The sequence below is a fragment of the Mucilaginibacter sp. OK268 genome (assembly GCF_900103125.1).
In the GTDB taxonomy this organism is placed as follows: Bacteria; Bacteroidota; Bacteroidia; order Sphingobacteriales; family Sphingobacteriaceae; genus Mucilaginibacter.
Genome location: NZ_FNJV01000002.1, coordinates 230,687 through 288,357, shown reverse-complemented (window position 1 = coordinate 288,357; position 57,671 = coordinate 230,687). Strand labels below are relative to the sequence as shown.

General features: G+C 41.0%; 43 protein-coding genes and 3 tRNA genes (1 of these 46 cut by a window edge). 24 read left to right on the top strand and 22 right to left on the bottom strand.

From position 1 onward, the window contains the following. The first annotated feature begins 112 nt into the window (after window positions 1-112). From BLR84_RS07130 to BLR84_RS07035, 20 genes are all read left to right on the top strand, one after another. The gene (locus BLR84_RS07130; RefSeq protein ID WP_090466412.1) at window positions 113-4,267 is read left to right on the top strand and encodes a hybrid sensor histidine kinase/response regulator transcription factor; all 4,155 of its coding nucleotides are present in this window, start codon (window positions 113-115) and stop codon (window positions 4,265-4,267) included. Between the two features lie 370 nt (window positions 4,268-4,637). Further along, the gene (locus BLR84_RS07125; protein ID WP_143013855.1) at window positions 4,638-4,829 is read left to right on the top strand and encodes a hypothetical protein; all 192 of its coding nucleotides are present in this window, start codon (window positions 4,638-4,640) and stop codon (window positions 4,827-4,829) included. A gap of 33 nt (window positions 4,830-4,862) precedes the next feature. After that, a complete protein-coding gene (locus tag BLR84_RS07120; protein ID WP_090466409.1) occupies window positions 4,863-8,066 on the top strand; it encodes a SusC/RagA family TonB-linked outer membrane protein in 3,204 nt (1,067 codons plus the stop codon). A 22-nt stretch (window positions 8,067-8,088) separates the two neighbouring features. Next, window positions 8,089-9,660: a RagB/SusD family nutrient uptake outer membrane protein gene (locus BLR84_RS07115; RefSeq protein WP_176851986.1), complete on the top strand. Its 1,572-nt coding sequence runs from the start codon at window positions 8,089-8,091 to the stop codon at window positions 9,658-9,660. Window positions 9,661-9,717: 57 nt separating this feature from the next. Further along, on the top strand, window positions 9,718-10,920 hold the full coding sequence (locus BLR84_RS07110) for a glycan-binding surface protein (protein WP_143013854.1): 1,203 nt from the start codon (window positions 9,718-9,720) through the stop codon (window positions 10,918-10,920). A gap of 192 nt (window positions 10,921-11,112) precedes the next feature. After that, window positions 11,113-12,792, top strand: coding sequence for an alpha-L-arabinofuranosidase (locus tag BLR84_RS07105; protein WP_090466404.1), 1,680 nt, complete (start codon window positions 11,113-11,115; stop codon window positions 12,790-12,792). A 339-nt stretch (window positions 12,793-13,131) separates the two neighbouring features. Further along, window positions 13,132-13,704 (top strand): RNA polymerase sigma-70 factor, encoded by a 573-nt coding sequence (locus BLR84_RS07100; protein WP_090466402.1) that lies wholly within the window; start codon window positions 13,132-13,134, stop codon window positions 13,702-13,704. 69 nt (window positions 13,705-13,773) lie between these two features. Next, window positions 13,774-14,907, top strand: coding sequence for a FecR family protein (locus tag BLR84_RS07095; protein WP_090466400.1), 1,134 nt, complete (start codon window positions 13,774-13,776; stop codon window positions 14,905-14,907). Window positions 14,908-15,117: 210 nt separating this feature from the next. After that, window positions 15,118-18,651 (top strand): TonB-dependent receptor, encoded by a 3,534-nt coding sequence (locus BLR84_RS07090; protein ID WP_090466399.1) that lies wholly within the window; start codon window positions 15,118-15,120, stop codon window positions 18,649-18,651. 49 nt (window positions 18,652-18,700) lie between these two features. Continuing rightward, entirely contained in the window at window positions 18,701-20,452 is a 1,752-nt protein-coding gene (locus tag BLR84_RS07085) for a RagB/SusD family nutrient uptake outer membrane protein (protein ID WP_090467616.1), read from the top strand. A 510-nt stretch (window positions 20,453-20,962) separates the two neighbouring features. Then, window positions 20,963-21,478: an RNA polymerase sigma-70 factor gene (locus BLR84_RS07075; protein ID WP_176851985.1), complete on the top strand. Its 516-nt coding sequence runs from the start codon at window positions 20,963-20,965 to the stop codon at window positions 21,476-21,478. 173 nt (window positions 21,479-21,651) lie between these two features. Then, entirely contained in the window at window positions 21,652-22,626 is a 975-nt protein-coding gene (locus tag BLR84_RS07070; RefSeq protein WP_090466393.1) for a FecR family protein, read from the top strand. Window positions 22,627-22,866: 240 nt separating this feature from the next. After that, on the top strand, window positions 22,867-26,439 hold the full coding sequence (locus tag BLR84_RS07065) for a SusC/RagA family TonB-linked outer membrane protein (protein WP_255366872.1): 3,573 nt from the start codon (window positions 22,867-22,869) through the stop codon (window positions 26,437-26,439). A 36-nt stretch (window positions 26,440-26,475) separates the two neighbouring features. After that, window positions 26,476-28,074, top strand: coding sequence for a SusD/RagB family nutrient-binding outer membrane lipoprotein (locus BLR84_RS07060; protein ID WP_090467612.1), 1,599 nt, complete (start codon window positions 26,476-26,478; stop codon window positions 28,072-28,074). A gap of 67 nt (window positions 28,075-28,141) precedes the next feature. After that, entirely contained in the window at window positions 28,142-28,762 is a 621-nt protein-coding gene (locus BLR84_RS07055; protein WP_090467610.1) for a hypothetical protein, read from the top strand. Window positions 28,763-28,808: 46 nt separating this feature from the next. Next, window positions 28,809-30,146 (top strand): M20/M25/M40 family metallo-hydrolase, encoded by a 1,338-nt coding sequence (locus tag BLR84_RS07050; protein ID WP_090466392.1) that lies wholly within the window; start codon window positions 28,809-28,811, stop codon window positions 30,144-30,146. A gap of 36 nt (window positions 30,147-30,182) precedes the next feature. After that, a complete protein-coding gene (locus tag BLR84_RS07045) occupies window positions 30,183-32,960 on the top strand; it encodes a M14 family metallopeptidase (protein ID WP_090466390.1) in 2,778 nt (925 codons plus the stop codon). 39 nt (window positions 32,961-32,999) lie between these two features. Further along, window positions 33,000-33,953, top strand: coding sequence for an amidohydrolase (locus BLR84_RS07040; RefSeq protein ID WP_218128242.1), 954 nt, complete (start codon window positions 33,000-33,002; stop codon window positions 33,951-33,953). 1 nt (window position 33,954) lies between these two features. Continuing rightward, window positions 33,955-34,449, top strand: a complete 495-nt coding sequence (locus BLR84_RS30230) for a zinc-binding metallopeptidase family protein (RefSeq protein WP_218128241.1) — start codon at window positions 33,955-33,957, stop codon at window positions 34,447-34,449. A gap of 48 nt (window positions 34,450-34,497) precedes the next feature. Continuing rightward, the gene (locus BLR84_RS07035) at window positions 34,498-37,302 is read left to right on the top strand and encodes a M14 family metallopeptidase (RefSeq protein ID WP_090466389.1); all 2,805 of its coding nucleotides are present in this window, start codon (window positions 34,498-34,500) and stop codon (window positions 37,300-37,302) included. A gap of 582 nt (window positions 37,303-37,884) precedes the next feature. Here BLR84_RS07035 and BLR84_RS07030 read toward each other — a convergent pair. Both BLR84_RS07030 and BLR84_RS07025 read right to left on the bottom strand, forming a co-directional pair. Next, window positions 37,885-37,957: transfer RNA gene (locus BLR84_RS07030), tRNA-Lys, on the bottom strand. A 133-nt stretch (window positions 37,958-38,090) separates the two neighbouring features. Then, window positions 38,091-39,107, bottom strand: a complete 1,017-nt coding sequence (locus BLR84_RS07025; protein ID WP_090466387.1) for a WD40/YVTN/BNR-like repeat-containing protein — start codon at window positions 39,105-39,107, stop codon at window positions 38,091-38,093. Window positions 39,108-39,289: 182 nt separating this feature from the next. Between BLR84_RS07025 and BLR84_RS07020 the strand changes: the two genes are divergently transcribed. Both BLR84_RS07020 and BLR84_RS07015 read left to right on the top strand, forming a co-directional pair. Beyond that, window positions 39,290-39,373, top strand: a tRNA-Leu gene (locus tag BLR84_RS07020). A gap of 63 nt (window positions 39,374-39,436) precedes the next feature. Continuing rightward, window positions 39,437-39,520: transfer RNA gene (locus BLR84_RS07015), tRNA-Leu, on the top strand. A 24-nt stretch (window positions 39,521-39,544) separates the two neighbouring features. Here the strand turns inward: BLR84_RS07015 and BLR84_RS29965 are convergent. The 17 genes from BLR84_RS29965 to BLR84_RS06940 all read right to left on the bottom strand — a co-directional run bounded on the left by BLR84_RS29965 (window position 39,545) and on the right by BLR84_RS06940 (window position 52,890). Beyond that, a complete protein-coding gene (locus BLR84_RS29965; protein ID WP_176851984.1) occupies window positions 39,545-39,691 on the bottom strand; it encodes a hypothetical protein in 147 nt (48 codons plus the stop codon). Window positions 39,692-39,717: 26 nt separating this feature from the next. Further along, complete coding sequence (locus BLR84_RS07010) at window positions 39,718-39,987, bottom strand: hypothetical protein (RefSeq protein WP_090466385.1); 270 nt, start codon at window positions 39,985-39,987, stop codon at window positions 39,718-39,720. Next, window positions 39,984-40,235: a hypothetical protein gene (locus BLR84_RS07005; protein ID WP_090466383.1), complete on the bottom strand. Its 252-nt coding sequence runs from the start codon at window positions 40,233-40,235 to the stop codon at window positions 39,984-39,986. Before BLR84_RS07005 ends, BLR84_RS07010 begins: the two co-directional genes overlap by 4 nt. After that, the gene (locus BLR84_RS07000) at window positions 40,232-40,699 is read right to left on the bottom strand and encodes a lysozyme (protein WP_218128238.1); all 468 of its coding nucleotides are present in this window, start codon (window positions 40,697-40,699) and stop codon (window positions 40,232-40,234) included. The genes BLR84_RS07005 and BLR84_RS07000 overlap by 4 nt, the downstream gene beginning before the upstream one ends. Beyond that, on the bottom strand, window positions 40,696-40,923 hold the full coding sequence (locus BLR84_RS06995) for a hypothetical protein (RefSeq protein ID WP_090466380.1): 228 nt from the start codon (window positions 40,921-40,923) through the stop codon (window positions 40,696-40,698). Before BLR84_RS06995 ends, BLR84_RS07000 begins: the two co-directional genes overlap by 4 nt. After that, window positions 40,911-41,081 carry a putative periplasmic lipoprotein gene (locus BLR84_RS29960; RefSeq protein ID WP_176851983.1) on the bottom strand — a complete coding sequence of 57 codons (171 nt, stop codon included), beginning with the start codon at window positions 41,079-41,081 and terminating at the stop codon, window positions 40,911-40,913. Before BLR84_RS29960 ends, BLR84_RS06995 begins: the two co-directional genes overlap by 13 nt. 215 nt (window positions 41,082-41,296) lie before the next feature. Beyond that, window positions 41,297-42,382 (bottom strand): acyltransferase family protein, encoded by a 1,086-nt coding sequence (locus BLR84_RS06990; RefSeq protein ID WP_176851982.1) that lies wholly within the window; start codon window positions 42,380-42,382, stop codon window positions 41,297-41,299. Between the two features lie 53 nt (window positions 42,383-42,435). Further along, window positions 42,436-43,287 carry a YncE family protein gene (locus BLR84_RS06985; protein WP_090466377.1) on the bottom strand — a complete coding sequence of 284 codons (852 nt, stop codon included), beginning with the start codon at window positions 43,285-43,287 and terminating at the stop codon, window positions 42,436-42,438. Between the two features lie 2 nt (window positions 43,288-43,289). Further along, window positions 43,290-45,035, bottom strand: a complete 1,746-nt coding sequence (locus tag BLR84_RS06980; protein ID WP_090466375.1) for an SGNH/GDSL hydrolase family protein — start codon at window positions 45,033-45,035, stop codon at window positions 43,290-43,292. Between the two features lie 12 nt (window positions 45,036-45,047). Beyond that, window positions 45,048-46,652: a hypothetical protein gene (locus BLR84_RS06975; protein WP_090466373.1), complete on the bottom strand. Its 1,605-nt coding sequence runs from the start codon at window positions 46,650-46,652 to the stop codon at window positions 45,048-45,050. Then, window positions 46,652-47,266: a DUF6712 family protein gene (locus BLR84_RS06970; protein WP_090466371.1), complete on the bottom strand. Its 615-nt coding sequence runs from the start codon at window positions 47,264-47,266 to the stop codon at window positions 46,652-46,654. Before BLR84_RS06970 ends, BLR84_RS06975 begins: the two co-directional genes overlap by 1 nt. Before the next feature lie 90 nt (window positions 47,267-47,356). Beyond that, on the bottom strand, window positions 47,357-48,640 hold the full coding sequence (locus tag BLR84_RS06965; RefSeq protein ID WP_143013853.1) for a hypothetical protein: 1,284 nt from the start codon (window positions 48,638-48,640) through the stop codon (window positions 47,357-47,359). After that, the gene (locus BLR84_RS06960) at window positions 48,637-48,897 is read right to left on the bottom strand and encodes a hypothetical protein (protein WP_143013852.1); all 261 of its coding nucleotides are present in this window, start codon (window positions 48,895-48,897) and stop codon (window positions 48,637-48,639) included. Before BLR84_RS06960 ends, BLR84_RS06965 begins: the two co-directional genes overlap by 4 nt. Window positions 48,898-48,989: 92 nt before the next feature. Further along, window positions 48,990-49,577, bottom strand: coding sequence for a hypothetical protein (locus BLR84_RS06955; RefSeq protein WP_090466365.1), 588 nt, complete (start codon window positions 49,575-49,577; stop codon window positions 48,990-48,992). A 113-nt stretch (window positions 49,578-49,690) separates the two neighbouring features. After that, window positions 49,691-50,899 (bottom strand): hypothetical protein, encoded by a 1,209-nt coding sequence (locus BLR84_RS06950; RefSeq protein WP_090466363.1) that lies wholly within the window; start codon window positions 50,897-50,899, stop codon window positions 49,691-49,693. Between the two features lie 110 nt (window positions 50,900-51,009). Continuing rightward, window positions 51,010-52,203, bottom strand: a complete 1,194-nt coding sequence (locus tag BLR84_RS06945) for a head maturation protease, ClpP-related (RefSeq protein WP_090466362.1) — start codon at window positions 52,201-52,203, stop codon at window positions 51,010-51,012. Window positions 52,204-52,659: 456 nt separating this feature from the next. Beyond that, window positions 52,660-52,890: a hypothetical protein gene (locus tag BLR84_RS06940; protein ID WP_090466360.1), complete on the bottom strand. Its 231-nt coding sequence runs from the start codon at window positions 52,888-52,890 to the stop codon at window positions 52,660-52,662. A gap of 23 nt (window positions 52,891-52,913) precedes the next feature. Between BLR84_RS06940 and BLR84_RS06935 the strand changes: the two genes are divergently transcribed. Continuing rightward, window positions 52,914-53,207 (top strand): hypothetical protein, encoded by a 294-nt coding sequence (locus BLR84_RS06935; protein ID WP_090466359.1) that lies wholly within the window; start codon window positions 52,914-52,916, stop codon window positions 53,205-53,207. Between the two features lie 39 nt (window positions 53,208-53,246). Here BLR84_RS06935 and BLR84_RS06930 read toward each other — a convergent pair whose 3' ends face one another. Together BLR84_RS06930 and BLR84_RS06925 are read right to left on the bottom strand one after the other, a co-directional pair. Then, window positions 53,247-55,391, bottom strand: coding sequence for a hypothetical protein (locus BLR84_RS06930; RefSeq protein ID WP_143013851.1), 2,145 nt, complete (start codon window positions 55,389-55,391; stop codon window positions 53,247-53,249). A 688-nt stretch (window positions 55,392-56,079) separates the two neighbouring features. Continuing rightward, a complete protein-coding gene (locus tag BLR84_RS06925; RefSeq protein WP_090466356.1) occupies window positions 56,080-56,652 on the bottom strand; it encodes a hypothetical protein in 573 nt (190 codons plus the stop codon). Between the two features lie 186 nt (window positions 56,653-56,838). On the opposite strand from BLR84_RS06925, the gene BLR84_RS06920 reads away from it, so the two are divergent. Further along, window positions 56,839-57,018, top strand: a complete 180-nt coding sequence (locus BLR84_RS06920) for a hypothetical protein (RefSeq protein ID WP_090466355.1) — start codon at window positions 56,839-56,841, stop codon at window positions 57,016-57,018. On the opposite strand, the gene BLR84_RS06915 is transcribed toward BLR84_RS06920, so the two are convergent. Further along, window positions 57,015-57,671, bottom strand: partial view of a hypothetical protein gene (locus BLR84_RS06915; RefSeq protein ID WP_090466353.1) — the end only. The gene runs 1,395 nt beyond the window's last position; 657 of the gene's 2,052 nt are visible here — the last part of the coding sequence; the start codon falls outside the window, past its right edge; the stop codon is at window positions 57,015-57,017. The two genes, BLR84_RS06920 and BLR84_RS06915, sit on opposite strands and share 4 nt — an antisense overlap.

Below are 57,671 nucleotides of genomic sequence, written 5' to 3'. Positions count from 1 at the left end.
ATTCAAAATTCGATATTTACGGAAGCCATATCTGAAAAATCTTCTATATATTACAAATAGACCATATTCTATTTAATTGAATTTTTATGAATACCCCGATCTTCCGAAACCCATGAAGTATAAAATATCTTTATGTGTTCTTTTTACACTTTTTATAAGCCATCTTGTTTTAGCTCAAAGTGAACAATACCAATTTTCTCAACTTAGTATAGCAAACGGTTTATCTCATAATCAGGTAACCTGTATTTATCGGGACAGTAAAGGGTTTATGTGGTTTGGAACACTCTCTGGCCTAAACAGATATGATGGTTACAAATTCAAAATTTTTAAACATAATGATCATGATCCCTGGTCTTTGGATGATGATTTTATTGTGCGTGTTTTTGAAGGGCCATCTCATCAATTATGGGTACAAACACATAACGGATTAAATATTTATAACCCGTTAACAGAGCACTTTGAACATAATGTATTAAAGAAACTATCGTTTTTTTCAATACCTGATAGTCTGATCCGAACGATCAAAAAAGACCGTTTGGGTAATTTTTGGTTTTTACCAACTAATCTTGGTGTTTATAAATTCAACGCTGCTACGAAAAAAGTAACACATTTCGTGCATAAGAGCGGTGATACAACTGCTCTTTATTCAAATGCCACTACAGATATAGCAGAAGATAGTCATGGTGATTTTTGGCTGGCACAAAGTGGTGGGGTACTGGAGAAATTAGATCACAAATCCGGTAAGATCACCCAAAGAGTTTATAATATCAGCAAGTTAAATCCCTATGAAAAAGTTAATTTGAGATTATTTATTGATAAACAGAACGATTTATGGGCGTTTGATACTAGTAATCCGGTGGGCGTATATTATATCTCTCCCTCAAAAAATGAATTTAAACATATCGATAAAAGCTCTCCCTCCAATCCCCTTAATGCAGATCTTATTTCAGACATCATACAGGATGATAAAAACATGATATGGATAGCCACTGATCACGGTGGTATCGATATTTTAAATAAAAGTGATTTTAAAATACAATACCTGGTAAATCGGGAGGATGATAGTAAAAGTTTGGGGCAAAATAGTACCATATCTATTTACAAGGATAATAGCGGGATCATTTGGGTAGGAACGTACAAACAGGGGGTAAGTTATTATCATGATAACATTATCAAATTCCCGTTATATAAACATCATTTAACAGATCCGCATGGTTTAGCTTATAACGATGTAAACAAGTTTGCTGAAGATGATAAGGGTAACTTATGGATAGGAACCAATGGAAAAGGCCTGATCTACTTTAACCGGCAGACCGGGATTTTTACCAGCTACTTACATGATGCCGCAAATACCAACAGTCTGGCCAATAATGTTATCGTTTGTTTATGGATGGATTATCAAAAAAAGCTATGGATTGGTACCTATTATGGCGGGCTGGATTGTTATGATGGTAAAACTTTTAGGCATTATAGGCATAAGAGCAATGATGAATCCAGCTTATCTGACGACCGTGTATGGGAACTTATGGAAGACTCCTCTCATAATCTTTGGGTAGGTACTTTGGATGGGGGGCTGAACCTGTTAAACCGAGAAAAGAATATATTTTTACATTATAAAGCCGATCAGCCTAACTCAGTTTCCTCTAACTATATTTCTGGTTTGATTGAAGATGAACATCATGATATATGGATCGCTACTTCAATGGGTGTATCAGTAATGCTTCACCAATCCCATCGGTTTATATATTATCATCATAGTGATAAGGATAAGAATAGTTTAATAAACGATAATGTAAATAACCTTACCGAAGATTCCCGTCACTTAATCTGGCTGGCAACGCGCGAGGGACTGAGTATATTCGATCCGGCAACTAAAAAATTCACCAACTTTAAAAAAGATGATGGTTTACCCGATAATACCATACTGGATGTATTAGAGGATAATAACCATAATATGTGGATCAGCACCACGAGTGGTTTATCAAATGTTATTGTAAAAAGTACAAATAATAATTTAACGTTCAGGTTTGTTAATTATGATGAAACGGACGGTTTACAGGGGAGGGCGTTTAACGAGAATGCATCGTTAAAAACCACAGCCGGGGAATTGATCTTCGGTGGTCCCAATGGTTTTAATCTGTTTAAACCTTCAATTATTAAGTCTAATAAAACTATACCTGGGCTTGTATTAACCGATTTTCAGGTTTTTAATAAAAGTTTAAGTCCCGGAGAAGATCTGAACGGACACATTATCCTTTCCAAATCTATTACAGAAACTACCGATATTGCACTTAAGTATAATGAAAACGCATTTGCTATTGAATTTGCATCACTAAACTTTTTTAATCCTGGTAAAGTTAAGCTGAAATATAAGTTGGAAGGGTTTGATAAGGGCTGGACCACAAGTGATATCAAAATAAGAAAAGCTACTTATACCAATCTTGATCCTGGCGATTATATTTTTAAAGTTAAAGCAGCAGGTGAAGATGATATATGGCGATCTGAGCCATTAACATTAAAAATAAAAATATTACCTCCTTTCTGGAAAACGGGGTGGGCCTATTTTATATATGCCTTGTCATTTATTGGTGCCCTGTTCTATGTAAGGCATAGGGGAGTGAAAAAAATTGAGACGAAGTACGCTCTGGAACACGAGCGCCAGGAGGCTCAGCGTATGCATGAACTGGATATGATGAAAATTAAGTTTTTTACCAATGTAAGTCATGAGTTCAGAACGCCGTTATCGCTTATTATAGCCCCGGTAGATAAAATGTTAAAGCATGCAGCGGGGGCAGAACAACGGGAACAACTACAAATGGTGAACCGGAATGCCCGGCGCTTATTAAATATGGTCAACCAATTGCTTGATTTCAGAAAGATGGAAGTACAGGAACTCAAACTGCACGCCAGGAGTGGTGATATCATTAGTTTCATTAAAGAAATGGCTTATTCCTTCTCGGATATTGCTGAAAAAAAGCATATCCGGTTTGTTTTTGATTCGGAAACTGAAAGTATGGTGATTAATTTTGATCAGGATAAAATAGAGCGGATCATATTTAACCTGCTCTCTAATGCGTTTAAATTTACACTGGAGGGTGGCCATGTGAGCGTTTTATTAACAAAAGTTGAAAAAATACCCGAGGGGCAGTTTCTGGAAATAAAGGTTATGGATACCGGTATAGGCATTCCTTTGGATAAACAGGATAAGATTTTTGAACGCTTTTTTCAGAGTGAATTGCCCGGTTCTATGGTTAACCAAGGTAGTGGTATTGGCTTATCAATTACAAGGGAGTTTGTAAAATTGCATCATGGTGAAATATCAGTGGAGAGCGAACCTGGCCAGGGTAGTTATTTTACCGTTTTGTTGCCGGCAAGTTTACCAGCTGAAGCAGATACTCAAACACTGTTTGCGCAATCCGATATAACTGAAACAATTAAGGTTGAAGATAAGGATGGGCAGCGACCGGAAGTTAACCGTACAGCCAAAAAGGTAACTGTTTTATTGGTTGAAGATAATGAGGACTTTCGCTTTTATTTAAAAGACAATCTAAATGATATCTTTCATATTATCGAGGCCAGTAATGGTAAAGAGGGGTGGCAAAAAACGCTGGCCCTGCACCCCAACTTGGTCGTGAGTGATATTACTATGCCTGAAATGAGTGGTATTGACCTTTGCCGCAAAATACGCAATGACAAACGTACATCGCACATTCCTGTGGTATTACTTACCGCGTTAACAGGCGAAGAACAGCAATTACAGGGACTTGAAACGGGCGCCAATGATTACCTAACTAAACCTTTTAATTTTGAGATACTGCTCTCCAAATTGAAAAACATACTGGCCATACAGGAGGACATGCGCAAAACCTATCAAAAGCAACTGGATGTTAAGCCAACAGCTATAGTAGCTGAATCGTTTGATGAAGCTTTTATTAAAAAGGTATTGCTGCTTATAGAGAAAAATATGGCTAATGGTGATTTTTCGGTAGAGGAGCTAAGTAGCGAGTTATGTGTAAGCCGGGTTACGCTATATAAAAGAGCACTGGCTTTAACCGGGAAATCACCCGTTGAACTTATCCGGTCTATTCGTTTAAAACGTGCCGCGCAATTGTTGGAAAGCGGACATTTAACCATATCCCAAATATCGTATAAAGTTGGATTTAAAAGTCAGAAGTACTTTGTGCGTTCCTTTAAGGCTGAATTTAATTGCCTGCCTTCAGCCTATATCAACAATAAGAATAAACAGCATCTTAATGAAACTCATTAAAATGAGTATGAATAAAGCAATATTCATTTGAATTTCGGTTTTTTTAGGCCAATTTTGTTAACCACCTCCACCTGTATTTTTCGCTCTCATAGGGTTAAATCGCTTTTGTTTTGTATTAAATATCTGTAAATCAACTAATTGATACGTGTTAACATTTGTGCCCCTATTTATAAACAATCGATTGCAGCGCTACCCGTAACTTCACCCTCATTAAAGGACGAATAGTGAATTTTTTAATGCCGTCTGAAGGTATTAAAGCAGTAGCTCATCGGCTATAACCAATTTTAATATTATAACCTATTTAATTTGACTATGCTAAAACGTGTACTCCTTAGTACCTGTACAGTTTTTTTTGCCACTATTTTTACTCATGCGTATGCACAAAACATATAAAAAAGTGGCTGAGGGAATCATTGTTAACCTGCAGTGGAAATCAACGCAGGATACCCCCCTGCTCCAAGTGAAGGTGACTTCTGATAAAATCATCCGGATTACAGCCACTCCTGAAAATTCTTTTTTTACCGCTAAAACTAAAGCGCTAACCACTAATCCAATTTTATGAACCAATTATTTACCAACCTAAATTCATTTTAACATGAGAAAAAAATCAAAAAGAGGAACAACGGCCCGTTGCTGGCTCTTTGTTATTATGTTGTTTTTTTCTTTTACCAGCTTTGCACAAACCCACCGTATTGTTGGGAAAATAACCAGTGCTGATGATTCACAGCCATTGCCGGGGGCAACAGTGAAAATTAAAGGAACAGCAGTCGTTGCAAATTCAAATGCAAGCGGCATGTATGGTATAGATGCCAAAACCGGCGAGGTGCTTGTTTTTTCGTTTACAGGTTTCAAATCGAGTGAGGTTACGGTTACAGCTGCCAATACCATCAACATATCGCTCACAAACACGACCAACGCCCTAAACGAAGTTGTTGTAATTGGGTATGGTACCGCAAGGCGCAAGGACTTAACCGGGGCTATTGCTTCTATATCTTCTTCCGATATCGAAAAAACGGTATCTACCACGTTTGATCAAGCTTTGCAAGGGAGGGTAGCGGGAGTTAGTGTTATTCAAAACTCAGGCCAGCCAGGCGCGGGTGTATCAATCCAGGTGCGCGGTTTGGGCTCCATCAATGCTGGTGTTGATCCCTTATATGTTATTGACGGGGTTATTATTCCGCCGGGGCAACCTTCATCAACGGGAGGGGTATATATGGGTAACAGCGGTACTCGTGATAATCCGCTATCAACCATCAACCCCAATGATATTGCATCAATTGATGTATTAAAAGATGCATCGGCTATTGCAATTTATGGCTCACAAGGCAGCAATGGGGTTGTAATCATTACCACCAAAAGAGGTAAAGCGGGGGCGCCCAAAATAAGTTTTGATAATTATTATGGTGTTCAGCAGGTGCCAAAATATTTGCCGATGATGAATTTACAGCAATATGCTACATTTTTAAATGCCAGGGCAGCCGTTACAGGTGCTACACCCAATCCAGACTTTGTAAGTCCCCAGTATTTAGGTACAGGTACAGACTGGCAAAGGGCTATATTTAAAAACGCGGGTATGTACAATGCCAATCTATCTGTGAGCGGTGGTGATGACCGGACAACTTATTACATTGGTGGCAGTTATTTAACCCAGGATGGTACCGTTTTAAGCTCCAACTTTAAAAGGACGGCGCTTAAGATTAATCTGGATAATAAAACCACCAATTGGCTAAAAATAGGAACCAGTTTAACATTTTCGGGTATTAAAGAAAACGTAAATGCCAGCGTTTATGATCTGATCAATGCCACGCTTAATCTTCCGCCAAATGTGGCCCCGGTTAATCCCGACGGTAGTATAGGGGCCATTTCGACTCCGGGACAAACGGTAGCCAATACTTATAACCCTAATCCGATAGCTGCAGCTGCTATTAACACCAACAAGGTACAGCGTTCGCAGGCTTATGGTAATTTTTATGGGGACATTATTTTTGCCAAAGATCTGAAATTACATAACGAAGCAACCGGTAATTTTGATTATGGCAATGTTAACCAGTTTTATCCTACGTTTACCATTAACGGAATATTAAACCCGGTTAACAGCGCCGCAGTTACGGCAACCAATAACAAAAGCTTCACCATACGTAACTATTTTAGTTATGACCATTATGCAGCCAGTTACAGTATTAATGCAACCGCCGGACACGAGGCAAGCTCGGGTACATATACCTATTTAAGCGGTGGCCGTACTGGTTTTTTTGCCAACAACCCGCAGGATCTGAGCTTGGGCAATGCAGCGACGGCATCAAACTCAGGCGGATCAAACAACTACTCAAACGAATCGTACCTGGCAAGGGTAACCGCGGGCTACCTGTATAAATATAATCTTACTGCCACTTACCGTAAAGATGGCAACTCCAATTTTGCCGATGGGAAACGATGGGTGGGTACTTATGCCTTTGGCGGATCATGGAATGCTGAAAAAGAAAACTTTTTGAAAGGAGTTAAAGCCATTGATCAGCTCAAACTCAGGCTAAGTTACGGGCTTACCAATAATGCCAACTTACCGGCTTATACCTATGGTTCATCCATAGCTACGGGCACTGTGGGGCTAGGGCAGGGTGCTTTGGTATTAAATATAGCTAACCCAAATGTACAGTGGGAAACCTCTAAAAGTTTAGATGCCGGGCTTGATATCAGCTTCCTGAAAAACCGTATACAACTAACTGCCGACGTTTATAATCGCAAAACCAATAACCTGTTGCTTCAAATCCCATTGCCGGGCTATGCCGGTACAAATGGAGCAGGCAGTTTAAGCGCGCCATGGGGTAATATAGGATCTATCCAGAATAAAGGATTTGAGTTTACCTTAAATACACGGAATATACAAAACAACGCATTTTCATGGAATACAACCCTGACCTTTTCTTTAAACAGGAATAAAATATTATCACTCAATAACGCCAACGGTGCATTGTATGGTAAAATCAATAACGCAAGTGTTATAGTCAGCAGAACCGCTGTAGGTAGTTCCATTGGCGATTTTTATGGTTATGTAGCCCAAGGTGTTTTTAAAAATGCTGCTGATTTAAAATCATCGGCTTTGCCCGCGGGTTCAATTATTGATTATACGCAGGGGATCTGGGTTGGTGACACCAAGTATAAAGATTTAAACAAAGACGGTGTAATTGATGCCAATGATATGACCAATTTGGGCTCTCCGTTACCCAAATTTACTTACGGTATCAATAACTCATTCAGCTTTAAAGGGTTTGATATGACTATATTTTTTACAGGCAGTTACGGTAACAAAATATTAAACTACAATAAGGTTTTGCACGAAGATCCTAATAGCGGTACAACCGGTTATTTCTCCAGTTTGACCAATTATGCCCAGGTTGCTTTAATTGACCCTACGGGGTCAAAAACAGATGTAAATAATGTATCTGTTACCAATCCGGGCACATCGGTACCAGGATTCAGAGTATCTGGTGATCCTGATCAGAATTATCGTATTTCTTCGCGTTTTATTGAGGATGGCTCTTACCTGCGCCTTAAAAACTTAGCTATAGGTTACAATTTACCAACAAGTATAGTGGCTAAGCTGCACGTGCACTCGCTACGGGTTTACAGTAATATCCAAAACCTGTTTACCATAAGCAAATACACCGGATACGACCCCGAAATAGGTACTAACGTTCCAAATCAGTCAGGTCAGGGTACCAATGCATTAACATCAGGTATTGATTGGGGCAGATACCCAACCCCGCGTATTTATACATTCGGATTTAATGTGGGCCTCTAATCATCATTTAAAAAGAAAAAACATGAAACACGTTAATAAAATACTGGTCTTTTCTTTGCTTGCAGTGTTTAGTCTAAATGGCTGCAAAAAAGACTTTCTGAATAAAGGGATCCCAACAGATAAGCTGGTTGCTAATACTTACTATCAAACCAATGCCGAACTCAGAGCTGCCACAGCCGGTTTGTATACCAAGCCCTGGTTCGACTTTAATTATCCGTTTATAGTATATGTTGGAGATATTATGTCGGGGAATACGGTTAGTAATCCTTATAACACCAATGCTTCACAGTTTTCAAACTTTACCATCGCCAATGGTTATGGCGGGTTAAGCTATGGTTGGTCGTCGTTATACAATGTGGTTGCGCAATCCAATACAACCATAAATAATGTTACCAATTTTAGTCCGGCATCACTAGGATCTGCCAGGACTGCAGCGATTGGCGAAGCCCGGTTTATGCGTGCCATAGCTTATTTTTACCTGGTACAATTATGGGGGCCGGTGCCTATTGTTGAAAGTAGCGATAAGCTGGTAACTAATCCCTTATTGCACCGTAATATTCAGAGTGATATTTATAAATTTATTATCAATGACCTCCACTATGCGGCATCAAACCTTCCTGCAACTGATGATCCGGGCCGGGTTACCAAATGGTCGGCCAAAGGTTTATTAGCCAAAGTTTTTTTAACAAAAGCAGGAATTACCGGCACGCGTGTTCAGGCTGATCTGGACAGCGCCAAATACTACGCTGCTGATGTGATCAATAATAGCGGTCTTTCGCTTTTTCCTGATTATTACAATGCATTTTTAACCCTCAATAAAAACAATTCCGAAATGCTGTTTGGCTTGCAATTTACCGTAGCAGCGGGCGCCGATTGGACAACTAACGATTTCAGGCAAACAGCTATTGAAGGTGACCCGAACATCGATGGTGTGGGCGGCGGGGGATGGGATGGCCTGCGGATAAGCAAAGATATGTTTGATGATTACGATTTAGCTGATAAACGTCGCAAAGCTACTTTTATGCTGAACGGGGATATTTACCCGGAGCTAATAACCACCCAAAACCCTAATGGCTATAGCATGACCGATGCAACTGGTGCCTATATCAAGAAGTATGTTATTGGCGGCCCACTCGCAAACCGGGGAGATAATATAACCCTCATGCATGGTGATTTGCCCAATTATTTGTTGAGGCTGGCAGATGTGTATCTGGTATACATTGAAGCCGCTTTGGGTACCAGCGCAAGCACAAGTGATGCTACGGCCCTAAACTACTTTAATTTGATACGCACAAGAGCCGGTTTGGCCACCGCAACTTCGTTAACCTTTGATGATGTATTTAAAGAACGGAGAATTGAACTGGCATTAGAATACCAGTTTTGGTTTGACCTGAAGAGGCTGCATGATTATAACCCGGCAAAGGCCGATGCTTTTATAAAAGCACAGCATCGCAATGCATTTACTTATACAGCGGGTACTGCAACTGAACCGGCAATTACCCAGGTTACCCCCGCATATTATACCCTGCCTTATCCGGCAGTAGAGGTTACTGCAGATCCGTTATTAACCCAGGCCCCTGTACCTTATTATTAATTATCAGACAGGTAGAAAAACTGAAAACGGCATATGAAACAATTTAAAGTTTTTGAGATGAAAAAGATCTTACTAAATACAATAAACATTATAATGATGCTGGTTTTAGCCGGTATGGTGTTTATGTGGTCATCCTGTAAAAAGGATGGTACCACTAAAGGTTCAGGTAATCCCGTCATTACCGGGCTAAAAGCCTACAAAGCATCTCCGGGTGACAGTGTGTTGACCAAAGCTAATCCTGGCGATTATGTAGTTTTGCAGGGCAGTCATTTAACCGGTATAACGGCCGTATATTTTGATGGGACCAAGGCTACCATTAACACCTCTTTAGGATCTGATGTCAATTTTCCGGTGGTCATACCCGCCACTATACCATTTGCTACGGTTACTAACGACCAGCTTAATACCATAGTGGTAACCACGGCTACCGGTACGGTAACCTATAAGTTTCCGATCACCGCGCCATCACCTCATATTACCTCCATCTCTAACGAGATGCCTAATGAGGGCGATGTAATTACCCTCAATGGAACAGGTTTATTTGCGATAACCGGCATTACTTTCCCCGGAAATATAGCCGCTACTACTTTTGCCGGTAATGCCGCCGGGTCATCAGCAACGGTCACTGTTCCGGCAGGTGTTACCGCTTTGGGGCAGATTGTGGTAGTTACCAAATACGGTACATCAACATCGGTTACCGATGCTGTATTAAATGATAACGCTGATGTGTTTTTAAACTTTGATGATAAGAATGGCTTTACACCATGGAGTGCACTGCCGGTTGTAGTGTCTTCTGTTTCCAGCCCAGCCATAAAAGCAAGCAGGAATAAGTTTTTATATTGGAATGCCCAGGGTATTACCGCCGGAACTTATTATGTTGGTGACCTGGCAACACCAACGGACGGAAGCCAGTTAGCTTATCCCTCAACCTTCAGCAGCAGTGAACCTGCAGCCAACCTGGCTGTTAAATTTGAGGTTAATGTGCCTCTTGGCATGAGCTCAGGTGAAATAGACTTTGAGGTTAATTATAGCCATACATATGCTTGGAGCCCATGGTTGATCAATGGCTCAACCCGGGTTACATTCACTACAACGGGTTGGCAAACCATATCAATTCCATTAAGCTCGTTCCCCGGTATTTCGACATATGGCGATATTAAAGGGCAGCCTATACAGCTGTTTTATATTAATAATGGCAGCGGTATTACCCAAAATGTAAACATGGGATTTGATGATTTCCGCATTGTAAAAATTAAATAAAAGAGTGTTTTAGTTGATAGTGCCCGCGACCGCCGAGCGTGGAAGCGGGTATTTTTTACTCGAGATATTCCCTTTATAAATCTTGATAAGAAGGGCGAAGCCCCTTTTTGGATGATTAAAATTTAATCATAAAATAAATTTATGCTATTGATGTCTTCTATTAAATACTACTCTTTTTGTTTGCTTGCCTTAATGGCTTGCAAGAATAATAGTAAAACCGACATAACACCTGTTAAAACGGATACAAGTACTGTGAAAATAAACCCGCAAACGGATCCGGCAATTGCTAAATCCACAGGTTTTTTCCTGGATGATTGGGAATCTAAAACGTTTATGGTCCCAACCTATACCAACGTAGCTCAGCCGACCGTTGCTGCTACGGTAACGGTAAATGTGGACTATAGTGCTGTCATAACCAAGGTGCCTAAGTATCTTTTTGGTAATAATACCAACCCTTACATGACCCAGATTGTAACGGAACCCGTTTTAATGAATAATATCAAAGCCCTGTCACCAAATATTCTTCGTTTTCCTGGGGGTAACATAAGCAGTGTTTTCTTCTGGGATGGAAAAATACCGGCTGATGTACCGGCGAATTTATATGATTCAAACGGGAATGCTGTTGCCGCTACCTATTGGTTAGGTAATAACACAGCCGGCTGGACATTGTCATTAGATAATTATTACAGTGCTCTACAGCAAACAAACAGCACCGGTATCATTACGGTCAACTATAGCTATGCTCGCTATGGCACAAGTACCCACCCTGATCAGGTTGCTGCGCACCTGGCAGCTAACTGGGTACGTTATGATAAAGGACGCACCAAATATTGGGAAATTGGCAACGAAAGCAACGGGCCATGGCAGGCCGGGTGGAAAATTGATGTTTCTAAAAATCGAGATGGTCAGCCCCAGACCATTAGCGGTGCAGTATACGGTTCACATTTTAAAGTATTTGCCGACTCTATGCGTAAAGCTGCAGCAGAAGTGAATGCTCAAATTAAAATTGGGGCGCAACTGGTTCAAACAGATCCTGTTAATTCATGGAACGCTGTTGATAAAACATGGAATTCAGGTTTGTTTGCTTCGGCTGGTGATTATGCCGATTTCTATATTGTGCACGATTATTTTACCGGATCTGACAATGAAACTGCGGCAACTATCCTGAATACACCGGTAACCGAATCAAAAGCCATTATGGATTGGATGAAGACCACCACGACACAAGGAGGGGTGTCTTTAAAACCAATTGCACTTACCGAGTGGAATCTGTTTGCCACCGGTTCCAAACAAATGGTATCCAATATTGCTGGTATACATGCCACCATGGTTTTAGGCGAATTGCTAAAAAATCAGTTTGGTATGGCCAGTAGATGGGATCTGGCAAACGGATGGGCCAATGGCGATGATCAGGGTATGTTTAGCCAGGGCGACGAACCTGATGGCATCAGCAAGTGGACACCTAGGCCCTCATTTTATTACATGTATTATTTCCAGAAATATTTTGGTGACAGGATGGTGAGCTCATCTGTTCGAAATAGCGCGGATATACTGAGCTATGCGTCATCCTTCGGTTCGGGCGAAGCGGGAGTGGTTATTGTCAATAAGGGTGTCTCAACGCAAACGGTAAATGTTAATATAAAAAACTTTGCGGTCGGTAACCGCTTCTATTATTATACGTTTACCGGCGGAAGTGATAATGGGGAATTCTCGCGAAAAGTGTACGTTAATGGTAACGGACCAGATGGGGCTGCCGGCGGACCATCAAATTATTCAAAGCTCGCCGCTAATTCATCAACTTTGCAAAACGGCATTAAAATTTCAGCACCGCCTAGGTCCGTCGTGTTTATTGTTGCTGACGGTAAAAAATAATGGAGACTAAAATGTGCAGAGCAACCCTGTTGTCGGTTTTATTGAGAAGCGCCTGGTATAACCTTCTGTCTGGCGAACAATAATCCAACATTTATCAGGTTATCAAATGAAATTCTAACTGACCAATGCTAATCTTTCCGAATCTGGAAAGGTTAGCATTAAGTGACGAAAATAGGATAGTTTTTCAGGATCATACAAGATACTTGATTTATGTTTATAACCGCGAGAAACAAAGTGATTGTTTGTAAATTTCTTTGATAAGAATTTACAATTTGATAATGTAAAGAAAAAAATTACTTATTATTGTTTATTTAACACCAATTGTGTTCAGGTAGTCTAATGAGTTCTTACGAATTTTTTTCTGATACAGAATTGATCCACTTGCTAAAGAAGGGGGATGTGACTGCCTTTTCTGAGATCCATAACCGGTATTATGCTATATTATACAGGCATGCTTACAACCGACTGCCAGACCGCGAAGAGGTTAAAGATATTTTACAGGAGCTTTTTTCGTCTGTTTGGAACAGTAAGAATGATTTGAGCTTAAATACCAACTTACCGGCATACCTTTATACAGCCGTAAGAAACAGGGTACTAAATGTTCACAAGCATCATAAAATTAAATCGGATTATATCACTTCGCTTCAAAAATTTATTGATCGTGAGCATGTACCAGAACCTGATGAGAATATCAGGTTAAAACAATTAATTGAAATGATAGAAAAGGAGGTAGCTAAATTACCTTCTCAAATGCGGCTCATTTTTGAAATGAGCAGAAACGCGCATTTATCCCATCAGGAAATAGCGGATGAACTGCATATTAGCGCACTTACTGTAAAAAAACAGGTTAATAATTCTCTTAAAATTTTGAGGGTTAAGTTAGGCGCCAATTTTTTTATGATTTTTTTTTAGTTTCATCTACTCCCTCAACACCTATCGGTTGTCTATAACATAATCAGGGCTGCTACCCTTTATTTGATTATGCATAAAAAAAACGCTGAAGACTTATTACGCCGATACAATACCGGAAACGTTTCTGAAGAAGAAAAGGCCTGGGTAGAAACCTGGTACCTGAACATGGAACCCCATACAATGGCCGATGACCTGCCCGATGATGTTTTGGAACATGATCAGCAGGAAAGCCTGGATGCTTTGGTGCATCAGATAGGCCATCCACGCCCTATACGGTTATGGTTACGATTTACAGCGGCAGCTGCTCTTATTGCAGTGGTTTTAGCCGGTATATATGCCTTAAAGAACTATCAGAAACCCCAACAAACTATAGCTGTTAACCGACCTGTGGTTCATGATTTTGCTCCAGGTAGCAATAAAGCAATCCTGACCTTATCAAACGGGAGCAAGGTTGAGCTTACGGATGCAAAAAAAGGTAAACTGGCTGATGAAAGCGGTACCTCTATCGATAAAACAGCCGATGGGCAGATCAGTTACATGGCGCGCTCAGCTACAGATCATCAGAAGAACCAGGCTCTGTTTAATACCGCTGCCACACCTAGAGGAGGGCAGTACCAATTGGTGCTGTCTGACGGAACAAAGGTATGGCTGAATGCAGCATCTTCTGTTAAATACCCGGTTGAATTTGCCGATAAGGAACGTAGGGTTGAACTAACCGGTGAGGCTTATTTTGAGGTGGTTCATGATCAGAACCGGCCATTTAAAGTAGTTTCTAATGGGCAGGTTGTTGAAGTGTTGGGTACACATTTTAATATCAACTCCTATGATAATGAACAGGTCATAAAAACCACCTTGCTTCAGGGTAGCGTTCGCATAGTGACTGGGGTTAGCAGTAAAATGATTAAACCGGGAGAGCAGGCACAACTAAAAAGCGGTAAGGTAACCATAGAGCATGTTGATACGGATGAAGCTGTGGCTTGGAAAAATGGTTTTTTCAATTTTAAAGATGCAGATATCGATAACGTGATGCGACAGCTTACCAGATGGTATGATATGGAGGTAAAATATGAAGGCGAAATTCCGTCAAGACAGTTTACCGGTGAAATTTCAAGAAATGTTAACGCCAGGCAGATCCTGGACATTTTGAGCTTTAAGAAAATACACTATCGGATTGATGGGAAAACCATAGTGATAACACCATAACACCAACACACTTAATAATCACCTAATTAATTAAAAATGGAAAGAAAAATACTACCTCAGTCTTAACAGACTCACCTCAAATCAAGGGTGTTCAAAAAAACGTACCCCGACTGCAATCGGGGTACGAAAAATATTTGAGCTAACCCGTCCCCGTTAGGGATAAAAAACTTTGCGAAGCTTAATCAGTATTAACCCAAACTCATCAAAAGTATGAATTTAAATGCTTTTTCTATAGCCGCTTACAGACAGCGGCTGCTAAAAAAAACTCTCCTGGTTATGAAATTGACCACCGTAATTATGTTCTTAGGACTTTTGCAATGCAGCGCCAGTGCGTTTAGTCAAAAGATCAGTCTTAATGAGATCAATACCCCCTTAAAAAAGGTATTGAAAAGCATTAATCAACAGACTGGTTATGTTTTTTTTTACGACTCTAAAGACGTTCGTAATAAAAATGTATCCATTACTATGAAAGATGCTTCATTAGAGGATGTGTTAAACGTCTGTCTGAAAAATTTGCAGTTAACCTATAAACTGGTTAACAATACCATTCTTTTGCAGGAAAAAGACGCTGTACAGGCAGCGACCCAGGTAGCAGCAGTTGTCTCAGTTCCGGTAACAGGCCAGGTTTTTGACGAAAAAAACAATCCATTGCCTGGCGTTACCATAAAGATAAAAGGGGGAAATGGCGCAGCTATTACAGATGTTGACGGTAAATTTAAACTCGATGTACCTGATAACAAAGCGATCCTTGTGTTTTCTTATATCGGGTTTACTACTATAGAGTTGCCGGCAAGTTCAGGACAGATGGTAGTACATCTGCAGACTGACCTGGGTAAACTTAACGAGGTAGTAGTGATAGGTTATGGTACCCAAAAGAAAGTGAACTTAACCGGCTCTATCGCTACGGTTAATAGCGATAAATTAGAGAATCGCCCGGTGGTGAACCTGGGTGATGCATTACAAGGACTTATCCCCAATCTAAACGTTACTTTGGGCGGAGGTCAGCCAGGCACAGCGGCCACCTTTAATGTACGTGGTGGTACTACACTTCAAACACCTCAGCAACAGGGGCAATTACCGCAACCGGTACCTACTTCTCCATTGATATTAGTTGATGGTGTTGCCCGCGACCCCAACCTGATTGATCCGAATGACGTAGCCAGTGTAACCGTATTGAAGGATGCGGCATCAGCGGCCATATACGGTGGTCGCGCAGCCAATGGAGTAATTTTGATCACAACCAAAAGCGGTAAGGCCGGCCCAACAAGGGTTAGCTACTCAGGCTCTTATACTATTTCAAAGCCTACCCGCCTGGTGCAGCAGGTAAACTCGTTGGATTATATCAAAATGTTCAATGAGGCTAACCGTACCGGTTTAAAAAGCGGTGGTTATTCAACTACGCCTTTTACTGCGCTTGACTCCACCATGGCGACTGCTTATTTTAATGACCCTGCCAATAATCCTACCGGTTACCCAGATCCAGCAAATCCTAAAAAATACCGCTACGTAGGTAATACCGACTGGACAAAAGTGCTCTATCCGGGCTGGGCGCCACAGCAGCAACATAACGTTTCGGTATCTGGCGGCGAAGGTAAAACTACGTTCTTAACCAGCTTAGGCTACTACAGGCAAGATGGGCTAGAGAAATCTGCCAATCAGGTTTACCAGCGTTATACACCATCCTTAAAGGTTAACTCTGATGTGGCCAAGTGGTTAACATTGGGTTTAAATATGAGTATGACCCATACTGATAATAATCAGCCCGCGGCAACACGCATCAATCAAGGAGGCGCATGGTTATATTCTAATATACCGCCGGTAATGCCGGTTTATAATCCCGACGGTAATTTTGCGGGTCAGGGCAATTATACCAACCCACTGGCAGTTAATGCACTTTCGGGCCGGGATATTGATTCGCAAAATGATTTCTGGACTACAGCTCGTGTGATTATCAAGCCAATTGATCACTTATCAATAAATGTTGATTATACCTGGAATGCGTTGAATGACAACCGCAAGGCCAGCCTGATACCATTTAATGAGTATGGTGTGGATGGCGCATTTTTGGATATATATCCATGGACAAACCCATCGCAGGTAATTGAAAACAAAACAAATAATAACTACAATGCTTTAAATGCCTTTGCCACTTATGAAAATACATTTGGTAAGCATTACCTCAAGGCGTTGGTCGGTTACAATCAGGAATACCAGCATTATATGTTAGGCAGTACACTGGTTAAAAACCTGATAGATCCTTTACTCCCTGCATCTGGCGTAAATAATGATTCAAAGCCACAGGTGGGAAGCGTTGAAACCGAGTATGCCCTGGTAGGTACTTTTTCAAGATTGAATTATATTTATGACAATAAATACCTCGTTGAAATTAATGCACGTTATGATGGTACCTCCCGCTTTCAGCCCAACAGCCGTTATTCTTTCTCTCCATCTGCGTCAGTAGGTTGGAATGTGTCTGAAGAATCATTTATGGAGGGTATAAAAGGTACCCTTAACCAATTGAAGTTAAGAGCTTCATACGGTCAGCTGCCCAACCAAAATGCAGTGGGTGTGGGATCAACCGGGCAAATGCTGAATATGTTGGCGTCCTCCCCGGCATCGTCACGTAATCAGTATCCTTACATTGCTGTGCAGCAAACAGGTTTGGTTAATTATTTAATGAATGGCCAGCAAGGTGTATTGGTTGCCGCGCCTGCATTAATTAGTTCGTCATTTACCTGGGAGAAGGTTCAAACCAAGAACTTTGGTTTAGATTACGCCTTGTTTAACAGCAAGCTGAACGGTTCATTCGATTATTTTATTACCAATATTAAGGATATCCTGGTACCTGGCCAGCAACTGCCTTCAACACTAGGCGCGCCGGTACCACCAAGTAACTCAGCAAATGTTGCTTCTCATGGATGGGAATTCAGCCTAAATTGGAGAGATAAAATCAATGAGTTGAACTACAGCGTAACCCTGGGTTTATCAAATACTTCCAACACCCGTGTAACCAAATATAACGGTAATCCAACCAACAGTATTAACGACTTTATACAAGGCCAGGATTTAGGTAATATATACGGTTATGTTAATGATGGTTTTTATAAAACCGATGCGGAAGCTGCAGCTATTGATAACTCCGCACTGGCTGGTTACAAATGGCTTGCTGGTGATATCAAATACAAAGACCTGAACGGAGATGGAAAGATAAACTATGGTAATAACACGTTATCAAATATGGGGGATCAAAAGTTGATAGGTAATACTACTCCGCATTATAAATTTGGTTTCAACTTAAACCTGTCATACAAAAACTTTGATTTTGCCACCTTTATACAAGGTGTTGTTAAACAGCAGTTTTATCCGAACGAGTATGTGTTCTACGCCTTCAGGGATGATGAATACAGTATTCCTTCACAAATGACTACTAACTACTGGACACCAACCAACACCAGTGCTTATTATCCGCGTATCCGGTTTGCAGGTGGTGGTAATGAACAAAGCCAGGATAAATATATCCTGAATGCTAGTTATGCACGTGTTAAACAATTAACATTAGGGTATAGCCTGCCATCAACAGTGGTAAAAAACATCAAATTGCAAAAATTAAGGGTATATGTAACTGGTGCTAACTTGTTTACTTTCACTTCACTTAACAAGAGTTATGATCCGGAAACCGCGGCTAACTTTGGTACGTATCCACTTAATAAATCATTATCGTTTGGGGTACAGGCCACATTTTAATCAAAGTATATCCATTAAACTGGTTTAACAGATGTTAAAAAATATAACAATGAAAAATAAATATATTCTATATATAGCCTGTGCAGCATTAACTATTGTTGCATCTTGCAAAAGAGAAAGCTTCCTTAACCGGACGCCTTTAAGTGATATCACCCCTGGTACGTTTTTTAAAAATGAAACCGACCTGCAGTTGTATTGCAATCAGTATTATTCGGCTTTAACTCAGCAAAACTTTTTAAAGCTTGATGACAACTCTGATGATAAAGCCAATGCTTCTGTCAATGCGCTTTTAGCAGGTACTTACACTATTCCGAGTACGGCCAGCAATAATTATACATCAACTGGTACAACTACTGATTTTAATTCAAACAACGTTGCAGGTTCTATGCCATTAAACATTAACCAGTCTGGTACTGATTGGAACTTTGCTTTGATCAGAGCATGTAATTTTTTCCTGGCCAATTATCAGAAGGCCGATATCCCTGATGCCACTAAAAATATCTATGTGGGCGAAACTTTATTTTTCAGGGCTAATGATTTTTGGAAAAAAGTAAAAGCCTTTGGCGATGTATCTTATGTAAATAGGTATATTGTTGATACCTCTGCCTCGATATTGTACGGCCCGCGTATGCCACACAAACAGGTGATGGACTCCGTAATAAAGGATATTAACTTTGCAGTTGCAAATTTACCGGTAACGGCACCTGATGGCCGCTTAAATAAATACGCCGCACTTGCTTTAAAGGCCCGCGTTTGTTTATGGGAAGGTACTTATCGCAAATATTTTGGTGTAGGCGACGAAACCACATACCTGCAGGGTGCAGTTGACGCTGCTGAGCAACTGATGAATGCTGGAAAATTTAGTCTTTACAGCACAGGTAACACGGCTTCAGATTATTATAATTTATTTATACAAACAGATCTGACGGGCAATACTGAAAATATCATGTCGGCCGGTTATAAGTTAAACATCTTAACAAATGACATTGACAGGCAATTAGGACAGGCTGGTGATGGTTACAGCAAGGATTTTGTAAACTCCATATTATGCTCAGATGGGTTGCCAACCACATTAAGTCCGTTGTATAAAGGCGATGATACTCCAGAAGATGAATCCACCAACCGCGATCCGCGTTATAAGCAACAGATAGCAACCCGTGGCTTCGATTTTCTGGCTGGCGATCTGATTACGCTGCCACGCATCGGTACAACCGTAACCTCAACCGGCTATCAGCCTATTAAAGGCCGTTCAAGCAGCCAGGAAGCATGGAACGCCAATCAGTCTGAATATGATTTCTTTATCTTCAGGTATGCCGAGGTATTGCTGATCGAAGCTGAAGCCAAAGCCGAATTAGGCCTGGCAACACAAGCTATAATTGATAATACGGTTAATAAATTGCGCGATAGGGTAGGTATGCCGCACATGATCATCGCTAGTTTGGTTAAAGATCCAAAATCAAATTTCCCAACCCTGCCGGTACTTATTGATGAGATCCGTCGCGAACGCCGTGTGGAATTAGGCTCAGAAGGCTTCCGTTTTGATGATATCAAGAGATGGCATGCTGGTACGCTGATCAACAACCCCAATACCATTTTGGGTATGAAACTTACGCCAGCACTGCGTGCCCAATATACCGCGGAAAGTAAAGATGTAAGTAACGTGGTTGTTGATGGCAATAATTATATCCGCATCTATCCGGGTACCACTACCCGCAGCTGGAATGACAAGATGTATTTGCTGCCTATACCAACACAAGAGATTTCATTAAACCCCGCTTTAAAGCAAAATCCGGGCTGGTAGCCGGTTAATTAGTGGGCTTTTGCCCGCGAGTATAATTACAGTCCTGTTTGATAAGTCCGAAGAGGTATCAAACAGGGCTTTGTTATTTGCGAGAATCTGAAAGGAAAACAAAACTTTTTCTGAAAATTGATTAGAAAAATAAAAAGCAATGGGAAGTTAATTTGCTGGAACTGTATAAACAATTCAGTAGCAAGTAATTCAGTTAAAAGCCACAAGTTTCGTAAAAGGGCGATGAATTAAAGCTTTGAAAATAGCTAAATAAAAAAGCACTTTCATTTCGCCGTTCTACTAAGGGTAATTGTATCTTTTATTGGGCTTTTAATTTACAAATGGAAGTGTTTTGCTGTATTTTGTAATAATTTGACTGTGATTTTTAACTATAGTCAATATAAATTGTGAAAAATGCAATTTATATTGACTATAGTTTTTATATTTATCATGATTTTTCATAAAATATAAAAAATTATCAAAAAAGAGCTTAAATATGGCGAAGAAAATGTTGTTCTTCATTTGAAGAAAGGGAATATTGCTGCATTTGAGGAGATTTATCGGTTATATTGGTCTGGATTGTATAGTTATGCTTATAATATTTTAAGAAACAAGGTGGTTTGTGAGGAAATAGTGCAAGAAATCTTTCTCTCATTATGGAATAAGCGACACGAACTTAAAATAACCCACTCCCTTAAGGCCTATTTGTTCACCGCAATTAAATTTCAAACCCTGAATTATATCAAGTCTGAAAAAGTGAAAAGACATTATGCAGAAAGCTACTCTAATTTTGAAAAGATCTTTTTTGATAATTCAAATGAAGAAAATATCTATCTCTCTGATTTAAAGTTAAAAGTTGAGAAGGAAGTATCAAAGCTCCCTGAAAAATGTCAGCAAATTTACAGGCTGAGCCGCGATAAACATCAGTCTATAAAGAACATCGCCGATTTGTTGAATATATCCCATAAAACCGTCGAAAATCAACTAACAAAAGCTTTAAAATATTTACGATCATCATTAGGCGATTTTTTGATCTGATCTGCCTCTCTTTTTTTAATTTTCCTGCAATTTTGATAATTGTTTTACTAATCTGATAGCTTTTTGATAGCTAATATTAAATTTCTATAAAAAAAAGTAAAAATAGGATAGGTGTTTAACCCTTCTTGGTTTACTTACATATAGAACGCTGCAATAAACTGTAGTGAAAATGGATGCAAGATAAAGAGTTTGAAAAATTAATTGATCTGTATTTAAAAGATCAGTTAAGTATGGAGGAGAAATTCAGGGTTGAAGAGTGGCTTGGGCATATTACTGACGAACAAGCGTTTGATAGTTTAACAGCATTAGAAAAGCAGGACACTCAAAAAAGAACATACCATGAATTGATCAATAAGATAAAGCCTGTGCAAAGCAAAAGTGAGATATCTTTTATAGTGTACATGCGCCCATGGTTAAAGGTAGCATCCTGTATAGTTTTAATTGGGGTCGTCATATTCGCTTTTAACGGCAGGTTTAAAGAAATTTTTGGCATACAACAATATACTTCTGTTTCTAATTCGACAGGACATATTACTAAAAGTATTCTTTCTGACGGAACTATAGTGTGGTTAAAGGGAAACAGCAAATTAAGCTTCCCGGTGAATTTTAAAGATGACCTGCGCAAGGTTGATCTGGATGGTGAGGCCCTGTTTGAAGTGGCAAAAGACGCCAGTCACCCGTTTATTATTCATTGTGGTAATTTAACTACCCGTGTATTGGGTACCAGCTTTAACATAAAACGCACGAATAATAAAATAGAGGTTGATGTTTTAACAGGACGAGTATTTTTAAGTTCGGCAAATGCGGCAGCTATCACGCTGCATCCGCACCAAAAAGGGGTATACTTTGAATCGAAAAAAACAATAACACAGGAAAGTCATCCGATTCAGGAAGTGGCATCACTTACAAAGGGCACAGAATATAATATGTTTTTTAATGATGCCACTATTGAAGATGTTTTGCAGCGCACCGAAAAAAAGTTTGAGGTAAAGATAACTTACAAAGCTTCTAGGGCGGGCAATACCCGTATAACTGCCGATTTTACAGATCAATCACTAATAAATACAATGAATATGATGTGCGAGGCGCTCAATCTGGACTATAAAATAAAGGAGCACTCTGTAACAGTAACAGATAAACTTAACTAAGCAAAAACTATTACTTAAACCCTAAAAGAAAAGCGTATGATCAAATAAAAACTCTTCACATTAAAAAAGCAGAGATGTTGAAGCCACCCCTGCTCTAAATTTTCCCAGGTCTTTTTTTAATAAGATAACCCATTGCTGTGGGTAAGGGATTTTTTTGTCTCATTCTATTCAAAAATCAACAAAACAAACAAATGTATGCAAAAATGTAAGGAAAAGAAAAAGGTTCTTTTAATTAAGCTAATGCGAATATCAGTTTTACAATTTATGGTTGTGATCATGCTATCAGGCGTTGCATTCGCGAATCCTGATTATGCACAGGATATTTTAAATAAAAGGCTTTCGATCAACTTAAAGAATGTTAGCCTGGAAGAAGCACTCAATAGCATCAAGAATAAAGTTGAGGTTAAATTTGTTTACAGTTCAAGCATAATTCCGCTTAAAAGTAAGGTAAGCGTTAATGCCAGTCAGGAAAAGTTAAGTGATGTACTGAATAAGATACTGGTTAAACTGGATATAGATTATAGTGTTAATGAACACAGCGGCTATATCATTTTAAAAAAAAATCCCAGTGTAGTTTTAAATAACATTGCGAAGGATAGCGGAAACTGGATGGCTGGTCAGGACCATATAGTTACCGGAAAGGTCACGGTTAAAGCCGATGGAACAACACTGCCAGGCGTAAGTATACTAATTAAGGGCACCAAGATTGGTACTGTTACCGATGCTGATGGTAATTATAAAATAACGGTCCCTAATAATTCAAGCATCCTTGTTTTTACCTATATCAGTTTTGATACTCAGGAGGTAACCGTAGGCGAATCAACCGTTATCAATGTTCAGCTTACCCAAAATTCCAAAACACTTAATGAGGTAGTAGTGACGGCTGCCGGTATCAGGCGTGAAAAATCGACATTAGGCTATTCGGTAAGTACGGTAAACGCTGATAAACTTGCTCAGAAATCAGAACCAGATCCCTTAAGGGCATTAACAGGTAAGGTTGCAGGTGTAAATATCCAATCATCAGGTGGTGTTGCAGGTGGCGGTACCAATATTACCATACGCGGTAATTCCTCTTTAAATGGTAACAATCAGCCGTTATTTGTTGTAGATGGTGTTCCGTTTGATAACTCCAGCTTTACCAATGTTGGCGCTACCAGTGTTGGCGCATCAGGTGTTACCAACCGGGCTTTTGACCTTGATCCTAATAACATCCAAAGCATGACAGTGCTAAAAGGTGCCGCTGCGGCTGCCTTATATGGTTCAAGAGCAGCCAACGGCGCGGTTATTATCACCACCAAATCAGGGAAAAAACAAAGTCGTAAAGGTACTGAGATCTCCTACAGCACCTCTTATGCCTTTGAAAATGTAGCCGGTCTTCCTGATTATCAGACAAGTTACGGACAAGGTACCAATAATGATTACAGGCAAGGCGTATATGCTTCATGGGGGCAGCCTTTTGCGGGCGTTCCAAGTATATTGCCAACCCGGTTAACTATCCCGCAACAATTAACCAGACAATTTAGTTCGGCGGTATTCCCCCAGTTTTATCAAGCCGATGGAATTACACCGATCCAGGTGCCCTATAAATCATATGCAAAAGAAAATGTAAAAAACTTTTTTCAAACAGGAAGTTTATATGAAAACGCGGTTAATATAACATCGGGCAGCGAAAAAGGGAATTTCACCGCTGGTATATCCAGAACCACCAACACCGGTGTGGTACCTAATAATGAAATTAATCGTACCTCCATAAATATAGGTGGTAATATTAAGCTGGAGAATAAATTTTATGCAAGCGGTTCCATCAATTATGTAACCACCAGGCAAAAAACACCACCAATAGGCGGTTCAACCGGCTCTATTATGTCGGCGCTGATGTACACACCCACCAGTTACGATTTAACACATTACCCATACGAAAATCCTATTGATGGCACAAACGTGTATGATTATACAGGGGTTGATAATCCGTATTGGTCTGTTAAACACAGTGTGTCAACCAGCGATGTTGACAGGTACTATGGCAACCTGGTGTTAGGCTTTGATCCGCTACCCTGGCTTAATATCCAGAATACGGCCGGTTTTAATGCTTATACCGATAGAAGGGTAAATGTAAGAGGGAAAGGCTCATCATCATATCCTAACGGAAGTATAACCACAGATGACATTTACCGGCAGGAATTGGACAATACTTTATTGGTTACTGTTAATAAAGCTATAAACAATAACCTGACCTTAAAGTGGATCCTGGGTAATAATATTAATCAGCGTTTAACAAACCGTAAGGCCTTTTATGGTGATGGAATGATTGTGGCCGATTTAAATACCATTACTAACACCAGTTCTGTAACCCCGGTTCAGTTGGTGAACAACCGTAATATTCTGGAACAACGTTTTTATGCATTTTTTACAGACATCACTTTAGATTATAAAAACTACGCTTCATTAAATCTTGTTGGTCGCAATGATATATCCTCAACCTTGCCGCCTAATAACAGGAGCTATTTTTACGGCGGAGCCAATGGTTCATTGATATTTACGAGAGCGTTAAAAATACCTGATAATATCCTGAATTTTGGTAAAATCAGGGCTGGTTATACGCGTGTAGGTAATGAGGCCTCAGCTTATCAAACAGCCGAATTTTATCTCATCAATTCGCCACTGGGGGCATCTTCCGGTACGGGTTCTATTGGTACACCTTTTACTCCGGCAGGAGGTAGTACCTATAACTCGGTTACTCTAGCAAATTTGCTTACCAATGATAATTTAAAACCCGAATTTATCACCGAGCTGGAGTTAGGAACCGAGCTGCAGTTTTTTGACAACCGCATTGGTCTGGATTTTACCTATTACAGCAAAAAAAGCACCTCGCAGATATTTGAAGTAACGGCGGCACCTTCGTCGGGTTTTACCACACAGATTTTAAATTTGGGTAGGGCAACTAATAAAGGTATAGAGGTAGGGCTTAATTTTTCGCCATTCCGGTCTGCCAAAGGTTTCAACTGGGATGTGTCAACCGTATTTACCCGTAACCGCAATATCATCAATAATTTGGGTGGCTACAAGCAGTTTGTTTATGGCGGAGCCAGCGGTACCAGCAGCGTGCACATAGTTGGGCAGCCTTATGGTTTAATTTATGGGACAGCTTATGCACGTGATGATACCGGTAATATCCTGATTGATCCTAATACTGGAAAGCCGCTTATTTCGGGCTCACTACAGGCCATTGGTAACCCTAACCCCGATTTTATATTGGGTATTACCAACAACTTTACTTTTAAAAATTTCTCCTTAGGTATTTTGTTCGACTGGAAAAAGGGAGGAGATATATACTCCAATACCGTTGGCCAAATGATGTCGCGTGGTGTAACCAAAGATACGGAACACCGGGAAATAGCCATTGTATCGCCGGGCGTATTGGGCGACGTTTCCACTTTAAAACCGCTGCGTGATGCTGCAGGTAAAGAGATCCCGAATAATGTGGCTATATCCTATGAAGATTATTTCTTCAATGGTGGCTTAGGCCCCGGAGGTGTAGATGAAGGTTCTATATTTGACGCTACTGTATTCCGTTTGCGGGAGATATCTCTTTCGTATCAATTACCGAAAAACATACTGAAAGGTACACCATTTGGCTCGGCGTCTATTTCCGTGAGTGGGCGGAATCTTTGGTACTATGCGCCAAACTTTCCTAAATACACAAATTTTGATCCTGAAGTAAGTTCATTAGGTGTGGGGAATTCACAAGGGTATGATAACCTTGCCGTACCAACAACTAAACGATTTGGTATTAACCTCAGGGTCAGCTTTTAAGTGTTAAAATTAAACGTATTTAAATTAGGTATTTTTATGAAACTCAGAAATAAAAGATACATTTTACTGCTAACGGGCATTTGGCTGGTGAGCAGTTCCTGCAAAAAATTTGTAGATATAAACGCCGATCCCAATAACCCTACTACAGCACAGTTAGCGCTTTTATTACCGTCCACCCAAATATCACTGGTTGGCAATATGTACCAGCTTAACAGCGGTACATCAACCTTTGTGCAGCAAACGATATTCTCCACAGGGCAAAGCCGATTTCAGCAGCAGGGTAGTGATTTTAACAATTCCTGGGATGGTTTTTACAGCCAGACCCTGAATGATCTGGAATCAGTTATCAGCACTGGTACAACACAGCAACAATGGGGTTATGTGGCTATTGCTAAATTTGAAAAGGCCTATTTGTATAGCTTGATGGTTGATATGTGGGGCGATATACCTTATACATCAGCAGAAAAGGGTCAGCAAAACACAAATCCCGGCTTGGATAAGGGAGCTGATATTTACGAAAAACTGCTGATTCTAATTGATGAAGGTATTGCCGACGCAGGCAAAATAACAACCACTACTTTAGTTCCGGCATCCGCAGATGTGTTTTATACGGGTACAAAAAACTCGTGGATCAGCATGGCCAATTCTTTAAAGCTAAAGCTGTACAATCAGATCCGTCTGGTAGATCCTGCCCGTTCAGCTACGGCTATCAAAGTATTACTCAGCAGCGGTGCTCCATTGATCAGCAGCAATGCAACAGACTTTACCTTTAAGTTTGGGTCAAATCAAAATCCCAATAACCGTCATCCATGGCACCGTTCCGACTATCAGGCGGGTAAAACCTTTTATGCAAGCCAATCATGGATGGATCTGCTATTTGACAGCGATGACCCCCGTTTGCGTTATTTTATCTTCAGGCAAAATGCAACTGCCGGTTTAAATAACTCAACCAACAGCAATGGTTATTACGGCCGCAATCCGGGCGACGGCACTGCCGCTCCGGCAGATCAATCGCGCAGATCAGTTTTTGGAATCTATCCGGCCGGAGGCTTGTATGATAACAGCCCAATCAATAACCTGCCATCTGCAAATCTTTACCTTACCAATACCGGTGCCACCGGGGCGCCAAAAGTGGTAGCTGTTACTGATGGTACAGGTGCGGGAATTATGCCATTGATCACCAACGCCATGGTTAAATTCACCAGGGCAGAAGCCGCGCTGACTTTAGCTACGGGTGATGATGCGCGCCAAAACTTTAGCGATGGAGTTACCGCGAATTTAAACAGCGTAAGCACTTACGCAGCAACCAATAATGGCGTGACCCTGTCCGGATCATTGATAACCGGGTTTGTAAACAGATTGCTTGCTCTGTATGATGCTGCGGATGACGCCGGAAAACTAAACCTTGTAATGACGCAGAAATATATTGCCGATTACGGGAATGGTATGGAAGGATATAATGACTACAGACGAACAGGCTTGCCGGTTTTACGTACGCCATTATCGCCTTTAAATGTATTTCCGCTTCGGCTTTATTACTCTCAAACAGAACTGTCGGCCAATACATTTTTTAGCACTAATGGCAGCCAGCTTCAAATAGCACAGCAAACCACACCTGTTTTTTGGGATAAATAATATGATTGACTTATAATTTATGGAACCTAATTAAATAAACATGAAGTATTACCAAAACAAAACATATATGAAAACTCTCCTGCTGGCCATGTCGTTGATCTTGGTGGGATTGGTTGCCTGTAAAAAAGTTCACTACGAATGGGAGGACTACACTTACACTCCCGTTCCAACAGTAACAATTGATACCGCAAAATCGGCACTGCCTACCCGGCAAGCCGCTAAAGTGGTGTTTTTTAACCTGAAAGATCCAAATCTGGCAGCCGAACAATTCTCTTACGTATTGAATTGGCAGGCGCTGGGAACCAGTGGTGTAAAATCAATAGAAGTTTATAACAGTTTTAACAGGGCCGAGCCAAGCGTTCCGGCTTATCCAATTGTTATATCTTCTCCTGGTAATCAATATCCCAATATTGCTCAGTTCCCGTTGCCAAGCATCGTTGGGGCAAATGATAAATTGTATGAAACGGTTACTGAATTTCCTAAAACGTACACTTTTACTGCTGTTCAGCTGGCAGCTTTAAATGGGATCAGCCTGAGCGATGTAAAGGTAAATGATTACTTTTTGTTCAAATTTATTTTGAACCTGAATGACGGTAGCCGGATAGTGACCTTCTTTAATAACATTGTTGATGAAGCGCGTGGCGAACCGGGGGATTGCCGTACAGGTGCGAGGTTTAAAAGCCAGTAACAAGAGTTACCGGCCAAAATAAATTTAACATATAAACCATCTAAAAATGAATATTATCAATACGAGTTTGATAAGGGCGGCTATGCTTTTGTCAATAACGGGAGTAACGCTAAAATCATATGCTCAGGAAGATAACCCTGCTGAAAAAAAAACAGTAGTTGCGGCTAAGCAATACACCCAGGAGGTGAATACCTTAGCCAACAAAGTGTCTGTGAAAAAAGCATTACAAACCATCGTCGACCTGCAGCCACAAACGTTGGCAGACCATATTTTGCTTACAGAAATACCAGCCCCACCTTACAAAGAAATGGTGAGGGCAAAGAAATATGCTGAATTGCTAAAAGCCGCTGGTGCAGATTCTGTTTGGACCGATAACGTGGGAAATGTAATAGCAAAAGTCAAAGGAAGAACAGGGAAAAAGACGGTAGTACTGGAAGGTCATATGGACACGGTTTTCCCCGAAGGGACGGATGTTAAGATAGTCCACAAAGGAGATACGTTGTATGCACCCGGGATATCTGACGATACCAGAGCCCTTGCTGTTGTTTTGACGGTACTTAAAGCTGTGAAAAAAGCAGATATAAAAACTGATGCAGACGTGCTGTTTATTGGTGCGGTAGGCGAGGAAGGGCAGGGGGATCTGCGTGGTGTGAAAAACATGTTTAGCGATAAAGGTCCCGGGAAGATAGATACTTATATTGCTGTTGACGGTACCGATATTAATATGATCGTACATCGTGGTTTAGGGTCACATCGGTACCGTATAACTTATAAAGGCCCGGGCGGGCATTCCTGGGGTTCATTCGGTTTAGCCAATCCGCATTATGCCTTAGCCGGCGCTATTCATTACTGGGTATTAGCTGCCGATCAATTCTCGCGCGAAAAAGGTGTACGTGTTTCCTATAATGTTGGTGTTACGGGCGGTGGTACTTCTGTTAATTCAATCCCTTTTGAATCATGGATGGAAGTGGATATGCGGTCGGAGAGTCCGGAACGTTTGGCCGGAATGGACAAGCTGTTGCAGGACGCTGTTCAGAAAGCTTTGAAGGAAGAAAATCAATTAAAACGGTTTGGCGCGGATCTTACCGTTGATGTAAAACTGATAGGCGACCGACCTTCGGGTGTTGAAGATCCCGGTCTTCCGTTTGTGCAGCGTGCCATTGCTACGGCCAGTTTTTTACATGCTGAGCCTAAGTTGGGTGCAGAGTCAACCAATGCCAATATACCTATTTCAAAGGGTGTGCCGGCGGTTACTATCGGATGCGGTGGCGCGGCCGGAGGTTTTCACTCTTTGGGAGAGTGGTGGCTGGATGATAAAAAAGCGTATATAGCCACACAACGTGCCCTGTTACTATTACTGGCCGAAGCCGGCGTATCCAAATAAATTGAAACTAAACCATAAATTATTAAACAATAGATCATGATCGGAAAACTTAACCGGATGTTTGTTTTACCCATGCTTTTTTTCGCGTCGGTATCTCAGGCACAAACAGTTCCTTCACCAAAGGAGCACTTTGGTTTTACTATTGGAGATGATTATCAGTTGGCAAATTATACGCAAACGGAAGCGTATTTTAAAAAACTGGCAAATTCTGACCGTGCCCGGCTGGTAGATATTGGTATGACTGAAGAAGGAAGGCATCAATATATGCTCATCGTTTCATCCCCTGAAAATTTAAAGAAACTTGATCATTATAAAGATATTTCCAAAAAACTGGCCCACGCCGATGCGCTGACAGATGAGCAGGCTAAAAGCCTTGCTGCCGAAGGTAAATCAGTTATATGGATTGATGGTGGCTTACATGCCACAGAGGTGGTTGGCGCACACCAGCTCATTGAAACCATGTGGCAGTTGGTGAGCCGTAATGATGAGGAAACGCTGAACATTTTAAAAAATGATATTATCCTGCTGGCGCACGCCAATCCCGATGGGCAGGAGCTGGTATCAAACTGGTACATGGGTGAAAAAGACCCTAAAAAACGCAACATGAATGTGCCCCGCTTATGGCAAAAGTATGTTGGCCATGACAATAACCGGGATTTTTACATGATGAACATGAAGGAAAGTCAGAACATCAGTCGCCAGCTGTTTGTAGAATGGATACCGCAGATCATGTACAACCATCACCAGCGCGGCCCTGCAGGTTCTGTATTGGCGGGTCCACCTTACCGCGACCCATTTAATTATGTATTTGACCCGCTGATTGTGACCAGTATTGATGCGGTTGGGGCAGCCATGAATAACCGGCTGAACGTGGAAGGAAAACCTGGTTATACCCAGCGTGCGGGCTCCCAGTTTTCGACCTGGTGGAATGGCGGTCTGCGCACCACGCCTTATTTTCATAATATGGTTGGTTTGCTTACCGAGATCATCGGCAACCCAACGCCGGAGACTGTTGCATTGGTTCCTGATCGCTTGATTCCGAACGGGGCAACACCAAACCCGGTTATCCCACAAAAATGGCATTTCCGTCAGTCTATTGATTACTCGGTTTCCCTGAACTACGCTGTACTTGATTACGCGGCACGGTACCGTAGTGAATTACTGTATAATATTTACCGCATGGGTAAAAACTCCATAGAGCGGGGTAGTGGCGACCACTGGACCTTTTACCCTAAATATATTGATTCTATAAAAGCGGCCTATAAAAAAGAGAAAAAGCCAGTCAAAAAGGATAGCAGCAACACTAATCAGTCAGGCGAATTTGCATTTGGGCGAGAGGGTGATATTCCGGCTAAATACTATGATCAGGTATTAAAAGATCCTAAAAACCGGGATGCACGGGGATATATTATCCCGGCAGATCAAACCGATTTTCCAACAACTGTGAAATTTATCAATGCCCTGCTTTTATCCGGCATCCAGGTTCAGAAAGCAACCTCAGAATTTACAGTAGCCGGAAAAAATTACCCGACAGGTTCTTATATCGTTAAAACAGATCAGGCCTTTCGACCGCATGTGATTGATATGTTTGAACCACAGGATCACCCGAATGATTTCCAGTATGAAGGCGGGCCACCAATAAAACCTTATGATGCGGCCGGCTGGACATTAGCATTTCAAATGGGGGTAAAGTTTGACCGCATGGTTGAAGGTTTTGACGGGCCGTTTCAAAAAGTACCCTACGGCGATCTGCAATCGCCACCGGCTTTAAACCTTACAACTACTGCAAAGGCCGGTTATCTGATCAGCCCATCTATCAATAATGGTTTTATCGCGGTTAATGACCTGCTTAAAGCTGGCGTGAAAGTTTACCGTTTACCAAACGGTATAAGTGATAAGCCTGAAGATGGGCCAGGTACTTTCTACGTTCCGGCATCGATACAATCAAAAACGGTGCTTGCAAAAGAAACCTCGGCTCTTGGACTTCAAGTTTCGGGTGTTGAGAAAGCCCCGAAAGGCGCTGTTAAAATTTCGCCGGTGCGTATTGCGCTTTGGAATACCTATGGCGGTTCCATACCATCGGGTTGGGTACGCTGGTTAATGGAGCAATATCATTTCGATTACAAGATCATTTATCCGCAGGAAATTGACGCCGGAGATCTCCGGAAAAAATATGATGTGCTGATATTTGTTACAGGAGCTATTCCTCCGATTGGAAAAGCCGAGCGTAGTGAATACCCCGACAGGCAGCCAAAACCAGATTCCGTAGCCGCGGAATTCCGCCCATGGCTTGGCAAAATCACGGCCGATAAATCTGTCCCTCAGCTTAAAAAATTCATGGAAAGCGGTGGCACCGTGGTAACTATAGGAACCAGTACCAATTTGGCCTATCATTTGGGTTTACCTGTTCATAATGCTTTGGTTGAAAAAGGAGCAAATGGAAAAGAACGTCCGATTTCGGCATTGAAGTACTACATTCCCGGCAGCTTATTGCATACCCGTTTTGAAACAACAGAGCCAGCTAATTACGGTATGCCTGCCGAAAACGATGTTGATTTTGACAGGAGCCCCGTGTTTAAACTGGATAGTGGTGCTGTAGAAAAAGGTGTAAAACGTCTGGCCTGGTTTGATACCGATAAACCTTTGCACAGTGGCTGGGCATGGGGACAGGCTTACCTGAAAGATGGTATTGCCGCCTTTGTTGCACCCGTGGGGGCTGGTAAACTATATGCTTTTGGCCCGGAGATCACTTTTCGTGGACAATCGCAAAGTACGTTTAGGTTATTATTTAATCAGTTGTATTACAGTAAGTAATATCGGTTTAATGGTTTAACAAAGTATCAAAACATTTTTATGTTTAAAAGAATCCTATTGCTTAATTTTTTCTCGAGTATTGTGCTGATGACCTTTGCGCAGAAAAACGCGGAGAAAGAAAAGATCATTGCTTCCATACAAGGTAAGGAAGCAAACTATGCCAAAATTGCCCACCAGATCTGGAACTATGCTGAACCTGGTTACCTGGAAGTGAAAAGCTCTGCCTTATTGCAGGAAGAGTTAAAAAATGCCGGTTTTGATGTAAAAGCAGGTGTTGCCGAAATTCCTACCGCGTTTGTGGCTTCGTACGGAAGCGGTGAGCCGGTTATTGGCATCCTGGCCGAATATGATGCCCTGCCCGGTTTATCAAACGTGGATGAACCCGAACAGAAAGCATTGGTCAGCGGGGCTGCGGGTCACGGTTGTGGCCATAATCTATTTGGCACCGCATCTGTAGCGGCGGCCATTGCGGTTAAAGACTGGCTCAAAAGTTCAGGTAAAAAAGGAACCATCCGCTTATACGGCTGCCCCGCCGAAGAAGGTGGATCAGGGAAAGTATATATGGTAAGGGCGGGGCTTTTTAATGATGTAAACGCGGTGTTGCACTGGCATCCGGGTAATGAAAACTCAGCAGGTATTACACCCTGGTTGGCCAACAAAAATGCCAAATTCAGATTTTATGGGGTGGCTTCACACGCTTCCGCCGCGCCTGAAAAAGGACGATCGGCTTTAGACGCTGTTGAAGCGATGGATAATATGGTGAACATGATGCGTGAACATATTCCCTCAGATACCCGGATCCATTATGTAATTACCCATGGGGGCGAAGCGCCTAATGTGGTACCAGCCTTTGCCGAGGTTTATTATTATGTACGGAATCCCCAGATGCAAACTGTTAAAGAGATCTGGGAACGGGTAGTAAAAGCAGCCGAAGGCGCGGCCATGGGTACCGGTACCCGGATGGATTATGAGGTGATTGGGGGGGGTGTATAATATGCTGCCAAACTTAACCTTATCCAAAGTGATGGATAATAACCTGCGGATTGTAAAAGGGTTTACCTATACCGAACCGGAAAAACAGTTTGCCGAAAAGCTACAGACTACATTCATTGGTAATAGTAAACCCATTCCGTTTGCCGAAGCTACCGCAAATATCAAACCTTTCAGCGTTTCAACCGAAGCGGGAGGAGCATCTTCAGATGTAGGCGATGTAAGCTGGACCGTTCCCACTGCAGGCATTATAACGGCAACATTTGTACCGGGCTCTTCGGGACATAGCTGGCAAAACGTAGCTGCCGCGGGTACCAGTATAGGTGCCAAGGGAATGATGGTAGCGGCTAAAACTATTGCACTTTCTGCTTATGATTTGTTTAAGAACCCTGAATTGGTGAAGAAAGCCAATACCGAACTGACTGACAAAAGGGGAACTGATTTTAAGTATGATGCCATGTTGGGTAACAGGAAACCAGCATTGGATTATCGTAAATGATTTATTAAAAATGAATGATCACTATACTTTATAACCAAAACTTATCTTATGAAAATTAAAAGTTGTTATACACTGATCGTACTGTTATGGCTGTGCATATCTGCTGCGCAGGCGCAAACCATACCTTCGCCAAAAAGCTTTTTTGGCTTTAATATAGGCGATGATTATAAACTCACCAATTATACCAGTACTGCGGCATATTTTAAAAAATTAGCTGCTGTATCCAACCGTACAAAACTGGTGGATATTGGTCTTACCGAAGAGGGGCGTCATCAATATATGATGATCGTATCGTCGCCGGCGAATATAAAGAACCTGAATAAGTATAAGGAGATATCTCAGAAACTGGCCCGGGCAGAGGGTATTTCAGATCAACAAGCGCTTGCAATGGCAGCCAAAGGCAAAGCCGTTGTATGGATTGATGGAGGTTTGCACGCTACGGAGGTTGTGGGTGCGCACCAGCTCATTGAAACCATGTATCAGCTTGTAAGCCGTAAAGACCCGGAAACAATTCGGATATTGGATAATGTAATTATCCTGATGACACATGCCAACCCCGATGGTATGGAGCTGGTATCAAACTGGTACATGCAGGAGAGCGACCCCAAAAAACGGAACCTGAACATCCCGCGCCTGTATGAGAAATATATAGGACATGATAATAACCGCGATTTTTATATGATGAACACGAAGGAAAGTACCAATATGAACAGGCAACTGTTCCTGGAATGGTTTCCGCAGATCATGTACAACCATCATCAACGGGGTCCCGAGGGCTCTGTTCTGGCAGGGCCGCCTTACCGCGATCCGTTTAACTATGTGTTTGATCCTTTAATGATCACCGGGATAGATGCGCTCGGCGCAGCCATGTACAGCCGGCTTAATACGGAGAATAAACCCGGGTATACCCGGTTAACGGGCTCCAGCTTTTCTACCTGGTACAATGGCGGTTTGCGCACCACTACACAGTTCCACAACATGATCGGTTTGCTAACGGAAATAATAGGCAACCCTACGCCCGAGAAGATTCCCGTTGTCCCGCAACGCCTGATCCCGAATGGTGCCACGCCAAATCCCGTTTTGCCGCAGGATGTTTGGCATTTCCGCCAGTCGATAGATTACTCGGTTTCCCTGAACTATGCCGTGCTTGATTATGCGGCGCGCCAGCATGATGAGGTTCTATTCAATATTTACCGGATGGGTAAAAATGCCATTAACCGGGGTAATAAAGATAACTGGACACTATCACCTAAACGGTCTGATGCCATTACACAGGCGTATAAGGCTGATCAAAAAGTTACAGAAAAACCCGACGCAGGCAATACTGGTGGAGGTAACCCGGATGACCCTATGGGTTGGAGCACAAGAGGGAGTAATATCCCGATGAAATACTATGACGCGGTACTGAAAAACCCCACCCTTCGTGATCCGAGAGGTTATATCCTTCCCGCAGATCAGCCCGATTTTCCAACGGCAACACAATTCATCAATGCTTTGATCAAAGCAGGTATTCAGGTACAAAAGGCAAACGCCGATTTTACCGTAGCAGGGAAAAAATACCCGGCAGGCTCTTATATCGTAAAGACCAACCAGGCATTTCGGCCTCACGTACTGGATATGTTTGAGCCGCAGGATCATCCCAATGATTTTCTTTATCCTGGCGGCCCTCCAATTAAACCTTATGACGCTGCCGGCTGGACACTTGCTTTTCAAATGGGCGTACATTTTGATCGTATACTTGATAGTTTCAACGGACCCTTTCAACCCATTCCTTATGGAAAGATCCAGTCTTCGCCAAAGCAAACCTTTGCTGCAACCACAGGTGCTGGTTATCTGTTGAGCTCGCAGGTAAACAATGCTTTTATAGTCGTTAATAACTTGCTTAAAGTGGGTGTCGAGGTCTATCGCTTGCCAAAAGGCACTGCAGGTATGTCAGAAACAGGCACTTTCTTTATCCCCGCCGGGGCAAATACCAAATTGATACTGGAAAAGGCAGCAGCCGACGTGGGTATTAAAGCTACCGCAATTGAACAGCGTCCGGCTGATGCGGTAAAAATATCATCCATGCGAATTGCTCTTTGGGATACCTATGGTGGTTCGATACCTTCGGGATGGGTACGCTGGCTTTTGGAACAGTATCATTTTCCTTACGATATTATCTATCCGCAGGATATTGATGCCGGTAACCTGCACAGCAAATACGATGTAATTATATTTGTGACGAGGGCAATCCCACCGGTTGGTGGCGAAAGGGGCAACAGGGTAAGCTTATTTGCAGATCGTGAACCCAAACCGGAAGAAGTAACAGCAGAATTTAAGAACCGACTGGGTAAAATAACTCCGGAGAAGTCAGTCCCTCAACTTAAATCCTTCCTGGAAGATGGTGGATCTGTAGTTACTATAGGCAGCAGTACCAACCTTGCTTACCACCTTGGTCTGCCCGTTCGTAATGAGCTTGTTGAGAAGAATAGCAAAAACGAAGATAAACCATTACCAGGAACAAAATATTACGTACCAGGAAGCATTCTGAGTGTCAGTGTTGATCCAACGGTGCCAGCTGCATGGGGCATGGGTAATACCACTGATATTGATTTTGACAACAGCCCTGTTTTTAAACTGGATAGCGGTGCTGTGGAGAAGGGAGTGAAGCCGATAGCGTGGTTCTCAACTGATAAACCATTGAGAAGTGGCTGGGCATGGGGGCAAGCTTATTTAAAAGATGGGATTGCAGCCTTTGTGGCTCCGGTTGGCAAAGGAGTATTGTATGCCTTTGGCCCCGAAATAACTTTTCGTGCACAATCACATGGCACATTTAAATTGCTTTTTAATCAATTATATAGTACCGGTAAATAGTTTTAAAAACTTTGTTTGTTTGATTGTTTGATGCCTGGCCCGTAAGCCGGGCATTTTTTATTACCTTATATCATTCAAACAGCACAAGTTTCGGGTTCATAGAGCATATCTTGTTTCATCTTTTGATTTTTGGAATGTTTAAATAATGAAAGCATTCTAAAACCTTTTTCTATCATAATTTTATTCATTGTCATCTTTAACGGTTTCCAATACACCCAGTCGTGTTCATTCTGTTAAATTCCTCGAAAAACGGAAAAGCCTTACTTATTTAGTAAGGCTTTATTCCATAGACGATCGTTGCCTCTCTTTTTTATCTCCTTTTTTACTTCATGGATCAATTGCCGTTCCGAGGACGGGTACAAACAATGAGATATGGTTCTTTGAACTGAAAATCAAACTGATGTAACAGGGCCAGCGAAATTCGGTGTTCCTGAATTCCGGAAAAAGTAAAAGGGTATCGAATGGGCACCGATTTGTTTGAATTAAGTTGATTTAACTCGTATTGAAATTTTGAAGCAAAGGTTGTTTAAACTAAAAAGGCCTCTTTTTAAAGAGGCCTTTTTAGTTTGGTGGGTCTTCCAGTGATCCCGCTGGGATTCGAACCCAGGACCCCAACATTAAAAGTGTTATGCTCTACCAGCTGAGCTACGGAATCTTACTTTTAACTTCTTCGATTGTGTTACCGTTTCCGTTTAAAGTGGTGCAAATATAGGAGTATTTGATATATGGTGCAAGCCTTTTTTTGAATTAATTTACAAGTATTTTTTAAGGCATTCATTGCCAATAAACTACATTTTAAAAATCGCTATTTTGCCGTTATTTCCGGCAAGTAAAACCATTTTTCCTCGCTTTGATTTCCTGCAAACATTAAAACTTGCACTATCTACCTTCCTCCAGGTATGACCGCCATCAGTGGTGATGTTACTTCCGGAAGTGCCAGTGGAGAGAAATATATCACCTTTAATATATTCTACACATGATTGAAAGCCCCAAGGCCCTTGAACTGGATTATTAAAAGCAGGAGGGTGGAGTTTGAAAATCGTGGCTACAGAATCTGTTCTTTTATCATTTTCATAATCACCGCCAACTATGATGATCTCATTTTTTCCGGATGCTAAAGAGAATGCGCCCTGGCTTGATTTTGAATGAGTGAGGGGAAGATTGACATAATTATATCCGTCGATGCCATTTACAGTACTGATCATTCTGCTGTTTTTACCTCCGGATACAATAAATAAATTTCTGTTATATACCCGGAAGCAAGTACCACTGGCCGCGAAAGCCGCTTCGCTCGGCAACGCAGTGGGAGGGTTGGCCACATTAGTCCATGTTTCACCACCATCCTTAGTCTCCATTAACAAAAACTTATCTTTAATAGGATCTCCAAGGATGTATCCATGCCGCTTATCTACAAAATCCATGGCATCAAAAAAATAAGTAGTATCAGCTTTTCGATATTTTTCCTGCCAGCTTTTACCTCCATCAATGGTTTTCAGTACTAATGATGGCGTACCAGAGCTCATGATCACCGCTTCTTTATCTGAAAATGCTTCAATATCCCGGAATTCAGATTTTTCATAACCTTTTATCTGTTGCCAATCCCATGTTTTGCCTCCATCGTTAGTTGTGGCGATATATCCTTTACTGCCACTGATCCATGCTGTTTTATCATTTACAACAGATAACCCTCTAATACTTGTAGGTTTATCTTGCTGTAAGAGCACCACGCTTTGTGATTTGGTGATTGACGATAGAAATAAAAGAGGAAATAAAATGCTGGTAATGAGGTGATATCTTGTTTTCATTAATTTCGAATAAAGGATACAGTTTTATCCGAAATTAATTTAAAAGCATGCAAATGGCAATTACTTATCAATTTTTATATTATTTAGATTGCAATTTGATTGAAACGATTATATTTGCACGCTTATTAATTAATCGATGTATAAAATCGCTCCATTGCGATCTTGAAACATCAGAGCAATAAGCCCGGATGGCGAAATTGGTAAACGTTGCGGTCTCAGAAGCCGTTGAGAATTGTCTCTTGAGAGTTCGAGTCTCTCTTCGGGCACGCCTGATTTGATTGAGTAGCCTTAAGTAATTATTATTTAAGGCTACTATTTTTTAATGAAAAGCCCAGGTGGCGAAATTGGTAGACGCACCATCTTGAGGGGGTGGCATTCGTAAGGATGTGGCGGTTCGAATCCGCTCCTGGGCACACCTTAAAACACTAATCGTAGTTTTATTCTTCAACTACTTTGAACTTGTGTTCATAGTACCACTGAGATAAAAGCACACCATCACTCCAGCTTAACTTTCCGTCAGCGGCAATTTGCGCCACCAGTATAGATAGCTGATGAAGGATTCCCGGCTTAATATTCTTATCCATTGTTTGTATAACCTCAATTGCAGCTTTTACGATGAGATCTGTAAAGAGCTTTCAACCAGTTTTAATTCGGTTAAGAAAATGGGGAGAGTTGCCCGGAGTCTATCTTTAATAACATCATCAATATTTCCGGGAATAATTGAAGTGAATATATCCGCAATAGGGGAGTCTACAAAGTTTTTAATATTCTCTGTTATGGTAATCCCAATTTGCAATGCTGTTTTGATTTCTGTTGGAAGTCCACCAAAAAGTACTTCAATCTGATTCCAGATCTTTTTTAAAAATGTGTTTAAGCTCATCGTTTTTTATTGTCTTTAAGTTTATTTACGTCTTGTTGTAATACGGCCACCTGACCCTCTAAAACCTTTAATCTTATTTCGTTGACGCGAGATTGGATTTCTTGTGTAGAGCGAACATCTTTAATATCGCTCTTCAATTGAAAATAGGTTGTCATTACGGACATAACTATACTGATTGTACTGAGTACCGTTACCAGGATATTTTTAAGGGTAATGCCTTTAATTTCGCGATGTTCTATAGTTGTCATGGTTGTTTGAATAAAGTGCTTTCTTTAGCGCGTCTTTTTGTTAATGAGTTGCTTACTATCTTTTTGCCGGTTTGCGGATCGGTAATTTTATTCCATGGGGCAAACCAATTGGCAGCTTCTGCATAATCTTTTTCGTTCAGCTTTTTTAATAAAGTAGAATGCAACAGCGCGTTTGTGCCTAAATTGTAGGTAAAAGACACCAAAGCATCGTATTGATCTTGGGTAAGTGGTACTAGTACATAACTATTTACAGCAGCCTCGTACTGACTGAGTGTGCACATTAATAGGGAATTGGCTTGAGCTTCGCTATTTAGTTTATCGCCTGATTTTATCGCTTTGTCATTCTGATATCTGGTTGAACCATATCCGATAGTCCATACACCGGCAATATCTTTATAAGCATGCAGTACTAACCCTTCAAAACTTTTGATGAGGGCAATGCCATTTTTACTGATCTTCATCATTGAACGGGTATTATGGTTTTTGCCGGAGTAAATAGATTTTTGCCCAGATAAGCTATGCCTGCGGCTACCGCCGTATGCCATATAGTAGTGAAATCAAATGTAAACTGCCCTTTTTGAACAGATTCTGCAACTAGGGTAAACACCGCGCTGATTATGGTAATGATGAGGCCCTTAATAAAGTCCTGAGTGTTCAGGCTTAAAAAGTTTGAAGTTATTTTTTGCATGATTTATTTTTTAGGGAGTAAATACTATCAGTTGTAGCACCCGCAGCGTTGAGCATTACCACACTATCAAGAGCTGCATGCTCCAGTTTATGCTGACGCTGGGTTACGCATCCTGTGAGCATGGCAAAGCCCCCGATAAAAATTATATATCGTTTCATGGTGATTGTTTTTGGGGTGGAATCTGTGATGTGAAGAAGAATCCGCTATAGACCAGTTTAGTCAATAGGTTAGATTCGCTTATTGTAAAGAAGTACAAAGTGGGAATTCAAATGTACAAATGTCTACTTATGAATAAATAACCACGCAGGCAGAATAATTATAAATCAGTTACCCATTTTACTCGTAACCCTTTTATGCCGTTTTAGAGGTCATTTTATTTAACTCTGCTAAACTTCTTTTTTAGGTTTAAGAAATACTTTTCGAATAAGAAATAAGATAAAAGAGGTACAATAATTAACCCCGGAATATTGTACGGAAGTTTTGAAAATACATTAGGTAGTTTGGCATCGAATGAAGCAAATAACATGTGCCAGATGTAGATACTGTATGATAAAACGCCTATAAATGAAATAACTTTAGTATTTAAAAACCTATATATCCAATCCTTATTAACCAAAAGGTTAGTAATGATTAGATAACCAATCAAAACCGATATAATTAAGTTTAAATAGGCTGTTTTAACTGTATAGAAGTCATCAAAATTGAGGTAGAATATCATAAATATAGCTAATACATTACCAACAATCTTTGTTTTCATAATCCATTCACGATCAAAAGCTTTACTAAAGGATAATAAGGCAAATAAACATCCAACTGCAATACACTGAAATTTGATAAGATAATGTGTAAAGTAATATAAGACTCCGTGATTTATAGCCGGGACAGCCTCCTGAATGGTATAGATCACAGGTAAGGCAACAACAACAAAAAGTATACAGTATAAAAACAGCTTCCGATTAAGCTTTAAAATAAACGGAAACAAAATATAAAATTGTTCCTCGACAGCAAGCGACCAATAATGAGATAATATTTGGGTAAAAGAATGACTCCTAAAATAGCTAAAATCCATAAGGTAAAGAGCCGCTCCAGCAAATTGAAAACGTGGGATACCTAAATTGTAAATGACATTTAAAAAAGCAATCACTATTAAATACAGGTAGGCCACTGGAAATATCCGCAAAACCCTCCTGATATAAAAACTACGCAATGAAATATTACAGGTTAACTCTTTTTCCTTAAGGCATAAAGTAGTTATTAAAAACCCACTGAGTACAAAAAAGATACCTACCCCTAACCGGCCGTTAAATATATAACTGGTAATTGTTCCGGTAAATAAATGTAAATGATAAAATACTACAAGTATTATGGAAATACCTCTAAACCCGTTAAGGGAAGGATAGTGATTAGCTGTTAAAATTTCAGATATAAAAGCGGCTGGTTTAGTTTCTAATGATGGCATCATTCAAATATATATAAAATATGCAACCTTCAATATCAGCCTAATTGCCACACTTATGCCAGTGTGGCGACGTACAATTGCCCTGTATTACCAAAAAACAATCTGTGATTTGCTATAGTTGGATCAGCTACCACCACCTGACCATTTAAAAAATTTAAGTTTTCTATGAAACCAAAATCAGATGCAGTGTATACAGCACCTCCACCCGATGTAGTATATATCCTATTGTTTGGCAAATTTGGGTCAGCGTCAATATCGAACGCACCACCCGATATTGTTTTAAATGAGTAGGTCAAATCCACCATATTCATTACTACAACCTTATTACCGCCATTAGTGCAAACATATATTTCATCCGGGTTATGTGCATTACGCTTGGCTTTCCCTAAATCCCCAAATTGCGGATCGACAATTTGTTGTATAACCGCAAAAGTGGTTGCATTTAATATGGCTAATGTTGTTGAACTTATAATTGCCAGTAGTTGATTTCGACCTAAGTTTTGGTCATATTCAAGCCCTCTGCCTATAGAGTCAGTCGATACCGTAGTGCCACTTAACGCCAATGATGTTCGGTCAATAAACATTAATGCCGAGTTATTAAAGTCAAATACCGTTAACCTATCGTTAACCGGATTTGGGTCCATCCTTATATGTATAGGATTTGAAAAGCCCGAAATAATGTTTGTCCTGGTTAATGTAATTGTATCATATACCCATACCTGTCCGCCTGTTCCACGGGGGCACACGAACAACCTGCTATTATCCACATCTATACATATATCATTAACCGTGTTAGGTGGTTGCGGATTAAGTGGTGTAATAATATTTCCTTTTGATGTACTAAATTTATAAATAGAGCCATTTATACCTAATAACTGGCTGCCTGTTTTAAACATTGTTCCCATGTCTATGCTACTGCTATTGCTGTTTTAATCCAATCGGAGCTGTTAATTTTTTCATACATCTTATTTACCCCTCTCACATGCTGTCCAACTATGGCCGAAGGGAATGCCGTTTGGAGATTTGCGCTTGTTTTATCGCCTCCGGTGTCGTCAATAGTACCTATGTAATAATCCAAAACTGATGGGGACATAATTAATTGACGTATCCATTGATTTGTCCCTATGCATTTATACCGGTAAGTTGTGTCCGCACTTTCCTGGCCTATTATACCAGCACCCGCGGCCACTCCGGTTGTAAAGTCTGCTGTAGTTAAATTGTTTGGTGCAACAAAAATGTTTACCACATCATAGTTTAAGGCTGGCCCGGTAGGTACTACACTCACCACCTTTTCAGTAGCATTTATAGGTAAGCGGGGCATAGGATAGCCGACAACGGTCAAGGTTTTATTTAACAGGCTTTTTAAAAACAACCGATGGCCCAATGCTGTGGGATGTATACCGTCGGCACTATGGTCGGTATTATTAGGGTCATACCCACTACTATTCGGATTGTATATCGTTACCGGATAGCCCGCGAATTGAGCGACAGCATTTTTTATAGCTGTATTGGCTTCCGCTGTTTTTGCTTTACTGGAAAGCCCGGGGGGTGCGGCATATTCTGTGTCTGATTTTTCCGGTACCAATGCTACAAAAGCAGGCGGATATATATTACAATCACCCAAAAAAGCAACGTAATCAATAATGGTAGGCAGGTTATCCAGTGTGGTAATTGTAATTGAAGTACCTGGATACTGGCTTTGAATAAACACCGGATAAGGTGTTATACTATTATCATAATTAAGCACATCGGTTTGACCATTTGTTTTACCTGTGGGCGAATAAGTATAAATTATTACACCACCTACAGAAACCGTAAAGCCACCTAATGGTGCTGCCCCTGATCCATCATCGGCATAAGTTCCGATTACTAAGGGCGCGCCGATGCTGTCAAATGAGTATGTAGAACCAGCAACATTAGAGGATATCCCTTTTGACGTAAGGGCTTGATTGGGTTCGATATGCGCAGCTTTACCGCCGTGTACGCTGGTGTCATAATCCGCCCAGGTTCCTGTTTTGCGCATATTGATATAATTGCCAGCATAAATTACTTCAGTAAAACTACTTACCAAAGCAGAGCTTACACACCCGAATATCTTTGAGCAATTCTTAGCGTTATCGGCACTTTTAAAGTCATTAAACCCCATTTCAATTAGACTTATTACAGTCCTGTTTGATAACACCGGCATATAGGCATAATACTGCCTTAATGCAGAAAAGCAGTTAGTTGCCGATTCTGCTCTTTTATTAAATGTTTGCATACCTGTTATTTCGGCAAACAAAATACCAAAGGGAAGGTCTGCGCCATTAATCATATAGCCGTCCGAAATACTTGTACCAAATATTTCTACATCTTTACCCGCATTTGTAGGTAAAGCCAGGTAAGAATCGGTGTTAACAACCATATCTACCCAGGTAGCGGCGTTATCGGCATCTGAGTATTTTGCCAATATCTGACCAGTTGATCCACCGTTTGGTAAACCTGTAAGCATTAACTCATCTAAATTTCTATACTGCGTAAAGCCATCACCTATTTTATGAGATATAACTTTACCAGAACTATCTTCGCCATAAGCTGAGCGGCCTTTTTCTAATATCAATACTGGACTTATAGCCGTTATTGGCTTTCTTATTTGTTGAATTATTCTATTCATTGCTATTAGTTATTATACAGGTTTTGAGTAAATGGTATAATTAGCGTAAGTTCTGGTTGGGTCATCAAACTCATTAGGTATAAAACCTAATAAATAGATGTAATTATATTGCCCGGAAACAAAATCCATTGCTCCAGATGACACATAAGTAATATTATCGGGTGATGGATTATCTGCAAAAGTTGCCCCCCAGGAAAGAGAAGGTGTTGGATCTACGGTAAACACGGGGGAAGAATCTCCATAATTTTGGACCATATCATAAGTGTTGCCAGCAGCAATGTCAAAACCACTTACATTGATGTTTTTAGTTGATAAATTATGTATTCTTAACGTCAAAGGGCTACCAACAAAATCAGTCACATCATCAACAACAGCAGAATTATCATCCTTCCAAATAATAGTACCGGTATCGGAGCTCGTAGTCAATACTTGACCTGTTGTTCCTCCTGCAGGTATTTTAAGTAATGAATTAAATTGTGTCTGCAACTTACCTACGGCTTGTACAATAGTATCAGCGGCGGTTACTGCGCCGGCATCCCCCAAACCTAAACCGCTTAGTGCCGTCGCAATGGTGCGGGAGGCAGTAAAATACTTATTTATACTACCTTCTGGTACAGCATCAGTTGAGCCAGGTGAGGCAACGATCTGCATATAAGCTGATCCACTCCATCGATATTCAGCATTAGTATCCAGTGTAATGTAAATTTTGCCGGTTTCACCCGGATTCGGTAGTGTTGCAAAATTGTTTGCCTCTACTACATCATCTACATAACTGGGTAACAAAGACGCAGCAACTTTTCCTGTGCCATCTAATCCTGCATAACCATTAGGTTGATTTTTATTTGCGGAGTTTTCTGGTGTATATCCCAGATCATATATCAAAGGAAATGGCACAGGCCATGCGCCACCGCCTTTAGGCCCAAACATATCATAAGTGCTAACGTTGATATAAAAGTCGCCGTCAACCCCGTCGGTAAGGTTTGATGGGGTAGTTGTACCATGCAATATGGTATTACCGTTTGCTCCTTTTAGGCGAATGCCCGCTGGCCATGCACCGGCTGATTTAGGACCAAATATATATTGAGTGGTAGTATTGTAATAAAAGTCGCCGTTTTGGCCGGTTGATGCTATTGGGTCTATCGCCCCGTTAAGTACGCTATTGCCTCGTGGACCAGCCGGACCGGTTTGCATAGAAAATACCTGGTTCCATGCACCTGCCGATTTCTTAAAGAAAATGCCACTTGCCGTGTTGATATAGGTATCGTTATTGTTGCCTGTGGATGCTCCCGGATTCGTATTGCCATACAGAACGGTGCCATCTACAGCATTATTCCCTTGTGGTGGGGTGTAAACGATAGTCCAGGTGTTGGTGAGTTTTTGAGCAAAAGATCCTGTGTTGGTATTTATAAACACATCACCGCTCTTACCTGTATTATTTGGCGGGAGCGTACTCCCAAAAGTGATATTGGCCCCAACGGCTAGCTCCGAGCTGATAAATTGAAGCAGCGTATCGAATGCAAATTGATAATCTGTGCCATTTTTTATTAAAACTGAATTGTCGTATGCGTTAATGGTCGACGCTACAGGTAAATCGCTTATTTTTTTATCGGTTGCCATCAGTTTAAAAATTCAGTTATTGATAAATTATAGTTGTTGTAGGTGCCGGGATAGTTGAAATCTGTTTTATCGATACCCCGGATGCGGGGCCCGGCTTGCCTTGCGCTGTTATTCTTTGCATTATGTCGCCAAAGCGGAAAATTCTCTTTGTTTTCCCACAAAAACTTTTCAACTTCATTGGCATGGGCATTTGCCGTGCTGCGTTGCTGCTGTACCAGTTTTATTATAGCAGATGCCGATAATGGATCTCCATTTTCATGATGTTTGATCACCGGGCCAGTAGGCGTATAATGTATCGCGTCGTTTTCAATGAAACGCGCAAATGTGAAATAAACGAGCGTTGGGATCAATCCCTCGTACAGTATAATGTGACCGTACTGATCCAGATATTCGGCACCGTTCAGCAGATCTTTGTAATGCTGCGGAGTTTCATCTTTCAGACTACCGTCTTCATTAAAGTAGGTTAAAAAATCATAGTAGAACGCATGTCCTAAAAATGGTTTCAGATCGAGGTCCTGGGCTTTTTTAATGAACACATTGAGGCGTTCGGGTTTTATGTTTACAGTTATATCCTCGTATTGCTGAAAAGTGGTTTTATTGATCAAATAGATCATAGCATAGCCCTCCAACCCCTTAAAGGGGGTATTTTAAAGTATTTGTTCATATTAATATTGTTAAAGTGTAACTATCCCCCTTTGAAGAGATTAGGGGCACATGGCTTCGGCTTCAGCCTGTTTAAAACCAAATGCGTGCACCAGTGTCGCTATTTTGTTTTTTGATGGGATGTTTGATAATAGCAGATCATTGATGCTGCCTCCTGCTTTAACACCAATATTATCGTCAGCAATTAAAGTTGGTACAGGTATAATATTCCAGTTATCGGTTGGGTTAATATTGATATGAAAATGACTGAATAACTCAGAAAAGGTTTCGGAAAGTTCCAGCCTATCGGGCGAGGTATTATCATTAAATTCGATGATCGCCTCTTTTTTCTCACTGCCATTACTCAGTCCCGAAGATTTTTCGGAGTTGATAAGCTCTTTTGGTACCGAAAAACCTTTGATGATACGTGCCTCTACCGACCTTTCGGTAGTTTCAAAAAGTTTATCATTATTTTGAATAGGATAAGCTTTGAATTCAGGTTTTGTACTTTCATCCTCGTACTCTATAACAATTATTTTTTGAGCGCTTTTTGTTCCTTGAAAAGCTCCAAGATCTTTTTCTAATTGCGATGGAGTGTTTATCCCACCATACTCATCTGCGTCTGGACGGCTGTTATCAGCTTCTTCCCGTCGGGCCTGCATAAATAGCATGGTTGATGGTAAAAAGCCTGTAGTAACTTCGCGATTATTAAAGATCTTGATGCCGGCTTCAGTCTCAAAATCTTCCCAAACAGAATCGGCTTCAATCAAAGGGTAATCATCTACCTCGGGATTAAAATATAAAAGCTGTCCTTTATAATGCTCCCAGCCACCTGCATCGGCAACCTGTTGTTCGATTACTGCTGGATATGGGTTGTATTTATCCAGGAAGATGATCTTGCTGCGCATAATGTTTTTCCAGGTCTTACGACCCCAGTCTGAGTAAAGAGCGTATTTATTAGCGGTATCCTCATTATCCGTATCGCCCATACGTATATCCTCAAATTTTACATAATTGATTGATGATATTTTAAAGTTGGCATTGTAGTTTGCATGTATACCAAAGCCTGTGAATAGGGCTTTATCGGTAGCTAAGGCTTTTAATAGTTTAGCTAATGTCAGCCCTTTTTCATTTACAATTTGTTTGCTCAGGTTTTTTACTTCAAAACCATTGCCGGTTATAAATTTTGCTCTTTTGTTCCAGCAGTCTTTTGCTGTGGGCGAAGCGGCAACCAGTTCCAGCATACGTTGTGGATAGGCATTGTCCAGATCATAATTTAGAATGCCATAGGTCTGGTTGGGTCGTACCAATATTCTTCGCTCAATCTGAGGGAGATATGTTTTCATAAGCCTCCCTCACCCCCTGAAGGAGAAGTTAGCGAGCCAACCCCTTTTATTTTTTTGTTATTTGGTTTTTCTATTTCTTGTTCGTCCTTTTCGACTCCCCCTTCAGGGGCCTGGGGGGCAAACAAACTTATTATATGCGGATATCTTTCCATGTACCATTCCAATTCAGCATCTGTAAGAGAGTCATTATCATGCACTGCCGCGGAGCCCGGGGCGAACTGATGCTTGCCGGGCTTTAGGATATATTTTTTTGTCATAGGATCATTAGTCATTAGGTCATTAGTTGATGTTGATGAATTTTATGGTCATTAGCCATTTTATAATGACTAATGACCGAATGACGCAATGATTATGCGGCCACTAAAGTCTCTAATGCTGCTATTGTACTGGCGTAAGTAGCTGTGCCAGACTGTGGCGCGATAGATACCGCGCGTGGAGGGTAGGGTTCCTTCAGTTTATCCGGATTGGTAAGTTTTAACTTGTAACCCCCGTCCAATGTTTCATCGGCTGCATTGCGTTCCGCATCGGTCAGGATCAGTCCATTTACGGCTCCGAAAAGCTCGATAGCCGAATCGCTGGATTTGTAATTGTTAACCGTGATGGCGCAAACCCTGCCGTAACCCATGGCGGTTAACTGTGTTTTGATATCAACAGACAGCCCGGCGATATTAAAGTCTATTTCTTCGGTGTAGCGCGGACCAACCTGTGTTTTGGCCAGTTTGGAAGTAGTACCAAAGCTGTTGTTGGTGCCTTCAAATTTGTAAACTTTAGCCGCGCTAACCGCTGTTAAACCGGTTACGATAAGCGGATTGGTGATATCATAAGTGAGTGCAATATCATCCTGGTTAAAGATGTAGACCACATCTTCGATGCCCGCTGTAATGGGATCAGCCGTACCCAGCTTAAACCCTGCATTTATTTTATTATAAATTGACATATTTTAATTAGTGATTGATTGAATTAGTGATTAGGCCAGGTTTTGAGTTATTGAATTATTGTAGCGAGTTTTTCAATTCCCTAAATCAATAATTCAATAACTCAGTAATTAAACTACGCGCTCAGGTAGAATAGCTCGTTGGCGAATTTGTAGTTTACCGCGGCTTTCATGCGGGCCTTCATGCGCACTACGTTGTCATTAGTGTAGGGTTTCATGTAAACGGTTGATAGTTCCGAAGCATCACCCAATAGATCCACTCCTAAGAACAAGTTTGACGAGCGTGCACCGAGGATGGTATTGGCTTGCCAGTGGTTCATCAATTGTAATGGTAAACCCAAGTAGTCCATCTTTTTAGGATCGGTGAAAGCGTTAAGTACATTAACCGCTTTATCTGCCTGTGCCTGGGCGTAGGCATAACCTACGTGTAATGGGATCTGTAGGTTAAAATCAGATTGGCTACGATCGGCTGGATCCAATTGTGCATAGATGCCGGCCAGTACGCCTAATACATTGCTGGCATTGATGTAGCTAACAGTTGCCGCTGTTGATGTACCGGTGAAGGTTGCCGGTTTTCGGGTGTTTACCTCGTTAAAGTTACGTACCAGCTTGAAGCTTGTAGCGCTTACTACTTTAATGAAGTACGATTGTCCCTGTACGTTGATACCAGTAGCTCCGTTGGTAGTATCCTTGCTGCTGCCGGTTACACCGGTAATAGTAACCACGTCGCCATCACGTAAAGTGGCTGTGCTGGCTACGGTTACTATACCTGATGCATCAATAGCGGTTGCCGCCATGGATGTGGCTGATTTGCCCAGATCAACTTTGTAAACTCCGGATGCGGCAGCTATGGTTGGTAATAGACCTGCGAAATCGGCAGTAAAGGCAGCTTCTTTGGTGGCACTTTTGCCTAACCAATACAGGCGCTCGTTAGCTATTTGTATTTTGGTTAAATAACGTTGCACCATAAAGTCAGACAGGTCAACAATGCCTTCATAGTCCATAAACGCGCCCGGTTTCAAGGCTTGGGCTTCCCATGATTGAGCCAGCTTGTCCCATTGTTCCTGCTTCATGAATTCGTACACTACGGGATCAAGGTAGCTTTCAGTTTGCTGAGCGGTGGTACCCTGATCGGTGAACAGACCGGATGGGTTTTGTAGTACAACGTCGTCATCAACATCAAGTATAACCTTGCGCGATTTTACGTCGTTAATTACGGTGAGCAGGCCACGCTTTACGGAATCGGCTTCCAGCAGTGTGCTTGCCATGAACCCGGCCAGCGCTTCGCCGGCATAGGTGTTGTTAGTGAATGTAAATTGAGCCATTTGTTTTTTTAGAATATTGTTTGATTGTTAGTATGCAGTTTGCCGTAGGCAGTATGCAGTTATGAAGGGGTTAGGATTTGATGAACTAACTGCAAACCGTTAACTGCCAACTATTTTGAAATTGCTTTTTTAACCGCGTTTTTAGCTATTTCGCTTTGTGGGGCGAAGAATGGGGTTGCCTCTGCTTTTGCTTTGTTGCTGCGTTTGGAACCTTCGGGTGTAAAGGTTGATTTGATTTCGTTTTTAACCTCTACGCGTGTTTTTTGCAGGCTGTTATTAGCTGCTTCCAAGGCCGCTTTGGCTTCGCTCAGTAATGCGTTCTGAGCATGAAGCCTGGCTTTGAGTTGCTGCACACGGTTTTCAATATCGGCAGGTTTTTTTGACGATTTAAATTTATCCTCGGGCAGATCGTCATCATCGTCCTCGTCGCTGGCATCGGTTTCGCAGGGACTTACCTTTTGAACCTGACCTTTTTGTACGGCTATTTTTTTGCCGTCAGCAGTGGTGTAGGTGTCGGCAGGGGCAGGAGTGGTCATGTCTTCGTCCTGGTACACTTCGGTGCCCTCGCCAATGTCGGCGGCGTGATGCAGCGTGCCTTTGTCGGTAATGGTTTGCTTGTTTACCACTTTTTTGAAGAAGTTCATAATCTTATCCAAAACCGACGTGGTTTTCTCGATAAGTTCTTTGTTTTCGATGTTCATGTTGTTTTTATTGTTTAAGATTTTGTTAATGCATCGCTGGTAAACCGCGGGGGCGGTATCGGTGTATTTTTGGATGAGGGCGCTGTTGGTAATGGGCGAATTGTAATCATCAATGCGGTCAATAAAGCCCAGATCAAGGGCCTGGTCGGCAGTCATCCAGGTAACGGAATTGATAAGACTGTTGATGGTGAGGCCGTCTAATCCTGATTTATCCATGTAGATCTGTGCCAGGCGCGATTGTACTACATTCAACATCTGCACATCTTTTAAAAGCTCATCGGCATTACCGCCAGAGCCTATCATAGGTTTGTGGATCATGAGCAAGGCATATTTGCCCATCACGACCTGCTGGCCGCCCATTGCCACAACCGAAGCTGCAGAGGCGGCCAGTGCGTCTATGTAAGTAGTTACCCTGCCGGGATATTTTTTAAGCAAGTCATAAATGGCGATGGCATCAAACGCGCTGCCACCTACAGAGCTGATGTGGACTTCTACATCGGCACCGGCTGCTGCCTCCAGCTGTTGTTTGATGTAAGATGATGACAAGGTGCCCGAACCTATACAGTCGGTTTCGGTATCATGTAAATAAATTTTGTAACTCATTTGTTGGGATATTAGATGTGTGTATTGAGTATTGAGATTGTCTGAATCAGAATTCGCAGGATTTTAGAATGCACAGAATAATTCTGGGAATTAATTAATTCTGAAATTCTGATTCAGACAGGAGCTTTTGAAGTTGTGCCGGCTATTAAATATGAAGCAGGATTGCTCCTGTGTTTAATATGCCGATTGGCATAAATCAAAGGTCGTGATTAGTTTTTATTTTGGTGGTGACAGTGTTTTGTCGGTGGGTGGCTGAACCTTGATTTTCCTGATTTTAGGATTGAGGGATCATTGCAATTGGAATCAAGGCAATCTTATGATCCTAAGAGTCATGGTTCAGACTAATTGATATTCAAATATCGGGACAATTATTTATTAGCGTGGTGACAGTAGTTTGTCAGTAGGAGATTCTGTATAGTAGGTGAGTTACTCGCAACGGTCAACTCGCCACCTAATCTATTCTGAAAAGCAATTCAATGCCCGCCAAATGGTACGCTCATCTTTACTGAACTTGACTTCTGCCTCCAGTACTGCTTGGTTTTTGCTGATGCCGCGTGTTTGCATCTGGGCATCTACCCACAGATAAATTTCGCGATAGGTAAATATTTTGGTAGTGATGAAACCAGCCTTGTACATGGCCGAAAATACGCCTTCATCAAACAGGGTGTTGGCAAGTTGGATGTTCATGTTTAAATGATAATTTTATATAGATGTTTGAAACTGAAATTCCTGATCTTATAGGTAATGCCAGGGTAATTTGTTATGCCGTTACTAATTTGTCATCGCCTACAGGTAATACCCAACATTTTGTGAATGGTAAATTACAAGATGCTGCTTATGGATTGGCCATTTGTCAATATAAACCAGAAGAGGGATACTACTTATTTTATTGTAACAGTGATTGGGTAGAATTTGCCGACACCTGGCATGAAACAATTGACGATGCAAAAGATCAGGCCGAATATGAGTACACTGGTATAACTGATTTTTGGAGATACAAATAAATCCAACTTCCTAATACCCCCTTCAGGGGATTAGGGGGCTTACAGATTTACCCTGTTCACCGTTTGGGCCAGAATGTTTTGCTGGTTGTTGATGTCTTTAACATCTACATAAACAGGAGGGAAGTTATTAATCATCTGGTAGGCCAGGGTGTTGGCGAGCTCTTTTACATCATTAACCGGCTGGTTGTAATAGCGGTTGGCATTGCCGCCATCGGTAAATATACCGCCTATGGCATAACCGCGACTGGTATTGGGCATCGAGAAATCCCTGCCGCCGTGTGCCACGTTGATGGCGCTCACCAGGTTGCGTGCCCAGGGATTGCGCATGGCTTCGGATACCACAATAGCTTCGCCCGAACGCAGGTAGGCATTGGTATTATCGTTACGACTATAGCCGGGTAGCAGGGCACCGCGCCCGTCCGATTGGTAATGCAGACCGCCTTTGGCATATTGCGGCGGTTTTTGGACAGCAATGGTGGCTACCTGTATAGCTGTTGCAGCAATAATGCCCGGAATAACAAAAGGGGCCAGGATGCCTGTTTGCGAAGTTGCCTTGGTAACCGCCAATGCACCATTGATAACCGCCTGTAATATGGATGCCTTTTGTTCTGATTTAAAGGCTTTTACCTTTTCGGCGGCTTCCTGTTTTTGGTACTTGGCTTCGATGGCCTGGCGTTGGGTGCTGGTCAAGCTTTTATTGCTTAGTTCGGCGGCTTTGTCTTTTTCCAGGCCCTTTATTTTGGCATCGCTTTGGTTTTTGATATTATTTTGAAGGATTGAAAACGCTGCGTTGGAAACCTGTTGTGCCGTTTGTTGAATAAATTCATTACGTTGTTGCTCATATTGTTTGGTTAATTGAGTAATAGCCTCTTGTTTTTGAATTTCCAGCTCTTTGATCTTATCGGCATTGCCTGCAGCCAGTTTTATTTCATAGTTGTACTTATCTGTGATCAGCTGTTTCTCGGCATCCAGTTTTTGACCAGGGAGGATGGCTTTATCAACGTTTTTTTGGTCCTTGGCCATTACATCATTATGCTCAATCATGTCCTGCATGTGCTTTTTGGCTTCGTCAAAATCATTTTTATTAAAAAATTGTATCTTATCACCAATGGCCAGGTGGAATTTTTCCTGTAATTGTTCGGCTTGTTTATTATAATCATCCTGGCTGATCAGTTTCTTACTCAACTGATCATTTAATAAAGACAATTCGATATCATAATGTTGCTTATCCAGTTCAATTTGTTTGGCAAAAGTGATGGATTTGGCTTCGAGTAAATCGGAGCTGCGGGTTTGGGTAGTTTTTTTAACGCTGGCTTTTTTAAGTTTCGTAGGAGTTGCTATTTCCGTATTATTATCCTGAGCCATCATTTTTGCAATTTTGTTATTGCCTCCAGCAAATTTCACAAGGAAATCAATTTGATCTTTTAGTATTTTCTTATCTTGGTCTGCTTGGGCCTGTGCAAGATTTGCTCTATCTTTTATAGCTTTCCTAAGTGAACCAAATGTTGCACCTCTGCCGCCACCTTGTGCCGAAAAATTGTCGGATACTGTGCCTGTGTTTGCTAATTCATGAGCTTTTGCATTATTTATCTTTTCTTTTTTTAAATCAAGATCTAATATTTGTGCGCTAAGCTTCTCTATTTTAGCTTCGGCGGCTCTTGCTCTTGCATTTTCAAATATTGATTTAGTAAGTTCATCATAACTTTTTTTAGCATTACCGTTCAAAATACTTTCATCACTTATAGCTTTAAGATGTTCAGGAAATTCTTTTTTGAGCTCTTTTACGCTTTTAATTCTATCACTATAGCCGTTATTTACATCTGTAGCTGATTTATATAAAATTTGTAACCTGGTAATTTCTGAGGATGCCTCTTTGTTGGAATCCTTCATTACATCGTTTAGGTTTTTAAAGTTTAGAGCCATTGCATTCGTGGCGTCTTTTCCCATAAATAATGCTTTTGCAAAATTTATAATTTCGGGAAGGAAAGCAACTACGATGGACAAGCCACCAGTTAAAGCAACCTGCCATCCTTTAATTACATCTACAAAAAGATTAATTACACTTAGCCACGATGCGAAAGAATTAGAGGCTTTTGAAACTTTTTCATCAACCTTATCTCCGGTGGATATAAATTCCTGATTTTTGGTATTAAGTTTAGTTAGCGATTCGGTGTACTTAGACAAATTTCTATCTAAGTTATTTAGATTGTTTGAAAACGAATTAAATGGCTGTGAAAGGCTATTTATTGAATTTCGTAGACTATCAAATGATCTAACGTAGCTATCTATTTGTTTTTGTCCATCGCCTGTTACGGTAACATCGATGGAAATTTTGTTGTCATCTGCCATTTGTATAGATTTAAATAGTAAATTGATTGGATATGAAAATTTTGAAATCAAAAAGTTTTAGAGAACATGAGAGCTTAGCAGTTTTTGTAAACGAGCAAGGAATTAGAAAGGAAGACATTTTAATTATAACGATGAAAGAATATGGATTCTTCTTGTTTTATTATGCTGAAAAGTAACTGAAGTGTAAAGCGTATTTGCAACGAGTATCAATATAATATTGAACATGTGCCTATCAGCATAATGTAAAATGCACAATGACACGAGGTATATAAAGCGGACTAAGTGGACTCGTGTTGTCTAATAGTCACAGGTAGCTGGCTTACAAGAAACAACCTTAGCTGACGCAGGTATGTCGCGTGTGTTTTCAATATCCGGGCTAAATCTATTCATTAGATACACTCACGACAGGCGTGCGCCAGTAGGAGGCCACTTTATTCTATTATGTAAAAAATGCTATTTGGCATATTCGTATTTGCGAAAAATCATTCTAATGTATTTAGTTGTATTATAAATCTTCGATTTATTACTTCGTTTGTTTAGTTATACTTTTAATCTTAAAATTAAGTTCGGGTGACGAAAATATATCTCTGTCATCGTAATTATTGCCGTGAAAATTAATATCACCTACTATATCATCTTTTTCAAATGAACCATTTACAAAAATCTGGTCGCCGGTTAATAACTTTTTTAACTGATTTTTAACCGTAGTGTCGCTCATTGATACTTTTGAATGGAGTATGATAACTTTGAATTCAGATGGATCTTCATATTTACCCATCTTTTTTGAAATATTTAAAGTAACATCAATATAATCGAGCAATTTGTCAACAGAAATTTCATGAACAACGGCAGGCCATTGCTTAACATCATCGTGCAGGCTATCTGTAATAAATTTTATTAATTCAGTTTTCCCGTTTTCAAGCGCCTCGGTCTTTTTTATATCGTTTGACTCATAAAAATAAAGAGAATCAGCCGTATTGAACTTTTTAATTAATGCCAGTTGCGTAGCCGGTCGGTTATCCGTTATTTTATTTTCTGGTGCCGAATTACATCCAGCAATAATAAGTGAAAGTAGAAGTAAGTTGGAAATTTTCATGCTTTAAAACGGCTTAGGTTTTATTAATCTTGTTTGCTAATTATTTTAGTAAAAATAAACAATAGAATAATGAATTGCAAATAATAATTAAAGTTGTGGATAATATTGCAGTGATAAGATCGAATACCCCAGGCCAAAACCTGTAACAAAATACCGGGTTCATCATCCTATTGAAAAATTAGCCATATGATCGTTTTAAAATCCGATTACTTTAGTAGCCATGAACGCCTTACCCGCTTTATCAATGAAAATCACATTAAACGTGAGGATATATTGGTTATTACCCAGGATCATCTGAGCATGTTCACTATGTTTTTTTACGGAAATGACTCGATTGAGGAGATAACACACGGCATGTTCTCTTAACCCAGCTTCACCAACTCTACCTTAGTAGGCTGCCCGCTGCGCCAGCTGTCAATTTTGTTGATATAGTAATAACAGCCATCCTGCTCCAGGTAAACGGGAATAAGCAGGTTAAGTTCCAGGATATCGCGCGGGCTGAGCAGAAAGTAACGTACTATCTTTTTGGTTTGCCGCAGTATCTTTTCCAGTTCGGGGTAATAGGCTATTCGCAGATCTTCCCACAGTAAGCTGAATTCGCCGCCCGGTTTATAAAAATAGGGCACAGATATGATATCATTCACCATAATGTGGTTAAGCCCATCGGTAAAGGTAACTGATGGCGCACCGTTTTGCTGGCGCAGGTCGATCTTTTGATCTATCAGCAAACGCGGTTGCGTATTGATGCTGAAATCAACAGCATCGGCATCCTGTGTGGTATCTATCTTTAATATCTGCGCCATGTTACCGCCAATGTAGGATCGGTTAAGGGTAGGAGCAAACTGGCTCTCGAACAGGGCGGTGGTTAAAGGCAGGGTTTTATCGGCCACATTGATCTGCGAGTTGCCGAAGTTTTTGGGTAAAATGGCGTCATCCTCCTTATAGGTTATGGTGTTTACCTGGGCGTAGTTACCCAGCTGAAAGGAAACGGTTTTGCCCTGATCAACACATTTGCTTGT

Excerpts from the sequence above, each read along its gene's own strand:
- BLR84_RS07130 (WP_090466412.1), top strand. The coding sequence starts at position 113 with ATGAAGTATAAAATATCTTTATGTGTTCTTTTTACACTTTTTATAAGC.
- BLR84_RS07125 (WP_143013855.1), top strand. The coding sequence starts at position 4,638 with ATGCGTATGCACAAAACATATAAAAAAGTGGCTGAGGGAATCATTGTT.
- BLR84_RS07120 (WP_090466409.1), top strand. The coding sequence starts at position 4,863 with ATGAGAAAAAAATCAAAAAGAGGAACAACGGCCCGTTGCTGGCTCTTT.
- BLR84_RS07115 (WP_176851986.1), top strand. The coding sequence starts at position 8,089 with ATGAAACACGTTAATAAAATACTGGTCTTTTCTTTGCTTGCAGTGTTT.
- BLR84_RS07110 (WP_143013854.1), top strand. The coding sequence starts at position 9,718 with ATGAAAAAGATCTTACTAAATACAATAAACATTATAATGATGCTGGTT.
- BLR84_RS07105 (WP_090466404.1), top strand. The coding sequence starts at position 11,113 with ATGGCTTGCAAGAATAATAGTAAAACCGACATAACACCTGTTAAAACG.
- BLR84_RS07100 (WP_090466402.1), top strand. The coding sequence starts at position 13,132 with ATGAGTTCTTACGAATTTTTTTCTGATACAGAATTGATCCACTTGCTA.
- BLR84_RS07095 (WP_090466400.1), top strand. The coding sequence starts at position 13,774 with ATGCATAAAAAAAACGCTGAAGACTTATTACGCCGATACAATACCGGA.
- BLR84_RS07090 (WP_090466399.1), top strand. The coding sequence starts at position 15,118 with ATGAATTTAAATGCTTTTTCTATAGCCGCTTACAGACAGCGGCTGCTA.
- BLR84_RS07085 (WP_090467616.1), top strand. The coding sequence starts at position 18,701 with ATGAAAAATAAATATATTCTATATATAGCCTGTGCAGCATTAACTATT.
- BLR84_RS07070 (WP_090466393.1), top strand. The coding sequence starts at position 21,652 with ATGCAAGATAAAGAGTTTGAAAAATTAATTGATCTGTATTTAAAAGAT.
- BLR84_RS07065 (WP_255366872.1), top strand. The coding sequence starts at position 22,867 with ATGCGAATATCAGTTTTACAATTTATGGTTGTGATCATGCTATCAGGC.
- BLR84_RS07060 (WP_090467612.1), top strand. The coding sequence starts at position 26,476 with ATGAAACTCAGAAATAAAAGATACATTTTACTGCTAACGGGCATTTGG.
- BLR84_RS07055 (WP_090467610.1), top strand. The coding sequence starts at position 28,142 with ATGAAAACTCTCCTGCTGGCCATGTCGTTGATCTTGGTGGGATTGGTT.
- BLR84_RS07050 (WP_090466392.1), top strand. The coding sequence starts at position 28,809 with ATGAATATTATCAATACGAGTTTGATAAGGGCGGCTATGCTTTTGTCA.
- BLR84_RS07045 (WP_090466390.1), top strand. The coding sequence starts at position 30,183 with ATGATCGGAAAACTTAACCGGATGTTTGTTTTACCCATGCTTTTTTTC.
- BLR84_RS07040 (WP_218128242.1), top strand. The coding sequence starts at position 33,000 with ATGTTTAAAAGAATCCTATTGCTTAATTTTTTCTCGAGTATTGTGCTG.
- BLR84_RS30230 (WP_218128241.1), top strand. The coding sequence starts at position 33,955 with ATGCTGCCAAACTTAACCTTATCCAAAGTGATGGATAATAACCTGCGG.
- BLR84_RS07035 (WP_090466389.1), top strand. The coding sequence starts at position 34,498 with ATGAAAATTAAAAGTTGTTATACACTGATCGTACTGTTATGGCTGTGC.
- BLR84_RS07025 (WP_090466387.1), bottom strand. The coding sequence starts at position 39,107 with ATGAAAACAAGATATCACCTCATTACCAGCATTTTATTTCCTCTTTTA.
- BLR84_RS29965 (WP_176851984.1), bottom strand. The coding sequence starts at position 39,691 with ATGGATAAGAATATTAAGCCGGGAATCCTTCATCAGCTATCTATACTG.
- BLR84_RS07010 (WP_090466385.1), bottom strand. The coding sequence starts at position 39,987 with ATGAGCTTAAACACATTTTTAAAAAAGATCTGGAATCAGATTGAAGTA.
- BLR84_RS07005 (WP_090466383.1), bottom strand. The coding sequence starts at position 40,235 with ATGACAACTATAGAACATCGCGAAATTAAAGGCATTACCCTTAAAAAT.
- BLR84_RS07000 (WP_218128238.1), bottom strand. The coding sequence starts at position 40,699 with ATGATGAAGATCAGTAAAAATGGCATTGCCCTCATCAAAAGTTTTGAA.
- BLR84_RS06995 (WP_090466380.1), bottom strand. The coding sequence starts at position 40,923 with ATGCAAAAAATAACTTCAAACTTTTTAAGCCTGAACACTCAGGACTTT.
- BLR84_RS29960 (WP_176851983.1), bottom strand. The coding sequence starts at position 41,081 with ATGAAACGATATATAATTTTTATCGGGGGCTTTGCCATGCTCACAGGA.
- BLR84_RS06990 (WP_176851982.1), bottom strand. The coding sequence starts at position 42,382 with ATGCCATCATTAGAAACTAAACCAGCCGCTTTTATATCTGAAATTTTA.
- BLR84_RS06985 (WP_090466377.1), bottom strand. The coding sequence starts at position 43,287 with ATGGGAACAATGTTTAAAACAGGCAGCCAGTTATTAGGTATAAATGGC.
- BLR84_RS06980 (WP_090466375.1), bottom strand. The coding sequence starts at position 45,035 with ATGAATAGAATAATTCAACAAATAAGAAAGCCAATAACGGCTATAAGT.
- BLR84_RS06975 (WP_090466373.1), bottom strand. The coding sequence starts at position 46,652 with ATGGCAACCGATAAAAAAATAAGCGATTTACCTGTAGCGTCGACCATT.
- BLR84_RS06970 (WP_090466371.1), bottom strand. The coding sequence starts at position 47,266 with ATGATCTATTTGATCAATAAAACCACTTTTCAGCAATACGAGGATATA.
- BLR84_RS06965 (WP_143013853.1), bottom strand. The coding sequence starts at position 48,640 with ATGAAAACATATCTCCCTCAGATTGAGCGAAGAATATTGGTACGACCC.
- BLR84_RS06960 (WP_143013852.1), bottom strand. The coding sequence starts at position 48,897 with ATGACAAAAAAATATATCCTAAAGCCCGGCAAGCATCAGTTCGCCCCG.
- BLR84_RS06955 (WP_090466365.1), bottom strand. The coding sequence starts at position 49,577 with ATGTCAATTTATAATAAAATAAATGCAGGGTTTAAGCTGGGTACGGCT.
- BLR84_RS06950 (WP_090466363.1), bottom strand. The coding sequence starts at position 50,899 with ATGGCTCAATTTACATTCACTAACAACACCTATGCCGGCGAAGCGCTG.
- BLR84_RS06945 (WP_090466362.1), bottom strand. The coding sequence starts at position 52,203 with ATGAGTTACAAAATTTATTTACATGATACCGAAACCGACTGTATAGGT.
- BLR84_RS06940 (WP_090466360.1), bottom strand. The coding sequence starts at position 52,890 with ATGAACATCCAACTTGCCAACACCCTGTTTGATGAAGGCGTATTTTCG.
- BLR84_RS06935 (WP_090466359.1), top strand. The coding sequence starts at position 52,914 with ATGTTTGAAACTGAAATTCCTGATCTTATAGGTAATGCCAGGGTAATT.
- BLR84_RS06925 (WP_090466356.1), bottom strand. The coding sequence starts at position 56,652 with ATGAAAATTTCCAACTTACTTCTACTTTCACTTATTATTGCTGGATGT.
- BLR84_RS06920 (WP_090466355.1), top strand. The coding sequence starts at position 56,839 with ATGATCGTTTTAAAATCCGATTACTTTAGTAGCCATGAACGCCTTACC.